This is a genomic window from Sphaerotilus natans (genome assembly GCF_900156335.1).
Taxonomy (GTDB): Bacteria; Pseudomonadota; Gammaproteobacteria; order Burkholderiales; family Burkholderiaceae_C; genus Sphaerotilus; species Sphaerotilus natans.
The window spans coordinates 1-55,775 of the sequence record NZ_FTMZ01000020.1; the positions used below are offsets into that span (position 1 = coordinate 1).

Below are 55,775 nucleotides of genomic sequence, written 5' to 3' on the forward strand. Positions count from 1 at the left end.
CAGGATGTGCTCGCGGGTCTGGGGCATCGGGCCGTCAGCGGCCGAGCAGACCAGGATCGCGCCGTCCATCTGGGCGGCGCCGGTGATCATGTTCTTGACGTAGTCGGCGTGACCCGGGCAGTCGACGTGAGCGTAGTGGCGGTTGGCCGTCTCGTACTCGACGTGGGCGGTGTTGATCGTGATGCCGCGAGCCTTCTCTTCCGGAGCGGCGTCGATCTGGTCATAGGCCTTGGCCTGACCGCCGAACTTCTTCGACAGAACGGTCGTGATGGCTGCCGTCAGGGTGGTCTTGCCATGGTCGACGTGACCGATGGTGCCGACGTTGACGTGCGGCTTGGTCCGTTCGAACTTTTCCTTAGCCATGATTTCGCGCTCCTGAGTGCGTTCAATACGACGAGTAAGACAGGCGGTATCGGGTGGTGCCCATGGCGCGGATCGAACGCGCGACCTCTCCCTTACCAAGGGAGTGCTCTACCACTGAGCCACATGGGCATCGACACAGGACTGGACGCAGAGAACGCGCAGACCAGTGTCGACTTATTTCAAACCACTTGGAGCGGGAAACGGGAATCGAACCCGTGTCATCAGCTTGGAAGGCTGAGGTTCTACCATTGAACTACTCCCGCCTTGCCATGCAGACCTGCCTCGAGATTGAAGCAGCCGCTAGACGTTTCGCTTGGTGGAGGAGGCTGGATTCGAACCAGCGTAGGCGTAAGCCAACAGATTTACAGTCTGCCCCCTTTAGCCACTCGGGCACCCCTCCTGGGCGAGACATAAACTTTAGCAAAGGCTCATCTGCGACGCAAGCGTTTTGGGCAATTTTTTTGTTGAAGCCACATCGAGGCCCCAATCCACCGCCTCGGCGCCCTGCCCTTGCAGCCAGGCATTGGCCGCAGAGAACGGCCGGCTGCCAACGAAAGGCACCGGCGGACGCCGGGCCGCCAGCGGCGACGGATGGTTCGTGGCGATGACGTGGTTGTGCGCGCCGGCAGCCTCGATCACCGGCCGGCGGGCCTGCGCATGCGCGCCCCACAGCAGGAAGACCTTGGGCTGCGGCGCCGCGGCCACCCGCGCGACGAGCGCGTCCGTCAGCGCCTGCCAGCCCAGCTTCGCGTGGCTGGCCGGGCGATCGCGCTCGACGCTCAGGCTGGTGTTGAGCAGCAGCACGCCCGCATCGACCCAGGCCGCGAGGCTGCCCGAGACCGGCGCCGCCAGCCCCAGGTCGGCCTGCAGTTCCTGGCGGATGTTGCGCAGGCTCGGCGGGATCTTCACCCCGTCGGCGACCGAGAAGGCCAGGCCCTCGGCCTCGCCGGGGCCGTGGTAGGGATCCTGGCCGAGGATGACGACCTTCACCTGCTCCGGCGCCAGGCCCTGCAGCGCGCGCAGCGGCCGCGCCGGATAGACCTCCGCGCCGGCCGCGACACGCACATCGACGGCCGCGCACACCGCCTGCCCGGCCGCGCCGGCCAGAAAGGCCTCGACCAGATCGCGCCAGCCCTCGGGCAGGCCATCGCGCAGCGCCTGGGTCAGCGGCGCCCGCAGGCGGTTGTCGGGCAGCGTCATGCCGCGAACAGCGCCGCCAGCGCCGCGCCCGGATCGTCGGCGCGCATGAAGGCCTCGCCGACGAGGAAGGCATTGACCGCGGCGCCGCGCATGCGGGCCACGTCCTCGGCGGCCAGGATGCCGGACTCGGTCACCAGCAGCCGGTCGGCGGGCACCTCGTCGAGCAGGCCCAGCGTGGTGTCCAGCGTCACCGAGAAGCTGCGCAGGTCGCGGTTGTTGATGCCCAGCAGCGGCGTCTTCAGCCGGAGCGCGCGGTGCAGCTCGGCGCGGTCGTGGACCTCGACCAGCACGCTCATGCCGAGCCCCAGCGCCACCGCCTCCAGGTCGGCCATCTGCGCGTCGTCCAGGCAGGCAGCGATCAGCAGGATGCAGTCCGCGCCCATCGCGCGCGCCTCATGGACCTGGTACTCGTCGACCATGAAGTCCTTGCGCAGCACCGGCAAGGCGCAGGCGGCGCGCGCCTGCTGCAGGTACGCGGTGCAGCCCTGGAAGTACGGCGCGTCGGTCAGCACGCTCAGGCAGGCCGCGCCGTGGCGCGCGTAGCTGGCGGCGATCTCGGCCGGCCGGAAGTCGGCGCGGATCACGCCCTTGCTCGGGCTGGCCTTCTTGATCTCGGCGATCACCGCGGGCTGGCCGGCGGCAACCTTCGCGCGCAGCGCGGCCTCGAAGCCGCGCAGGTCGGCGGCGCGCGCCTCGGCCTCGGCGCGCACGGCCGCCAGGGATTTCGCGGCGCGGGCCGCGGCCACCTCCTCGTGCTTGGTGACGACGATGCGGGCGAGGATGTCGGGGGTGTTCGGGTTCATGGGGAAGGCTCGGTTCAGGGGCTCAGGCCGCGGCCGGGGCGAGTTGCCGGGCGCGGGCGACGAACTGCGTCAGGCGCTCGGCGGCGCGGCCGCTGGCCAGCGCCTCGCGGGCGCGCTCGATGCCCTCGGCCATCGTCGCGGCGACATTGGCGGCGTAGAGCGCCACGCCGGCGTTGAGCATGACGATGTCGCGCGCCGGGCCGGGCTGGTTGTCCAGCACCGCCTGCAGCAGCGCGCGCGACTGCTCGGGCGTGTCCACCTTCAGCGCGCGGTTGCTGGCCATCGTCAGGCCGAAGTCCTCGGGATGGATCTCGTACTCGCGGATCTCGCCGTCGCGCAGCTCGCCCACCAGGGTGCCGGCGCCCAGCGAGACCTCGTCCATGCCGTCGCGGCCGTAGACCACCAGCGCGTGCTCGGCGCCCAGGCGCTGCAGCGCGCGCACCTGGATGCCGACCAGATCGGGGTGGAAGACGCCCATCAGGATGTTGGGCGCGTCGGCCGGGTTGGTCAGGGGCCCGAGGATGTTGAAGATCGTGCGCACGCCCAGCTCGCGGCGCACCGGCGCCACGTTCTTCATCGCCGGATGGTGGTTGGGCGCGAACATGAAGCCGATACCGGTGTCCTGGATGCACTGCGCCACCGCCTGCGGCGTGAGCGTCATCGGCACGCCCAGCGCCTCGAGCACGTCGGCGCTGCCGGACTTGCTCGACACGCTGCGCCCGCCGTGCTTGCTCACCCGCGCGCCGGCCGCAGCCACCACGAACATCGTGCAGGTCGAGATGTTGAAGGTGTGCGAGCCGTCGCCGCCGGTGCCGACGATGTCGACCAGGTGGCGGCGGTCGGCCACGTTGACCTTGACCGAGCACTCGCGCATGACCTGCGCGGCGGCCGTGATCTCGCCGATGGTCTCCTTCTTGACGCGCAGGCCGGTCAGGATCGCCGCGGTCATGGTCGGCGACATCTCGCCGGCCATGATGCGGCGCATCAGCGTGAGCATCTCGTCGTGGAAGATCTCGCGGTGCTCGATGACGCGGGTCAGGGCTTCGGTGTTGGTGATGGACATGGCGCGCTCCTCGGCAACGGTTCAGCGGTTGGGCGTGTTCAGGAAGTTGCGCAGCATCGCGTGGCCATGCTCGCTCAGGATGGACTCGGGGTGGAACTGCACCCCCTCCAGCGCCAGCTCGCGGTGGCGCACGCCCATGATCTCGCCGTCGCCGCTGGTGGCGGTGACGACCAGCTCCGGCGGCAGCGTGGCGCGCTCGATCGCCAGCGAGTGGTAGCGGATGATGCTGAACTGCTGCGGCAGCCCGGCGAACACACCCTGCTGGTCAGTGGTGATGGTGTCGGCCTTGCCGTGCATCTGCACCTGGGCGCGCACGATGTTGCCGCCCAGCGCCGCACCGATGCTCTGGTGCCCCAGGCACACGCCCAGGATCGGCAGCCGGCCCTTGAAGTGCTGGATGGCCGCGATGCAGATGCCGGCCTCCGCCGGCGAGCACGGCCCCGGCGACAGCACCAGCCGGTCGGGCTGCATCGCCTCGATCTCGGCCAGCGAGATCTCGTCGTTGCGGTGCACCCGCACGTCCTCGCCCAGCTCGGCGAAGTACTGCACGAGGTTGAAGGTGAAGGAGTCGTAGTTGTCGATCATCAGCAGCATGATGGTCCTGACCTATTGATGTCATGGGGTGTGGACAGCACACCCATATTCAGTTTTCGAGCAGCACGGCGCCACCGGAGAGGTCCAGCAACGCATCGTGAAAAGCCTTCGCGCTAGGGCAAGCCGGGTGCGCTGCCGCGTTGGCGATCTGGAAACCATGCACCCCGCAAAATCGCTTGGCGAACATCACCTTGTTGGACCCTGGACCGCGTGCACCCTGTTGCCGGGACACTTCCTTGAGCCAATCCCAAGGCATGGCAGGTGTTTGCTCTGGCCGGGCTTCCTCAAAATCAGGTTGCTTCAGCCAAGCACGCATGGCCGTGGTATCCGCCAGAAACCAAGCCTCCAAGGCCTTGACCGCCACGAAAATCAGCGAGGTATGCGCATTCGTGATGCGAGCCCTGACGGCCTCAATGTCTGGCTCGTGCTCCAGATCGGTCAGTACCACCACATGATCGGGCTGACTCCTGGCCAGCGTCGCCATCATTGGCGCCATGTGCTGGGGCAGCAGATTACCCCCACCTTTCGCATTGATGACGGGACTGCAGATCTCCAGACCCTGCGCATTGGCCCAGTCGCGGAATCGGGCCGATTCGATCATGATCTTCTCGGTGGCGCCCGCCACAATGAAACCCAGTTTCACCATGGCAGACCTCCATCGAACAGGTTCATCAGCCATGCGGTGTCGAGATTGATTTGCCCCAGATCGCCACTGCTCTTGGCGGCATTTTTTGCGACCGTCTTGCCGTCCAGCTTGTTCATCAGCCACAACTCCTCTGCGTGGCAAGCCCGCACCAGAGATTCGCTGTGTGTCGTCACGAAGACCGGGTGCTCGACACCGGCACTTTGGCGCATCAGATCCACCAATGCCTCGATGCCCTTGGGGTGCAATCCCCGTTCAGGCTCTTCGATCAGCGTGATGCCGGTTGTCTTGGCTCGGCTCAGCACCGCCGTCATGATGCACAGCGCATAGATGGTGCCGTCGGAAATCAGGTGGGCCGGGAAATGGGCTCGCGTGCCTTCTTCCTTGAACTTGATGACCGTGCCGCCGCTCAGCCGATCTGGCTCCGCACGCACTTGCTCCATGCCGGGCACCAGCAAGTTCATCCAGTCGAGTACCTGGGTTCGGAAATCATCATCTTTTTCAAGCGTGGCCAGCATGGTGGCTACATTGTGTCCATTGGGGTGCAGCGCGGTAGTGTCAGCACTAGAGCCATCGGGTTCCTTCGCCCCTAAAGGGTCGAAGCGGAATACCGCCACATTCGTCAGGAATTCATACAGGCCAAATTCCCCTTTTGTAAACAGCAATCCCGACATATCAGCCGGAAACTTTTCGATGGTGAATTCCTTGCCATCGTCTTCCGTAAAAAGAGTCGGATCGTTGCCTTTCTTGCGCTCCAGCCGCTTCTGATCATCCACCTCTAGCAACTCCTGCACCTGCGGCTCCGAATCCATGTCATGCACCTTCAGAACGTAAGACACACGCCGATGGCCAATACTGGCCTGCAACTCGAAGCTAAAGGTGCGTGCATTGGCCTTGCGCAGCTTGTAGCAATGGACTTGAGAAAAGCCCCGGAATTGGCGCAGTGCTTTGATGGCGCCCAGCTCCACCACCGCACTGACAAAGGCCAGCGCATCCATCCAGTTGCTTTTTCCCGAACCATTGGGACCAGCCAAGACGCTGAAAGGGGTCAGCTCCTCCAACGCCAAGTCCGCAATGCTCTTGAAGCCGGAAATTTGGAGTCGCTCGATATTCATTCGCAACCTCTCTGGAGCATCATGGTCAAGCCTCAGAAACCTTCCTCGACCAGCTCGGCGGCGCGGATCACCGCGCGCATCTTCACCTCGGTCTCCTTCCACTCCATCTCGGGCACCGAGTCGGCGACCACGCCGGCGCCGGCCTGCACGTAGAGCGTCTGGTCCTTGATGACGCCGGTGCGGATGGCGATGGCCACGTCCATGTCGCCCGCGAAGCTGAGATACCCGACCGCGCCGCCGTAGATGCCGCGCTCGCTGATCTCCAGCTGGTCGATGATCTCCATCGCGTGGATCTTGGGCGCGCCCGAGAGCGTGCCGGCGGGAAAGCTCGCGCGCAGCACGTCCAGGCTGCTCATGCCGTCCTTCAGCACGCCCTCGACGTTGCTGACGATGTGCATGACGTGCGAGTAGCGCTCGATGCCGAAGGCCTCGGTCACCTTGACGGTGCCGGTCTTGGCGATGCGGCCGATGTCGTTGCGCGCCAGGTCGATCAGCATCAGGTGCTCGGCGCGCTCCTTGGCGTCGGCGAGCAGGTCGCGCTCGTTGTGCTGGTCCTGCTCGGGCGTGCCGCCGCGCGGCTTGGTGCCGGCGATCGGGCGGATGGTGACGATCTTCTCGGCGCGGCCGTCCACCGTGCGCGCCTCCTGGCGCACCAGGATCTCGGGGCTGGCTCCGACGATGTGGAAGTCGCCCATGTCGTAGTAGTACATGTAGGGCGACGGGTTGAGCGAGCGCAGCGCGCGGTAGAGCGACAGCGGGTTCTCGGTGTAGCGCTTCTTCAGGCGCTGGCCGATGACGATCTGCATGCAGTCGCCGGCGGCGATGTATTCCTTGGCCTTGAGGACGGCCGCCTCGAAGTCGGCCTTGGCGTACTCGCGCTCGACCGGGTGCGCCGGGCCGCGGCGGACCTGCGGAGCGCTGACGCTGTAGCGCAGCTGGTCGGTGAGCTGCGACAGGCGCTTCTGCGCGCTGAAATAGGCCTCGGGCGTGCGCGGGTCGGCGTAGACGATCAGGTAGAGGCGCCCGGAGAGGTTGTCGATCACCGCCAGCTCCTCGGTCTGCAGCAGCTGGATCTCGGGCGTGCCGATGCCACCGGGCAGGCGGGTGTCGGCCAGCTTCTTCTCGATGTAGCGCACCGTGTCGTAGCCGAAGTAGCCGGCCAGCCCGCCGCAGAAGCGCGGCAGCCCCGGGCGCAGCGCCACCTTGAAGCGCTTCTGGTAGGCCTCGACGAAGTCGAGCGGGTTGCCCTCATGGCGCTCGACCACCTGGCCGTCGGTCACCACCTCGGTGACGCCGTTGGACGCGCGCAGCAGCGTGCGCGCCGGCAGGCCGATGAAGGAATAGCGCCCGAAGCGCTCGCCGCCGACGACGGACTCCAGCAGGAAGCTGAACGGCTTGCCGCCGGCCAGCTTCAGATAGAGAGACAGCGGCGTCTCGAGGTCCGCAAAGGCCTCGGCGACCAGCGGGATGCGGTTGTAGCCCTGTTCGGCCAGGCTCTTGAATTCGAGTTCGGTGATCACGGTTGGCTCCGGCGGGGCCCGCCGGCATGCTCGCGTGTCAGGAACCAGTGCAGGACGCGCGTGCGTGCCGCGGGCCTGGTTGATGTCGATTCGCTGGTCGGGGGGCGCAGGCCGCACCGGGAGTGCGGCAGCAAGGTGTCAGCGGATCTGCTGCGGCCGACCCGTCACCGGGCGTGGGAGAGGCGGCCGCCTCCAGGCATCGCGGTCAGCGACGCCAGGGCCAGGCTCCCCGGTCTTGCGACCCGGCGGCGCGGCCGATGCTGTGTTTGCGCGTGGTGAACATGGTGGGGCGCAGTGTAGCAGCGCGCACCGGCGCTGGCATCAGGTCTGCATCAGGGCCTCGATGAACTGCTCGACGATCAGGCTCTGGCGGCGCCCCTTGCGGGTGACCAGCGCCAGCGGCACCGAGAAGCGCTGACGGCCCGGCGCCAGCGCGGCCATCTGGCCCTGCGCGACCCAGGCCGCGGCATAGTGGTCGGGCAGGAAGCCGATGAACTGCCCGGTCAGGATCAGGAAGGCGATCGCCTCGCGGTCGGAGGCGCTGGCCACGCAGTTCAGGCCCTGGTGCATCTGGATCGCCTCGGCGCTCATCCGGTAGGTCGGCACCACCGCGGCGGCCTCGCGCAGCGCCGTCGCGTCGACCTCCGACGCCTGCGCGAACAGCGGATGGCCGTGGCTGCAGTAGAGCTGCGAGGTCTCGTCGTAGAGCGGCAGATAGGCCAGGCCCGACAGCGGCGTGATCAGCGGCACCGCGCCCACATGCAGCCGCCCGTCGAGCACGCCGCGCTCGACCTCGCCGGGCGGGCTCATGCTCAGGTGGATGCGCACCGCGTCGCTGCGCTGGCGGATCGCCTGCAGCGCGGCGGTGATGCGCATGCGCGGCAGCGTCACCAGGTTGTTCATCAGCCCGATGTTGAGATCGCCGCGCAGCGTCTGGTGCAGCTGGTTGACGCCGGTGCGGAAGTCCTCGACCGCCGCCAGCAGCGATTCGGCCGAGCGCAGCACCTCGCGGCCCTGGTCGGTCAGCGCGAAGCCCGCGCGGCCGCGCTGGCACAGCCGCATGCCCAGGCGCTGCTCCAGGTCGGCCATGTGCAGGCTGATGGCCGAGCGGGTGATGCCCAGCGCGCTCTCGGCGCCGGCAAAGCTGCCGGCCTCGGCCACCGCCTTGAAGACACGCAGCAGCCGCAGATCGAAGTCAGACACCTGGGCCAGGGGGGACACGAGCGCGCGCATGATCAGGGGAGCATTCAGGTGAGCAAATCGATAACTGATGGCATGAAATATCGAATCGTACTGGCGTGAATGACTCACCACAATCCGGCGCATTGCCCTTCAGCCCGTCCTTCAAGCCCGCGCACGGGAGCGCCTCATGCCCCAGACCTCGCCCTTCACCCCTCTGTCCCCCGAGCGCCTGAAGGCGCACTGGATGCCCTTCAGCTCCAACCGCGACTTCCACGCCGATCCGCGCCTGATCGCCGGCGCCGAGGGCCGCTGGCTGATCGACGCCCAGGGCCGGCGCGTCTTCGACAGCCTCTCCGGCCTGTGGACCTGCGGCGCCGGCCACTGCCGCCCCGAGATCGCCCAGGCGGTGGCCCGCCAGCTCTCCACGCTGGACTACTCGCCCGCCTTCCAGTTCGGGCACCCGCTGTCCTTCGAGCTGGCCGAGCGCATCGCCGCGCACTTCCCCGATCCGCTCAACCACGTCTTCTTCACCGACTCCGGCTCCGAGAGCGCCGACACCGCGGTCAAGATGGCGCGCGCCTACTGGCGCATCCGCGGCCAGGCCAGCAAGACCAAGCTGATCGGCCGGGCGCGCGGCTACCACGGCGTCAACATCGCCGGCACCGCGCTGGGCGGCATCGGCGGCAACCGCAAGACCTTCGGCCCGCTGATGGACGTCGACCACCTGCCGCACACGCTGCAGCCGGGCTGCGCCTTCACCCGCGGCCAGGCCGAGACCGGCGGCGTGGCGCTGGCCGACGAGCTGCTCAAGCTCATCGAGCTGCATGACGCCTCCAACATCGCCGCCGTCATCGTCGAGCCGATGTCGGGCTCGGCCGGCGTCATCGTGCCGCCGCAAGGCTATCTGCAGCGCCTGCGCGAGATCTGCACCCAGCACGGCATCCTGCTGATCTTCGACGAGGTCATCTCCGGCTTCGGTCGCCTGGGCCGCCACAGCGGCGCGGAGTTCTTCGGCGTCACCCCCGACATCGCCAACATCGCCAAGCAGGTCACCAACGGCGCGGTGCCGATGGGCGCGGTCATCGCCTCCACCGAGATCTACGAGACCTTCATGCGCCAGCCGCTGGCGCGCCATGTGACCGAGTTCACCCACGGCTACACCTACTCGGCGCATCCGGTGGCCTGCGCGGCCGGCCTGGCCACGCTCGACCTGCTCGAGCGCGAGCAGCTGGTGGCCCGCGCCGCCGAGCGCGCCCCCGACTTCGAGGCGCTGCTGCACGGCCTGCGCGGCAGCAGCGCCCACATCCTCGACATCCGCAACTGCGGCCTGGCCGGCGCCATCCAGCTCGCCCCGCGCGACGGCGACCCGACCATCCGCCCCTTCGAGGCCGGTCTGGCCCTCTGGCGTCAGGGCTTCTACGTGCGCTTCGGCGGCGACACCCTCCAGTTCGGCCCCCCCTTCGAGACCACCCGCGACGAGCTCGACCGCCTGTTCAACGCGGTGGGCGAAACGCTGGCCGGACTGGCCTGAGCGGGAGACGCGGACGATGCGCATCCTCCATGTGGGCGCCAGCGGCACGCTGGGCCGGGCGGTGGCCGAGACGCTGCAGGCGCGCGGGCACACGCTGATCCGCGCCGGCCGCCAGGGCGGCGACATCGCGGTGGACATCACCGACGAGGCCTCGGTGCGGGCGATGTACGCCCAGGTCGGCGACTTCGGCGCGCTGGTGGCCACGCTGGGCCGGGTGCATTTCGCGCCCCTGGCGGACTTCAGCCGCGCGCAGTGGCAGATCGGCCTGGACGACAAGCTGATGGGCCAGGTCCGGCTGGTGCAGATGGGGCTGGCGCAGGTGCGCGAGGGGGGCTCCTTCACGCTGACCAGCGGCCTGCTCAACGACGAGCCGATCCGCCAGGGCGCGTCGGCCGCGATGGTCAATGCGGCGCTGGAGGGCTTCGTGCGCGCCGCCGCGCTGGAGATGCCGCGCGGCGCGCGCATCAACCTGGTCAGCCCGACGCTGCTGGCCGAGTCGGTGCCGGTCTACGCACCCTTCTTCCCCGGCACGGCGCCGATGGCTGCCCGCGAGGTGGCGCTGGGCTATGTGCGCAGCATCGAGGGCGCGCACACCGGGCGCGTCCTGCGCATGGGCTGGAGCCTCGAGCGGTGACCCGGCCCAGCGTCGCGCGCATCGACCTGGACGCCCTGCGCCACAACGCCCGCCATCTGCAGGCCCTGCACGGCGGGCGCCAGCTCGCGGTGCTGAAGGCCGACGCCTATGGTCACGGCGCCGTCGACTGTGCCCGGGCGCTGCGCGGCCTGAGCGACGGTCTGGCCGTGGCCTTCGTCGACGAGGCGCGCGCGCTGCGCGCCGCCGGCCTGACCGCGCCGATCCTGGTGCTGGAAGGCGCCTTCGATGCCGACGAGGTGACCTTCGCCGCCGCCGCCTCGCTCTGGCTGGTGGTGCACCAGGACCGCCAGCTGCACCTGATCGAGCAGGCCAGCCTGCCCGACGGCGCGCTGCAGGTCTGGCTGAAGGTCGACTCCGGCATGCACCGGGCCGGCTTCGCGCCGGAGCGCGCCCGCGAGCTGCACCAGCGTCTTCAGGCCGATCCCCGGGTGGGCTCGGTGACGCTGATGAGCCATTTCGCCCGTGCCGACGAGCCCGGCTGCGACCTGACGGCGCGACAGACCGCGCTCTTCGAGCAGGCCACCGCCGGCCTGCCGGGACCGCGCAGCCTGTGCAATTCCGCCGGCGTGCTGGCCTGGCCGAGCGCACACCGCGACTGGGCCCGGCCGGGCATCGCGCTCTACGGCGCCGATCCGCTGCTGCGTCCGCAGGGCTGCGGCCTGCGTCCGGTGATGACCCTGGCCAGCCAAGTCTTCGCCGAACGCTGGCTGGCGCCGGGCGAGCCGCTCGGCTGCGGCACCGGCTTCACCGCCACCGAGCCCACCCGCGTCGGTCTGGTCGCCCTGGGCTACGCGGACGGCTATCCGCGCACCGCGCCCACCGGCACGCCGGTGGCCGTCGAGGGCCGGCGCTCGCGCCTGATCGGCCGGGTGTCGATGGACATGCTGACGGTCGACCTGACCGGTCTGCCCGACGCCGGCATCGGCAGCCCGGTCGAGCTGTGGGGCGCGCAGATTCCGGTCAACGAGGTGGCCGGCCTCGCAGGCACCCTCGCCTACGAGCTGCTGTGCAACGTCAAGCGCGTGCCGCGTCACGGGGTGGGGTATGCGACGCGCGCGTGAGCGTGAGTTCAATAGAACCAGCGCGCAGGCACCATCACCAGCTCGGGGAAGAGAATGAACATCAGCAGCAGCGCGCTCTGTGCGGCCAGGAAGGGCAGCACACCCACCGTGACCCGCCCCAGATCGACCCGTGCCACGCCAGCGACCACATTCAGCACTGTGCCCACCGGTGGGGTCAGCAGGCCGATGGCGTTGTTCATGATGAACAGCACGCCGAAGTAGATGGGGTCGATCCCGGCCTGCTTGACCAGGGGCATCAGCACCGGCGTGAGGATGAGCACCGTGGGCATGAAGTCCAGCGCCGTGCCCACCACCACCACCAGGGCCATCATCATGAACATCAGCAGGATCTTCTGGTCCATGAAGGGGCGCAGCAGCTCGGCAACCTGCCCCGGGATGTCGGCAATGGTGATGAGCCAGGCCGACACCAGCGCGCAGGCCACCAGGAACATCACCACGCTGGAGGTCTTGGCGGCTTGCAGCATCAGCGCCGGCAGCTGTGCCAGCTTCAGCTCGCGGTAGGCCAGCAGGCCCACGGCCAGTGAGTACACCGCGGCCACCACCGCCGCCTCGGTGGGCGTGAACACGCCGGCCTTCATGCCGCCCACGATCACCAGCGGCAGCAGCAGCGCCCAGACGCCCTCGCGCAGGCTCTGGCCCACCCGCGCCCAGGAGAAGTGATCGGCCTCGCGCACCGGCGGGGCCTCGCGCCGGGCGCACAACCACCAGGTCAGGCCCAGGGCCACGCCCATCAGCACGCCCGGCACGATGCCGGCGAGGAACAGCTTGGTGATGGACACCTGCGCCGCCACGCCAAACACCACGAAGCCGATGGACGGCGGAATGATGGGCGCGATGATGCCGCCCGAGGCGATCAGACCCGCCGAGCGCGGTACGTCATAGCCCGCCTGGCGCATCAGCGGGATCAGCACCGCCGCCAGCGCGGCGGTGTCGGCCACCGCCGAGCCCGAGATGCTGGCCATCACCAGCGCGGCCAGGATGGCCACATAGCCCAGGCCACCGCGCACATGGCCCACCAGCGACTGGGCCATGGCGATGATGCGTTTGGACAGGCCGCCGGCGTTCATCAGCTCGCCGGCCAGCATGAAAAACGGCACCGCCATCAGCGGGTAGTTGTTGGTGCCCTCCAGCAGGTTCTGCGCCAGGATCTGGGTGTCAAAGTTGTGGAGGTGCACCATCAAGGCCACGCCGCAGACCAGCAGCGCGAAGGCGATGGGCATGCCCAGGGTCATGGCCCCGAGCAGCGAGAAGAGAAAGACGGCGATCGTCATGTCAGGGTCTCCAAAGACATCGTGGCGTGGGCACTCACTCGACCGAGCCGGCGGGCTCGATCACCAGCGCCTCAGCCGGCATGCGGCCGGTGAGCTGGCGCCACAGGCTGTGCAGCAGGATCCAGCTGATGCCGGCGCTGCTGACCAGCAGCGCCGAGAACACCACGCCCATGGGCAGGCCGGACACGGGGGCGTGGTCGTCCATCGCAATGACCACCTGCTTCCAGGTGCCATGCACCAGCAGGCCGCAGCAGCCCAGCATCAGCAGGTCCGAGGTGAAGCGGAAGACCCGCCGCCCCCACACCGGCAGCGCCGTGATGACGCTGGACATGCCCAGGTGGGCGTGCTCGTGCATGGCCAGCAGCGCGCCCAGCAGGGTCAGCCACATGAAGGTGAAGCGCGACACCTCCTCGGAGAAGGTGATGCCGGAGTTGAAGCCGTAGCGCAGCACCACGTTGCCGAACACCAGCACCACCATCACGCCCAGCAGGCCGATGAGCATCCACTCCAGAAAACGCACAAAGAAACGAGGCAGCATGGACGGCTCCTGAAACTGCGGCCTGGCGCTCAGCGCGCCGGGGCGTGGTCAATGGCGGCGAAGAAGGCGCGGGCGGTCTCGGCCCCCACCGACTCGATGTGCTTGTCGATCACCGGCTGAAGCCGCTCGCGCATGCGTCGGCGCTCGGTGGCCGGGACCTCGTTGATCTGCATGCCCGCCTTGGCCAGCTCGGCGCGCAGGGTCTGGTTCAGGCTGCGGCTGGTCTGGCGCTGGTACAGCGTGGCCTCGCGGGTGGCGGCTTGCACCAGCGCCTGGTCGGCGGGCTTGAGGCCGTCCCAGAACTTGCGCGACGACAGCAGCACCAGCGCGTCATAGGCATGGCCGGTCACCGAGAGGTACTTCTGCACGTCGTAGAACTTCTGCGCGTGGATCACCGTGTAGGGGTTCTCCTGCGCGTCGACCGCGCGGGTTTCCAGGGCGGTGAACAGCTCGTTGACGGGCATGGGCACGGCGTTGGCGCCCAGGCCGTTGAACAGGTCGATGTAGAGGTTGTTCTGCATCGTGCGCACCTTCAGGCCCGAGAGGTCGTCGAGCTTGCTCACCGGCCGGCGGCTGTTGGTCAGGTTGCGAAAGCCGTTCTCCCAGAAGGCCAGACCCACCAGGCCCTTCTCGGGCAGGCGGGCCAGCAGGCCCTGGCCGAAGGGGCCGTCCAGCACCGCATCGGCCTGCGCCTCGGTGGAGAAGGAGAAAGGCAGGCCGATCACGCCGAACTCCTTGACCAGGTTGGCCAGCGTGGCGGTGGAGGGCACGGTGAACTCCTGCGTGCCGCCGCGCAGCGCGGCCTGCATCTGCTGGTCACTGCCCAGCGTGGCGCCAGAATACACGCTGATGCGGATGCGGCCCTGGCTCTTTTGCTCCACCAGTTCCGCAAACTTGCGGGCTCCCAGGGTTTGTGGGTGGCTGTCGGGCAGGCTGGTGCCCAGGCGGGCGCGGATCTCCTGGGCCTGGGCAGGGCCCCAGGCGGTGGCGCCGGCCACCAGCAGGGCGGCGCAGGCGGCAGCAAAACGTCGGTTCATCGGTGTCTCCTGGTTATGGTTTGGGGAACAGGGCCGGGGATCGGGGTCGGGCTGCTCACGCCGGCAGGCGGTAGAGACGCAGGGCGTTGTCACAGAACACCGCCAGGCGCTCGGGCGGCGCGAGGTGGCGGGTGAGCGCTTTGAAGCCAGAAAAGATCTCGTCGAGCGTGGCCACCAGCCCATCCACCGGGAAGTTGCTGGCCACCAGGCAGCGGCTGGGCCCGAAGGTGTCCAGCAGGTGCTGCACCACCGGAGCCTGCAGCGCCGGGGTCCAGGCCTGGCCGGGCACGCCCAGGCCTGAGAGCTTGACCACCACCTGCGGCCACTGCGCCAGCCGGGCCGTGGCCTGGCGCCAGGCCGCCAGCGAGGCGGCGTCGCGCTCGGCCGGCAGGCCGGCGTGGTTGAGCACCAGTGGCACAGTCGGGAAATCACGGGCCAGCTCGCCCGCTTCGTCCAGGTGCCACCAGGGCACCTGCAGCTCGAACATCAGCCCGGTGCCCACCAGCCGGGCGTAGCCGGCGCGCCAGCGCTCGCAGCGCAGGCTGCCGGGGCCTTGCCAGGCGGCGTGGTGCTCGGCGCGGGGCACGGTGCGCGGCTTGTGGCGCACGCTGCGCACCAGCGGCAGGGTGAGCAGCGTGGCCAGCACCTCGGGCCAGTCGGCACGGTCCAGCCACGCGGCGGCCGCCAGGGCCTGGGGCGTGCTTTCACGGGCGGCCAGAGCATGCACCCAGCGGGCTTCGCCCAGCGGATCGGCAGGGTCCCACTCGCCCTCCATCAGCACGCTGCGCAGCCACAGGTGGGCGCCGGCCTGGCGGGCATGGTCGGCCGGCAGGTGGTTGCAGCAGATGGCGCCGTAGTCGCCATAGCGGAACGGGATGCGCGGCAGGCGCTGCAGCCAGGGGTGCGGGTTGCGCGCCACATCCCAGAAGTGGTGGTGCGCGTCCACGATGGGCAGCAGGGCCTCGTCGCCGCTGGCCAGGTAGGCCAGGCGGGCGGCCTGCAGGGGGCTGGGGACACTGGCCGCCGGCGCTGCGGCCGGCTCTGCGGACGGGGCTGGTCCGGGGGGCACAGAGGAGGTGAGGTGGCTCATGGCGCGCCCTCCTCCACCGGCCGGCCCGGCCCCACCCGGTACACCCGGGCGGCGTTGTCATGGAACACGGCGGCCCGGGCAGCGGGCGGTGCGTCCTGCAGCGCTTCGCCCACGGTCTGCACGATCTCGCCGTAGGAGGCGCGCAAGCCGGCCACCGGGTAGTTGCTGCCAAACAGGCAACGCGCCCAGCCGAAAGCGGCCAGCGCCTGGCGCAGCACCGCCACATTGCCCTCGCGGGACCAGGGCGCCGTCTTCAGGCCCAGCTCGGAGAGCTTGAGGTGCACCCGCGGCAAAGCGGCCAGGGCCTGCAGGCCGCGTTGCCAGGCCGCCAGCCCGGCGGGGCTACGGTCCCAGGGCAGGCCGGTGTGCTCCACCACCACGGTCAGCTCGGGCACCTGGACCAGCAGCGCGGCGGCCTCTTCCAGGTGCCACCAGGGCACGCGCAAATCCCACAACAGGCCGTGGGCGGCCAGCCGGCGCAGCGCAGCGGGCCAGCGCGGATCGTCCAGGCCGCTGTGGGCGGGCGCCGGGCCGTCGGGCTGCGGGCGGATGGCGGGCTTGCAGCGCACGCCACGCACCAGGGGCCAGGCGGCCTGCGCCTGCAGGGCGTGTGCCGCATCGTCGGCCAGCAGGTCCACCCAGGCCACCACCGCGCTGGGCAGGCCGTGCTCGGCGTGCACGGCGTGCAGCCAGCGGGTTTCGGCCAGGGCTTCAGCACGGTCGCGCTCGGCCTCCACATGCACGCTGCCCACCAGGTTCAGCGGGCCGGCGTCGGCGCGCAGCTCGCGCGGCAGGTAGTGGCGGCACAGGGCGGTGTAGGGGCCCAGGATGAAGCGCTCGGGCGCGTAGGCCTCCTGCAGCCAGTCGTAGTGGCCGGCGGACAGGTCCCAGAAATGGTGGTGGGCGTCCAGGATCACCTCGGGCCAGGGGGTGGCCATGATCAACGCACCGCCTCGATGGCCTTGAGCACCGCGTCGCCGTTCTTCTCGATGTAGAGGCGGCGGGTCTCCTCGCGCACGATGGCGGCAATGCCGGCGTTGTCCGGTTGGTCCACCACCTGCATGCCGGCCTTGCGCAGCTGACCAATCACCTCGGCCTCGTGGCGGGCGTTGTACTCGCGCTGGAAGCGGGCGCTGCCGATGGCCTCCTCCACCAGCCACTGGCGCTGGAGGGCGCTGAGCTTGTCAAAGCGGGCCTTGTTCATCACCAGCGGCATGGCGGTGTAGGCGTGCCGCGTCAGCGAGAGGTGCTTCTGCACCTCGTACATCTTGGAGGCGGCCATGATGATGGGCGGGTTCTCATGGCCTTCGATGGCCCCCGACTCCAGCGCCGGATACACCTCGGCATAGGGCATGGGCTGCGGGTTGGCGCCCAACAGCTGGAAGGCCTTGAGGTGGGCCGGGTTGGGCGTGGTGCGGATCTTCAGGCCGCGGATGTCCTCGGCGCGGCGCACCGGGCGGCGGCTGTTGGCCAGGCAGCGGAAACCCACCTCCCAAAAGGCCAGGCCCTTGAGCGAAAAGCCATCCAGCTCGGCCAGCAGTTGCTGGCCCACCGCACCGTCCAGCACCTTGTAGGCTTGCTCGGCGCTGCTGAACAGGTAAGGCAGGTCCAGCGCGTTGAGCTTGGGCACCAGGCCGGTGAAGTAGGGGTTGCCGGCCAGCATCAGGTCCACCGTGCCGCCCCGGGTGGCGGCCAGCACGGTGTTGTCATTGCCCAGCGTGCTGTTGGGAAAGACCTGCACCTCCAGCGTGCCGCCGCTGCGGGCCTTCACCCGCTTGGCAAACTCCAGGGCGGCCAGGTGCTGGGAGTCGGTCTCCGCGCCGGCATGGGCCAGGCGCAGGCGCACGATCTCCTGGGCCCAGGCGGGGCGGGCCAGGGGCCCCAGGCCGAGGGCCGTGCCCAGGGTACCGCCCAGGGCCTTCAGGCTGTCGCGTCGGTTCAGCGTCATGGCATCAGGCTCCGGTGAGAACGAACGAGGCGTCGGGCTCGCGCAGGGTGCGGATCTCGCGCACGAACTGCCAGCGCTGCAGGTCCAGCTCGCGCACGCAGTCGTCCTGGAAGGACACATAGGCCAGCGGCTGCGTGGGGTGGAAGGACAGCGCCGTGGGGTTGGCCGGCAGCGCCAGGCAGTGCACCTCTTCCAGCGAGTCGGCATCAAAGACCGAGAGCGATTGCTCGCCCGAGTTGGTCAGCAGCAGCTGGGCGCGGCCGTCGGGCAGGTCACGGCGGTAGATGCGGTTGGGGTCGCGCCGGGTCTTGACCCGCCGGCCCAGGGCGAGCGTGGCGGTGTCAATGGCCACCAGGGTGTCGTCGCCCCGGTTGGCCACAAACAGCGTGCGCTCGTCGCGCGACAGCGCATTGCCCTCTGGGCGGGGGCCGGGCATCACGGCGCGCGGCGCCACGGTGGCATCGCGGGGGTGGAAGCGTGTCACCGTGTTGGACAGCAGGTGGATGCCGAAGGCGGTGTCGGCCTGCGCGTTCAGCGTCACCAGGTGGGTCTTGATACCGCCCGAGGGCACGGCCAGGTGGGGCACGTCCTGCTCGCGCGGGCGGTCGAACACCAGCAGGGTGTCCTGCGCCTCGCTCATGACGTAGAGCCGGCCGGCCGCGTCGCAGGCCATGCCATGTGGGCGGCGGTAGGGCCACAGGTCCAGCAGGCGCAGCAGGCGGCGGCTGGCCAGGTCGATCTCGGCGATGCGGGTGTCGCCCTCGTCGCCCCGGGTCCAGGCGGACTCGATGCCAAAGATGCCCACGTAGGCCCGTTGGCGGGCCGGGTCCACGCAGAACTCGTGCGGGAAATTGGGCAGCACCAGGTGCTGCAGCGCCTGGCCGCTGGCCAGGTCATAGAAGCTGAAGGTGTGGGCGCATTTCTGCACCAGCAGCAGGATGTCGGACATGGGGTCTCCAGGCGGCGGCCGAGGGCGGTGGGGCTCAGGCGCTGCGCAGCGCGTCGATGGCGCCCAGCAGCTCGGCACCGTTCTTCTCGATGAAGCTCTTGCGGGTTTCGGCGGCCACCCGCTGGCGGAAGGGCTCGGCGTCGAAGGTCTCCAGCACCTGCATGCCCTTGGCGCGCAGATCGGCCACGTTGCGGGCCTCGTCGTGGGCGTTCATCTCGCGCTGGAAGCGGCCAGCCGCGCGTGAGGCCTCCACCAAGAGGGCCTGCAGATCGGGCGCCAAGGCGTCAAAGCGGGCCTTGGTCATCACCACCGGCATGGCGGTGTAGGCGTGGCGGCTCATCGTCAGGTGCTTTTGCACCTCGTAGAACTTGGCCGACCAGGTGATGGCGATGGGGTGCTCCTGGGCATCCACCGCGCCGCTTTCCAGCGCCTGGTACAGCTCGCCCAGGGGCATGGGCACCGGGTTGCAGCCCAGCAGCTTGAAGGCCTGGATGTGCGAGGGGTTGGGCGTGGTGCGGATCTTCAGGCCCTTGACGTCATCGGGCACGCGCACTGCACGGTTCTTGGTGGTGATGCAGCGGAAGCCCACCTCAAACCAGCCCAGGCCCTTGAGGCTGTGCGCCTCCAGGCCGGTCAGCAGTTGCTGGCCCACGGCCCCGTCCAGCGCGGCGTAGGCATGGCGGCCGCCGTTGAACAGGAAGGGCAGGTCCAGCACGCCAATGGCGGGCGTGAGGCCGGCAAAGTTGACGCTGCCGGCCATCATCATGTCGATGCTGCCGCCGCGCACCGCGCCGATCACGGTGCCGTCGTTGCCCAGTTGGCCGTTGGGGAAGACCTTGACCTCCAGCCGCCCCTTGGAGCGCTCCTTCACGGTCTTGGCCAACTCCATCGCGGCCAGGTGCTGCGACGAGGTTTCCGGCCCGGCATGGGCCAGGCGCAAGGTGGCGGGGGTCTGGGCGCGGGCCAGGGTGGGCACCAGGCCGGTGGCGGACGCCAGGGCGGCGGTTTGGCAGAACTGACGACGGAGCATGGAAGGTCCCTTCAAGAAGCGCAGGGCGAGGTCGGCCCGGCCGGTCCGGGGCACCGGGCCGAGCAGGCAGGCGGATCGAACACAACGGAGTGCGGGCACTTGGCCCGCAACGGGCTCAGGCGGGGGTCAAGGCCAGGCCGGCGCCGGGCGGCGCCTTCGACCAGACAAGGGGGTGGCGCTGCGCATCCCGCGCGGCGCCCCCAGGGCGGTGCAGCAGTTCATCGGTTTGTCTCCATCCTTATGGTGTCGGTGGGCTGGGAGCTCAGGCCGCCTGCAGCACCACCGTGGAACCCATCGTAGGCAGGGAATACATGCCGGTATAGTGAAAACATCTCATGCACCCATCGCCTGCGGTTATGGGTTGGAGCGGGCCCCGCTCACACCCGCCGCCCTGCCCGCTCCGTCAGCCAAGCCGGGGCGTCCTGCAGGCACACCGGGCGCAGGAAGCGCGCCAGCGCGGCATCGCCCACCGAGGTGCTCTCCGGCCGCGTGCTGCTGGGCCACGGGCCGCCGTGCTGCTGGGCGGCGGTCACGGCCACGCCAGTGGGTACGCCGGCAAACAGCACCCGCCCGGCAATGGCCATGGCGCCGCGCACCAGGGCGCGGGACTTGTCGCTGTCCTGCTCCACGCCCCACAGGGTCACGGTCAGGCTGCCGCCCACGGCCTGCAGCACTTGCAGCGCTTGGCTCAAGGAAGCGGCGCGCACGATCAGGCTGCTGGGGCCGAACACCTCTTCACGCAGCGCGGCCTTGGCGATGAACTCCAGCGCGCTGACCTGGGCCAGCACCGGGCGCGGCGGCTGGCCGGCGGCTGCGGTTTCCTGCAGCAGCATGTCAGCGCCGGCCTGGGCCCACTGGGCCACGCCGGCTTCAAAGGCACCGCGCATGACGGTGGTGAGCATGGCGTGGGGCTGCTGGGCCGTGAGCGCTTCGGTGAGCTGGGCCACAAAGGCGTCATTCACCGCCTTGGCGTCGATGTCCGGCTGCACCTCGTCGATCAGCAGGATCACGCCGGGGTTGGTGCAGAACTGGCCGCAGCCCAGGGTGATGGAGCCGGCCAGGTTGGTGGCCAGCGCAGCGCCGTCGGTGGCCAGCTTGGCCGGCAAGGCGACGATGGGGTTGACCGAGCCCAGCTCGCCGTAGAACGGGATGGGGCGCGGGCGGGCCGCGGCTTCAGCGGCCAGCGCCGCGCCACCCTGGGTGGAGCCGGTGAAGGCACCGGCGGCAATGGCCGGGTGGCGGATCAGGCGCACGCCCACGTCGCGGCCACCGCCTTGCACCAGGCCCACCAGGCCAGCGGGCAGGCCTTGCGCGGCCAGCACCTGCTGGATCAGGCCGAACACGCGGTTGGAGAGTTGCAGGTGGCCGGTGTGGGCCTTGACGACCACCGGGCAGCCGGCAGCCAGGGCGCTGGCCGTGTCACCGCCCAGCACCGAGAAGGCGAAGGGGAAGTTGCTGGCCGAGAACATGGCCACCGGGCCCAGCGGCACGCTCCAGCGCTGCATGGCGGGGTGGCCCGCCGGCGGGGCGCCGGCCACGGCCGGGTCGTCCACGAAGGCGAAGGGCTCACCGCGTTCAGCAATGTCCGCAAAGCGGCGCAGCTGGAACGCGGTGCGGTCGAGCTCGCCGTTCAGGCGCACGGGGCCCAGGGCGGTCTCCTGATCGGCCAGGGGCACCAGGGCCTCGCGGTCGGCCTCCAGCGCGGCGGCCAGGCCGCGCAGCAGGGCGGCACGCTCGGCGCCGGTGGCGGCTTGCCACAGCGGGAAGGCGGCGGCGGCGGCCTCGCAGGCCGCGTCCACGGCGGCCGGAGAGGTGGCCGGCAGTTCGGCCAGCACGTCGCCCGTGCGGGCGTTGAAGGATGGCAGCATCAGGGTCATGGCATCTCCAGATGAACAACGGCCCGGCCGGTGCGCGGGCACCGGGCCGGGCCGGGCCGGAAAAACAGGACGAAGGACGACACCGAACCGGGCGATCACCGCCCGGCCGGGTTCAGCGCGCCCAGCGCAGCACCAGCGGATCGAGCCGGCGTGCGATGTCCAGCAGGCCCTCGCGCACGCCGGCGCTGATGTCCGGGAACGGGGCGCGCGGCGCGCCGCAGGCGATCACGCCGCCGGCTTGCATCAGGGCCTTGGCGGCCAGGAAGCCCGCCTGGCGGTTCTCCCAGTTGATGAGCGGCGCCCAGCGCTCGTGCAGGGCGTAGGCCTCGTCGCGCCGGCCGGCGTGGTAGGCGTCAAAGATGGCGCGCATGCCATCGGGGAAGCCGCCGCCGGTCATGGCGCCGGTGCAGCCGGCCTCCAGATCGGCCCAGAGGGTGATGCCCTCTTCGCCATCCCAGGGGCCTTCGATGGCCTCGCCGCCCAGGGCGATCAGTTCGCGCAGCTTGTCGGCGGCGCGGGGCACTTCCACCTTGAAGTAGCGGATGGTCTCCACCTCTTGCGCCAGCCGGGCCAGCAGCGTCACGGGCAGCGGGGTGCCCGACATGGGCGCGTCCTGGATCATCACCGGGATGTCCACGGCGGCGCCCACGGTGCGGTAGAAGTCCAGCACCTGGGCTTCGCCCACCCGCAGCGTGGCGCCGTGGTAGGGCGGCATCACCATCACCATGGCCGCGCCCAGGTCCTGGGCCTGGCGCGAGCGGGCGGCGCACACCGCGCTGCTGAAGTGCGTGGTGGTGACGATGACCGGCACGCGGCCGGCCACGTGGGTGAGGATGTCGTGGGTCAGGATCTCGCGCTCGGCGTCCGAGAGCGCAAACTGCTCGGAGAAGTTGGCCAGGATGGCCAGGCCGTTGGAGCCGGCGTCGATCATGAAGTCCACGCAGCGGCGCTGGCCGGGCAGGTCCAGCGTGCCGTCGGCGTGGAAGATGGTGGGCACCACCGGGAACACGCCCCGGTAGCGCGGGTGGCGAGCGGAAGGCGAAGACATGGCCGGGCTCACTCGATGATGTCGAACTGGTCCAGGAACTCGGTCTTCAGGCTCAGGCCCAGGCCCGGCACGTCGTCGCGCAGGTCCAGGAAGCCGTTCTCGGCCACGGGCTCGCCGTCGAAGATGTAATAGAACAGCTCGTTGCCCACTTCCACATCGAACATCGGGAAGTACTCGGCCATCGGCGAGGCCAGCGTGCTCATGGTCAGGTGGTAGTTGTGCATCTGGCCGGCGTGCGGGATCACCGGCACCGAGTAGGCCTCGCACAGCGCATTGATCTTGTGCGCCATGGTGATGCCGCCCACGCGGTTGGTGTCGTACTGCACCACGCTCACGGCCTTGCGGTCCAGCAGCTGCTTGAAGCCATAGAGGCTGAACTCGTGCTCACCACCCGAGATGGGGATGATGTTCATGGCGTTGAGCTCGGCGTAACCGTCGATGTCGTCAGCGATCACCGGCTCCTCCAGCCAGCGCGGCTGGTACTGGGCCAGCTTGGGCAGCATGCGCTTGGTGTATTCCAGGTTCCAGCCCATGTAGCACTCCAGCATCAGGTCGGTGTCGTCGCCGATCACCTCGCGCACGGCGGCCACGCTCTTGAGGTTCTCCACCACGCCCTTTTGCAGGTCTTTGGGGCCATAGCCAAAGCGCATCTTGAAGGCGGTGAAGCCCTGCTTCAGGTAGGTTTCGGCCTCCTTCTGCATCTCGTCGAGGTCGGTGCGGTAGAGCTTGCTGTAGTAGCAGGGGATCTTTTCCTTGGTGCGCCCGCCCAGCAGCTTGAACACCGGCTTGTTCACGCTCTTGCCCAGGATGTCCCAGATGGCCAGGTCCACCGCCGAGATGGCGGCCATGCCCACGCCCTTGCGGCCCCAGGCCTGTGTGGCGCGGTACATGCGCTGGTTCAGGTACTCGTAGTCCCAGGGGTCCTGGCCCATCACCAGCGGGGTGAGGTACTGGTCGATGATCTGCTTGGCCACCTTCGGGGCCAGGGCCACATTGCCGTAGCCGACCAGGCCGGTGTCGGTCTCGATCTCCACCACCGTCCACTGGTGGAAGCGGAAGGTCTTCATGGTCTCCTGCCGCGAGTACAGCAGGTCCATGGCGTTGGAGCAGAAGTTGCCCTGCGGCGGAACGGTCTTGCCCTTCCATTCATAGACGCGGGCGCGGACGGCGGTGATCTTCATGGGGTTCTCCAGTGGGTCGGTGAGCGGGCTCAGGGGGAGGGCTCAGGGGCCGCAGGGCAGCGCCCAGCCGCCCCCTGCGGATCAGGGGGAAAGGTCAGTCAGAGGGACGGGGTCGCCGGCGGGCCCAGGCGGTCCGGGGCCGTGGGCTCAGGGCTGGGTGCGGGCGGCGACCACGGCGCGCTGGGCATCGGCCACCAGACTGGTGCCGATTTCCTGCACGTAGCGTTCCACCACCGGCTTGACGCGGGCGCGCAGCTTGTCGGCCTCGCCCGGCGCCAGCTCGCTCACCGTCATGCCGCTCTTGCGCAGCATGTCGAGCTGCTGGACGGTCTGCTGGCGGATCAGGGTGCGCTGGAAGTCACGGGCCTCGCGGCAGGCGCCGCGCAGGCCGTCGCGCTCCGTGGGCTGCAGCTTGTCCCAGAAGGCGCGCGACACCAGCACCACGTAGGGCGCATAGGCGTGCTTGGTCAGCGTGACGTGCTTCTGCACCTCGTAGAACTTGCTGGCCGCGATGATGGCCACCGGGTTCTCCTGCGCGTCGATGGCGCGGGTTTCCATCGCGCTGTACAGCTCGGTGAAGGGCATGGGCACGGCGTTGGCGCCCAGGGCCTTGAAGCTGTCGATGTAGACCGGGTTCTGCATCACGCGCAGCTTCAGGCCCGAGAGGTCGTCCGCCTTGGTGACGGCGCGGCGGCTGTTGGTGACGTGGCGAAAACCGTTTTCCCAGTAGCACAGGCCCACCAGGCTCTTGTCGTCCAGGCCGTCCAGCAGGCGCTGGCCCACCGGGCCGTCGAGCAGCGCATCGGCCTCGCGCTCGTTGTCCAGCAAGAAGGGCAGGTCAAACAGCAAGAAGGGCTTGGACAGCGTGGCCACCGGCGCGCTGGAGGTGATCAGCATCTCCTGCACGCCGCCGCGCAGGGCGGAGAGCATCTGCGTCTCGGAGCCCAGTTGCGTGGCCGGGTACACCTTGACCTTGGTGCGGCCGCCGGTGGCCTTGTCCACCCGCTCGGCAAAGCGCTTGGCGCCTTGGCCCAGCGGGTGGTCCTCGGCAATGCCGTGGCCCAGGCGCAGCGTGCGCTCGGGCAGGGGCTGGGCGGGGGCTGCCGCGCTCAGGCCCAGGGCACCCAGGGCGAGCACGGCGCCGGCCACGCGGCGCAGGCGAGAAGGAAAGAAGGTCATCGGCTTGTCTCCGTGGATGTGTTCTGGGCGCCGGGTCTTCTTGGCGAGACCTCAGCGCGCCTGCAGGGCGCTGGCGCCCATGCGGCAGGCGATGGCGAAGGCGTTGGCGGTGGCGCTGACGTTGGCGCGACCCTGTCCGGCGATGTCGTAGGCCGTGCCGTGCGCCGGGGTGGTGATGGGGATGGGCAGGCCGCCCTGCACCGTCACGCCCTGGCTGAAGCCCAGCAGCTTGATCGCGATCTGGCCCTGGTCGTGGTAGAGCGTGACCACCGCGTCGAACTCGCCGTCGCGGGCCTTCAGGAAGATGGTGTCGGCCGGGAAGGGGCCCACCACCGGCAGGCCGGCGGCGTTGAGGGCGGCCACGGCCGGGGCGATGATGTCGATCTCCTCGCGCCCGCAGGTGCCGCCGTCGCCGTTGTGCGGGTTGAAGCCGGCCACCGCCACCCGTGGCGCGGCCACGCCGGCGGCCTGCAGCGAGCGGTAGATCAGCGTGGCGGCGGCCTCGATGCGCGGCTGGGTCAGCCAAGTCACCGCGTCTTTCAGCGGAATGTGCGAGGACACGCGGGAGGTCCAGAGGCGCCCCAGCGTGTTGAACTCGCAGAAGTAGCCGGTCACGCCCAGGTGCTCCGCAAAGTGGTGCAGCTCGTCTTCGTGATGCAGGCCACCCTGCTTCATCGCGAACTTGTTGAGCGGGGCAAAGCAGATGGCGTCGATCTGGCCGGCCAGCGCGGCGTCCATGCAGTGGTCGAGCACCTGCAGCACCGAGGCGCCGCCCGGCGCCTGGGCCACGCTGCGCTGCACCTGCTCCGGGCGCACCGTGTCCACGGCCAGGAAGGCGGGCACCGCGATGCCGGTGCGGCCACGCACCTCGGCCAGGCTGGCCACCGGCACGGTGGGCACGTTCAGGCCGGCGACCTGCTGGCCATCGGCCCACAGCCAGGGGTCGCCCACCAGCACCACGTTGGCGGCGGCGGTGGTCTCGGGGCGGGCCAGGAGGCGGGCGATCAGCTCGGGGCCGATGCCGGCCGGGTCACCCAGGGTGAGGGCGACCACGGGCAGGCGTGAGGAAGAGGAGTCAGACATCGGAGCGGCCCAGGTGAAAAAGGGGAATCAGTCGATCTTGATGTTGCGGCGCTTGATCAGGTCGGCGTAGCGCTTGTTCTCGGCCACATGGAAGGCCTGGAACTGCGCCTGGCTCATGGGCTGGTGGTCGGCGCCGAAGGTGGCCAGCCGGGCGCGGCTCTCGGGCAGGGCCAGCAGCTTGTTGACCTCATCGTGCACGCGCTGCTGCACCGACTTGGGCATGCCCGCCTTCATGTAGATGCCGTACCAGGCACTCATCTCCACGTCCTTCACGCCGGCCTCGGCCAGGGTGGGCACGCCGGGCAGCTGCTCGTTGCGGGTGGCGCTGCACACGGCCAGGGCGCGCAGCTTGCCGCCCTTGATGTGCGGCAGCACCGAGGCCAGGGTGTCAAAGCTCAGCTGCACCTGGCCGCCCATCAGGTCCACCAGGGCGGGGGCGGAGCCCCGGTAGGGCACGTGGTTGAGCGTGATGCCGGTGGACTCCTCGAACATCTCGCCGGCGATGTGCTGCGTGCTGCCGTTGCCCGAGGAGGCGTAATTCAGGCGGCCGGGCTGCTTGCGGGCATCGGCCACCAGCTCGGCCACGGTCTTGTAGGGCGCGGTGGCGGCCACCACCAGCACATTGGGCACAGCACCCACATAGACCACGGGCACCACATCGCGCTCGTTGTCATAGGCCAGCCGGATCAGGTGCGGGGCGATGGCGTGGGCGGTGGACACGCCCATCACCAGGGCATGGCCATCGGTGGACTTGGCCACCACGTCCACCGCCAGGGTGTTGGAGACACCGGGGCGGTTCTCCACCACCACCGTGGTGCCCAGGGCCGGGCCCAGCTTGTCGGCCACAGTGCGGGCCATGGCATCGGTGCCACCGCCGGGGCTGGAGCCCACCATCAGCTTCACCGGCTGGCTGGGCCAGGCCTGGGCGCGGGCGGTGCCGGGCAGCATGCCGGTGGCCATGGCACCCGGCAGGAGGGACAGCGCGCCCAGGGCGCGACGGCGGGTCAAGCGGTTCATGCAGATGTCTCCAGGGTTCTTGTAAGGCGGGGCAAAGCCCTCATCAGCCATGGCCGGCATCGTAGGCAGCCCATACATGCCGGTATAGTGAAAACATCTCATGAAACCATCGCTGCAGGTTATGAAATGCCGGACACCCTGAGCGCATCCCAACTGCTCAACCGCCTGCGCCTGCGCCAGGTGGCCCTGCTGCTGGCCCTGCGCCAGCAGGGCACGCTGGGCGCGGCGGCCACGGCGCTGGGCATGACCCAGCCGGCGGCCACCAAGATGCTGCAGGAGCTGGAGGCGGCGCTGGCCTGCCGGGTGGTGGAACGCGAAGGGCGGGGCTTGCGCCTGACACCGGCCGGCCAGACGGTGCTGGCCCACTTTGAAGGCCTGCAGGGGGCCATGAGCGCCCTGGCCCGCGACCTGGAGGGCCTGCGCGCGGGCGATGGCGGCACGCTGGACATCGGCAGCGTGCTGGCCCCATCCCCCACCCTGCTGACCCGGGCGGTGGTGCAGCTCAAGCGCGAACAGCCACGGCTGCGGGTCTCCATCCACACCGAAACCAGCGACCTGCTGCTGGACCAGCTGGCCAGCGGCCAGCTTGACCTGGTGATCGGACGCCTGACCGAAGGCCACAGCCGGGCCGACCATGTGGTGCGCGCGCTGGAGAGCGAGGCGCTGCGCGTGGTGGTAGGGCCCCAGCATCCCTGGGCCGACGGCCGGGTGCTGGGGCTGGTGAACCTGATGGAGCAGCCCTGGATCCTGCAGCCGCGCGGCTCCCCGATGCGCGAGCTGCTCGAGCAGGTCTTTCGTCGCGCCGGCTTAGACAGACCTCGCGATCTGGTGGAGACAGCCTCGATCCTCACCACCAGCTTCCTGCTGGCCGAGGCACCGATGGTGGCTGTGATGCCTGAATCACTGGCGACCTACTACGCCAGCCGCGGCCTGCTCAGCAGGCTGGCAGTGGACCTGACGGCCCAGCTCGATGACTACTGCTCCATCGTGCGCCGCAATCGGCCGCTGAGCACGGCCGGTCAGCGCTTCCTGCACCTGCTGCATGGGATGGTGCCACGTGCTGGGCTGACGGGTTGAGACGAAACAGAGCTCAGCCCAGTGCACCCATCAAGGGGTTTCGGGCAACTCATCCGGAGCCGCACGCTTCCCCAGGCGTAGCGCTAGGGCGACGCTAACCGCGACGGGGCACGGCCGGGCATCGGCAGCCCGGTCGAGCTGTGGGGCACGCAGATTCCGGTCAACGAGGTGGCCGGCCTCGCAGGCACCCTCGCCTACGAGCTGCTGTGCAACGTCAAGCGCGTGCCGCGTCAGCGCCTGCGCGGCGGCTGAGTCAGCCCGGCAGGCGGCCGAGCTGACGCGCCAGCGCGTCGATCCGGTCGAACCAGCCGTCAGCCGGCACCGCGCGGATCGGCTCGCCGTGGTTGTAGCCGTAGCTCAGCAGCGCAACCGGGCAGCCGGCGCCGCGCGCGGCCTCGGCGTCGTTGCGCGAGTCGCCGATCATCAGCGTGCGCGCCGGGTCGGTCCCGAGGGCCCGGCAGGTCTCGACCAGCGGCATCGGGTCGGGCTTCTTGCGGGCAAAGCTGTCGCCGCCGAAGGCCAGCTCGAAGAAGCCGTCCAGCCCCTTGGCCGCCAGCAGCGGCCGGGCGAAGTCCAGCGGCTTGTTCGTCAGGCAGGCCAGGCGCAGGCCGGCGGCGCGCAGCCGCGCCAGGCCCTCGACCACGCCGGGATAGACATCCGAATGCTGGCCGTTGATCGCCAGGTAATGGCGCTGGTAGGCGGCCCAGGCGGCGTCGTAGAGCGCCGCATCGCCGCCGACCTGCGCCAGCGTCGAGCGCAGCAGGTGCTCGCTGCCCTTGCCCACGGTGCGCTCGACGAAGACGCGGTCGACGCCGGGCAGCGCCAGCTCAGCCAGCGTCAGATTCAGCGCGACGACGAAGTCGCCCTGGGTGTCGACCATCGTGCCATCGAGATCGACGATGGCGGCCTGGAGATCGGAGAACAGCGGCAGAGGCATGGCGAGGCGGGTGAATGCGGCAAGGGGTGAACGGTCAGCCCCGAATTGTCGGGCCTGGCGTCGCCGCCCCCGTCACCCTCGCGCAGGCGAGGGCCCACGCCGGGCACGCGTCTGAGCACGCGCGTGGGTGCCCGCCTGCGCGGGCATGACGAATGTCTGCGGGCGTCGGTGCCTGGGGGTTCCTGTGGGTGCCCGCCTGCGCGGGCATGACGAGCAAAGACACGCAGGTGCTCCGTGACATCAGCCGCACCTGCCCTGCCCCGTCACCCTCGCGCAGGCGAGGGCCCACGCCGGGCACGATCCGCGCACACGCGTGGGTGCCCGCCTGCGCGGGCATGACGGGAGGGACAAGCACCCTCCAGAGGCGGCGGACACACCCCCGCAACACCTCTTTCGGTCCGCCACGGTTTCATACGCCTCGTGCCTTGCTCCGGCCCCGGCGCTGCGGCATCTTGGGCGCATCACGACAAGATCAGGCGGCGCCGGTTCAGGACGGTGTCCGGCAGGGAGAAAAGGCATGTCATTCACAACGACACCCCCGTCCGCGCGCGGACCATGCACCCGGTCACGGCGGTCGGCCACGCTGCCGATGCTGCTGGCGCTGACCTTGTCAGGCTGCGGTGGCAGCGGCGACGAGGGCAGCATCGCCGACAGCCAGGTGGCCGAGGGCCCGCAGGCTGCGGCGCTGGCGCGCTCCGGCACGCTGGCCGGACGCACCTGGCGCGCCGGGCAGCTGCTGGAGAACGGCGGCACCGAGGTCGTCGCCTACAAGGCGGGCATGGCCGACGGCAGCGGCGCGGTGATCGCGGTCTTCGTGCAGAAGATCGGCGCGCGCTACCAGCTCCAGGCGGTGCACGGCACGCCAGGCAGCGCCCGCACCACGCCGGCGTGGACCGCGCCGGCCGTCATCAGCGGCGCCGCCGATCCGGCGATGGATCCGGGCAAGGGCAGCTGGGACCTCGGGCTGTCGGTCGCGCCGGGCGGGCGCGCCTACGCCACCTGGTTCGTGCGCCGCGCCTGCACCGCGCCCCCGCGCGTCGCCACCCCGGGCGCAACCTGCCGCCACCTCTACGGCGCCGCCTTCGACGGCAGCCACTGGGGCGTGCCCGAGCTGATCGCCGACTCGCCGCGCCAATCGGGTGCGGGCACACCGATTCCGCAGCTCGACGACAGCGGCGACATCGGCCCCCAGCAGGTCGCACTGGCCGTCGACACGCTGTTCGGCTTCCCGATCTCGACGCTGACCAGCGGCCGGCTGTTCGGCGCCAACCTGGGCAACGCGACGCTGATGGTCTCGAGCCGCGGCGTGGGCGCGCTGGTCACCAGCGGCACGCTGGCCTCGCTGCCCACCGCCGAAACACCCGGCGGCGTCAATGGCGCGGTCTACAGCCTGTGGGGCTGGTTCCTGAAGTGATCGATCGGTGAACGCAGCGTCAGCGGAGCGCGCGACAATTCCGCCATGCTCCGAATCACCGAACTCCGCCTGCCGCTGGACCACGCCGAGGACGCGCTGCGCCCGGCCATCGTGGCGCGGCTGCAGCTCGCCGACGCGGCCGAGCTGATCGACTTCCACGTCTTCCGCCGCGGCTACGACGCGCGCAAGAAGACCGCCATCGTCCTGACCTACACGATCGACTGCACGCTGCGCGACGAGGCGGCGGTCTTCGCGCGCTTCCCCAAGGACCACCAGATCCGCCCGACGCCGGACACCGCCTACCGCGTCGTCGGCCAGGCGCCGGCCGACTTCTACGCCGACGGCGGCGGCGAGCGGCACCGCCGCCCGCTGGTGGTGGGCTTCGGGCCCTGCGGGCTGTTCGCGGCGCTGATCCTGGCGCAGATGGGCCTCAAGCCCATCGTGCTCGAGCGCGGCAAGGACGTGCGCCAGCGCACCCAGGACACCTGGGGCCTGTGGCGGCGCAGCGAGCTCAACCCCGAGTCGAACGTGCAGTTCGGCGAGGGCGGCGCCGGCACCTTCTCCGACGGCAAGCTCTGGAGCCAGATCAGCGACCCGCGCCACCTCACCCGCAAGGTGCTCGTCGAGTTCGTCAAGGCCGGCGCCCCGGAGGAGATCCTGTTCGTCAGCAAGCCGCACATCGGCACCTTCCGGCTGGTGAGCATGATCGAGAAGATGCGCGCTGACATCATCGCGCTCGGCGGCGAGATCCGCTTCGAGCAGAAGGTGGCCGACCTGCACCTGGAGACGGACGCCGACGGCCTGCGCCATGTGCGCGGCGTGACGCTGGCCTCGGGCGAGCAGATCCGCGCCGACCATGTCGTGCTGGCGCTGGGCCACAGCGCGCGCGACACCTTCGCGATGCTGCACGAGCGCGGCGTCTTCATGGAGGCCAAGCCCTTCTCGATCGGCTACCGCATCGAGCACCCGCAGGGCGTGATCGACCGCGCCCGCTTCGGCCCGAACGCAGGCAACCCCATCCTGGGCGCGGCCGACTACAAGCTGGTCCACCACGCCCGAAACGGCCGCTCGGTCTACAGCTTCTGCATGTGCCCGGGCGGCACGGTGGTGGCGGCCACCTCCGAGCCCAACCGCGTCGTCACCAACGGCATGAGCCAGTATTCGCGCAACGAGCGCAACGCCAACGCCGGCATCGTCGTGGGCCTGACGCCCGAGGACTACCGCCAGGACCGCAGCGCCGCGCCCGACACGCCGGTCAACCCGCTCGACGGCATCGCCTTCCAGCGCTTCTGGGAAAGCCGCGCCTTCGAGCTGGGCGAAGGCGACTACCGCGCGCCGGGCCAGCTCGTCGGCGACTTCATCAAGCGCCAGCGCAGCCGCACGCTGGGCAACGTCGAGCCGTCCTACAAGCCAGGCGTGCACCTGACCGATCTGGCGCAGAAGGACCGCGGCTCGCTGCCGGTCTACGCGCTGGACGCGATCCGCGAGGCGCTGCCGGCGTTCGAGAAGCAGATCAAGGGCTTCTCGATGCCCGACGCGGTGCTGACCGGCGTGGAGACGCGCACATCCTCGCCGCTGCGCATCACCCGCGGCCGAGACCACCAGAGCCTGAACGTGCGCGGCCTCTACCCGGCCGGCGAAGGCGCGGGCTATGCCGGCGGCATCATGTCGGCGGGCGTGGACGGCATCGAGGTGGCCGAGTCGCTGGGCGCCGACCTGCTGGGCCTCCAGCGCCCCGTGCAGCGGCCATGAGCACCGCGCACGCCCTGCCCGACGGAACGCGCAGCGTCGAGTGCGCGGTGGCCGACTTCACGTCGGTCGCGCGCGGCAAGATTGTCGCGCGCGCCGACTTCGACGCGATGGGCGGCTGCCGGCTGCCCTCGGTCGTGCTGGGCGTGACGCTGACCGGCGGCGAGCCGGACGCGGTCTTCGGCCCGATCCTGCCCGAGGACTACCGCGACCTGCAGCTCGTGCCCGACCTGGCGACCGCCGTGGCGGTGCCCGGCCGCGGCGACCGCGTCAGCGTGATCTGCGAGCCGGCAGGCGCGCTGCCGCGGCCCGGGCGCGCGGCGCTCGACGCCAGCGCGCTGTCGCCGCGCGCCGCGCTGCGCCGGGTGCTGGCGCGGCTGGCGGCGGCCGGGCTGCGCGCCACCGTCGCGCCGGAGCTGGAGTTCTTCCTCGTCGAGCGCACGCCCGACGGCGGACTGCGCCCGGCCGGCGTGCCCGGGGGGGCGGGCGGGCGCGAGCACGCGCTGGAGATCGCCTCGCTGGAGCGCACCGCGATGTTCGCGCCCTACTTCGACGCGCTGTTCGACGCCTGCGCGGCCCAGCGCATTCCGGTCACCGGCCACGGCCATGAATCGGCGCCGGGCCAGTACGAGGTCAACTTCGCGCCGGGCGAGCCGCTGGCGATGGCCGACGCGGTCTGGCGCTTCAAGCGCCTGGCGCGCGAGACGGCAGTGCGCCACGGCTTCCTGGCCAGCTTCATCGCCAAGCCCTTCGCCGACCACCCCGGCACCGGCATGCACTGGCATGCCAGCCTGCAGCATGCCCACGGCCCGCACGCCGGCCTGAACGCCTTCGTCGACGCCCAGGGCCGCGACCGGCCGCAGCTGGCGCACTTCATCGGCGGACTGCAGGCGCATGCACCGGCGGCGATGGCGCTGCTGGCGCCGTGGGCGCATTCCTTCGAGCGGCTGCGCCGCAGCGACGCCTCGCCGACCGACGCCCGCTGGGGCGACGACGACCGCGCGGTCGCCTTCCGGCTGCCGGCCAGCAGTCCGGCCAACCGCCGCATCGAGCACCGCCTGCCCGGCGGCGACGCCAGCCCCTACCTGACGCTGGCCTCGATGCTCGGCACCGGGCTGCTGGGCCTGCAGGGCGCGCTGCCGCGCCAGGACACGGGCCCCGCGCTGCCGCGGAAGGCGCAGGACGCGCTCGACGCGCTGCACGCCAGCGCCGCGCTGCGCGAGCTGCTCGGCGAGGTGCTGGTGGACCTGTTCGTCGCGCAGCGCCGCCACGAGCTGGGCGAACGCGCCGCGCTGGCCGATCCGCACCGGGACTGGGACCTGCGCCATCTGGTCGAGCAGGCCTGACACCCAGGGCCGCATCAGCGATCAACGCGCCCCCACCCCCACAGCCGCCGTCATCCTCGCGAAGGCGAGGACCCACGCCCGCCCAGTGCGCTCATCAGCAGGCGTGGGTGCCCACCTTCGCGGGCATGACGGCATGTGCTGGGCATGACGGCATGTGCTGGACAAGGGCAGACGCCCGAGCCGGCAATCCTTCGCGCCGGATCCGGAAAATGCCACCAGGTTGCGGATTCGAACCACTTTTGCACTTCAGTCCGGCGCGGGCGCGGCGCAGTATCCGCGCCCATGAAGACGCCGCTTGCCGCCCTCCCCGCCTCGCCCCGCTGGCTGCCGGTGCTGACGGCCGTGGCCGTCCTGTCCGCGCTGCCCGCCGCGGCCACCGCAACTCCGTCCACCACCGCGCCGCCAGCGCCCGCACCGGCGGCCGAGCCCGACTCGAAGTTCAACCTCTCGCTGCACTACACCACCACCCGCACGACGAACTTCGCCGGCCGGCGCTGGGGGCTGCAGGGCAGCTGGCTGCACCGCGCGCTGCAGGACGAATGGAGCGGCGAGTTCCGCACCCAGCGCGAGGCCATCGCGCTGAACGGCGGCGAATCGACGCTGAAGGTCGACGAGGTCGACACCTTCGTCAAATGGCGCCGCGACCTGGCCGCGCTGGACGACCCGCCACGCGAAGGCGCCTCGACCTATTACAGCTACCTGTCGCCGCGGCTGCGGCGCAATCGCTTCGGCTATTTCTCGTCGTCGCAGGCGGTGCGCGCGGGGGCGGGCCGACGCTTCGCGCCGCTGGACGACCTGAGCCTGAGCCTGGAATTCGGCCCCGGCCTGCGCCTGGGCCGTGCCCGCAGCGGCGAGAACATCCGCGAGGTGGTGCTGACCGCCAGCTCGCAGCTCGACTACCGCGTCAGCGACAGCACCCAGCTGCGTCTGGCCCTGATGAGCGAGCGCTCCAGCCGCGAGCACTACCAGACCGCGGTGGCCACGCTGCGCAACCGCGTCAGCCGCCATGTCTGGCTGAAATACGAGCTGAGCTACCGCAAGGCGCTGCCGATGGACACGCTGCAGCCGGTCGGCGAGACCCGCTTCGACGCCGGCATCAGCTGCCAGTTCTGACGTCGAACACCTGGCGCAGATAGGCCAGGAAGCCGGCGTCGTCGCACAGCGCCTTGCCCGGCGTGTCGCTGATCTTGGCTACCGGCTGGCCGTTGACCCGCACCAGCTTCATGACGATGTTCAGCGGCGTCGGGCCCAGGTCGTTGCTGAGCTGGGTGCCGATGCCGAAGCCGGTGCGCACCCGGTCGGCGAAGTGGCCGTGCAACGCCAGCGCCTGCTCCACCGTCAGGCCGTCGGAGAACACCAGGCGGCGCGTGCCCGCGTCCAGCCCCAGCGCGGCGTAGTGCGCCAGCGCCTTCTCGCCCCAGACGACCGGATCGCCCGAGTCGTGGCGCAGCCCGTCGAAGAGCTTGGCGAAATAGAGGTCGAAGTCGGCCAGGAAGGCGTCCATGCCGATGACGTCGGTCAGCGCGATGCCGAGATCGCCGCGGTATTCCTGCACCCAGTCCTCCAGCGCCGCCTTCTGGAAGTCGCGCAGCCGCACGCCCAGGCCCTGGTAGGTCTGCAGGTATTCGTGCGCCATCGTGCCGATCGGCGTCAGGCCCAGCGTGCGCGCCAGGTGCACGTTGGAGGTGGCGCGGCACACGCCGGGCAGCCGCGCGGCCAGCGTCTCCAGCATCTCGCGCTGCCAGTCGGCCGAGAAGCGCCGGCGCAGGCCGAACTCGAACAGCTCGAAGGGGAAGCGCCGCGCCGCCGCCGGGTCGGCCGCCGCACGCTGCAGCCGCTCGATCTTGGCCGCCAGCCGGCGCCGGCCCTCCTCGCGCACCGCCGGCCGGTCGAGGCGGCGGAAATACAGCTCGTTGACGATCGCCAGCACCGGGATCTCGAAGCCCATCACATGGACCTGCGGCCCGCGCGCCTCGATGCACAGCCGGTCGCCCTCGGTGCGCACCGAGATGAACTCGCGCTGGAAGCGGAAGATGCGCAGGAAATCGACGAAGTCCGGCCGGATGAAGCGCAGCCGGCCCAGCCAATCCAGCTCGGCGGCGGTGAAGGACAGCGCGCACAGGTGATCGAGCTCGGCCTTGGCCGCGGCGATCAGGTCGCTCATCGTCTTCCACTTCGAGTCGGTGCCGACGGCGACGAGGAAGGTGGTGCGGAAGATCGACGCCACCGGCTCGAAGGCGCCGACCGCCGCGGCACCGCGCTGCTTGTACAGGTGTGGCACCGCGCCCAGGTGGTCGCTGTCGAGCTGCAGCAGCGTGTAGCCGTCGGCGGCCGCGCGGCGCGCCGCCTCCATCGCGATGAAGCCGCCGCCGCCGGGGCGGTTCTCCACCGTGACGCGCTGGTTCCAGAGCTTGCCCAGCTTGTCGGCCACCAGGCGCAGCGTCGCGTCCGGGCCGCTGCCCGGCGCAAATGCGGTGAACAGCGTCACCGGCTTGTTCGGGAAGTCGACCGCGCTCTGCGCCTGCGCCGGCAGGTGGACGGCCGCGGCCGCGGCGGCGCCGATCAGGGCAGCGAGAAAGGTCTTGCGCTTCATCGCCGGCCCCTCACTCGGCCGCGCCGATCGTCAGCGCGATCTCGCCCACGCCGGCCACGCGGCCGGTGATGACGTCGCCGGCCACCACCGCGCCCACGCCCTCGGGCGTGCCGGTGTAGATCAGGTCGCCGGGCTGCAGGTGGTACAGCGTCGAGAGGTCGGCGATCAGCTCAGGGATGTTCCAGATCAGCTTGTCGACGTCGGACTTCTGGCGCGTCTGGCCGTTGACCTCCAGCGCGATCTCGCCGGCGGCGATGACCACGCCGGGCATCGGCACCAGCTCGGAAATGACCGCGCCCTGCTCGATGTCCTTGGCGATGTCCCAGGGCCGGCCCTTGTCGCGCAGGGCGAGCTGCAGGTCGCGGCGGGTCATGTCCAGGCCGCAGGCGTAGCCCCAGATCAGCGCGGGCGCGTCAGCCTCGCTGACGCAAAAGCCGGGCTTGCCGATCACCACCACCAGCTCCATCTCGTGGTGGTAATTGGCGGTGCGCGGCGGGTAGGCGATGGTCGCGCCGCTCTCCACCAGCGTCGAGGGCGACTTGGTGAAATAGAACGGCACCTCGACCGACTTGTCCACCGGGCGGCCCATCTCGATGGCGTGGGCGGCGTAGTTGCGGCCGACGCAGAAGATGCGGTGGACCGGCAGGCGGGCGTCCGTGCCACGCACGGGCAGCGAGGCGACGGGGGGCGGGTTCCAGAGGTAGGTCGTCATGGCGGTGGCGGTGCGGGGTGGGAGAGAAGGAGAGAGAAGGAGAGAGAGGCAGAGGAATCGAGGATCAGGCCACAGCCTGGTCCCGCTGCTCGAGCAGGCCGAGCTTGCGGTGCAGCGGCGACTCGTCGGCGATGAAGACGAAGGCGGGCGCGTCGGCGCGGGCGTTGTGCAGCGTGACCGCGCTGAAGCCAGGCGCCACGCAGGTGTCGGCCTCGGCCAGCGCGAAGCGGCGCGGCTGCGGCGCGTCGATCTCGGCCTCGACCGCGCCCTCGATCAGGTGGAAGACGCTGGCGGGCGAGCGCGGCGGCAGCCGCAGCGTCTGGCCCGGGCGCAGCATCAGCGCGTGGAAGCCCAGGATGTTCTCGGCGTCCTCGCCGGTCTCGGGATTGACGTAGGTGAGCTGCACCGCCGCCTGGTCCGGGCGGTCCTCGGCCAGCGACTGCAGCGCCGCGCGCGCCTCGACCCAGGGATAGCGCAGCACCGGATAGCGCCGGCGGCTGTGGCCATCGCCCCCGAAGACGGGCGTCGGCACCAGCCCGGCGCGGGTGTGGGCGCGGTCGCCGCGGCCGGGCCGCTGCTTCTGGCGCTCGCCGTTGAGGTGGTAGCTGACCTCCAGGTAATGCACCAGCGGCAGGTCCAGCACGTCGAGCCAGACCACCGGCGCGTCGCCGTCGTGGCCGTGCTCGTGCCACAGGCCGGTGGGCGTGAGGATCAGGTCGCCGCGCGACATCGGGCATTTCTCGCCGTCGACCGTGGTCCAGGCGCCCTCGCCTTCGACCACCATGCGCACCGCGTTGGGCGTGTGGCGGTGCGACGGCGCCCATTCGCCCGGCAGCAGCAGCTGCATGCCCAGGTAGATGGCGCTGCTGGCCTGCATCTTCTCCAGCGTGTGGCCGGGATTGGCCAGCACCAGCACGCGGCGCTCGGCCTTCTCGATCGGGGTGAGGTCGCCGGCGCGCATCAGCAGCGGGCGGATGTCGCCATAGGCCCAGTGCACCGCCTGCGTCGGGCGGGTCGGCAGCTGGGGCGGCAGCACCGCGCGCAGGCTGGGCCACAGCGGCACCAGGTTGCGCGCGCGCATCGCCTGGACATAGTCGGCCGGCAGGTCCTCGAGCCGGCCGAGCGGGGCATCGTCTTGCATGGGCATCTCCTGAGGTGGGCGCAGAGAGGTCAGCGCCGGGCGGCGTCGAGGCAGTTGCCGACGTTCCAGCCGTAGAGCCATTCCATCGCGTCGTGAAAACGCTCGGGCGATCGACCGCGCCACAGGTCGTTGCGCACCAGGCGCTCGACGCCCTTGGCGTGATAGAGGCGCCCCATCTCGCGGCTGGAGAGCACGATGCGCGCGGTGCGGGCCACGCGGGCGCGCTGGTAGAGGTCGAGCGCGCGCGGCCAGTCGACGCCCTGGGCATCGCCGCCTTCGCGCAGCGCCTCGCCCAGCGTCACCGCATCCTCCATCGCCATGCAGGCGCCCTGCGCCAGGTACTGCGTCGTCGGGTGCGCCGCGTCGCCCAGCAGCGTGACGCGGCCGAAGCTCCACTGCGCGATCGGCTCGCGGTCGGCGGTGGCCCAGCGCTTCCAGGACTTCGGCAGGTCGATGAGCTGGCGCGCCTTCGGGCTGATGCCGTGGAAGTAGCTCTGCACCTCCTCCTTGCTGCCCTCGCGCACGCCCCACTGCTCGGTCTCGCGGCTGTGGAAGGTGACGACGACGTTGTACTGCTCGCCGCCGCGCAGCGGGTAGTGCACCAGATGGCAGTTCGGCCCGACCCAGATGCTGGCGGCGTTCCAGCGCAGTTCCTCGGGGAAATCGGCCTTGTCCACCACCGCGCGGTAGACGACATGGCCGGTCACCCGCGCCGCGTCGCCCACGAACTGCTGGCGCACCACGGACTTGACGCCATCGGCGCCGATCAGCGCCACGCCGCGCCAGCGTCGGCCGTCCTGCGCGATCACGCTCACGCCGGCCTCGTCCTGCTCGACCCGCTCGACCCGGGCCGAGGTGTGGACGTCGACCCGGCCGCTGGCCTGCGCGCCCTCGAGCAGCGACCGGTGCACGTCGGCGCGGTGGATGACCGCATAGGGATTGCCGAAGCGCGCGCGGAAGGCCTCGTCGGTCGGGATGCGGCCGACCAGGGTCTCGTCGACCGCGTCGTGCATCACCATGCAGTCGGTGTAGACCGCCCGTGCCCGCGCCTGCGGGCCGACGCCCAGCGCGTCGAAGGCGGCAAAGGCGTTGGGCCCGAGCTGGATGCCGGCGCCGATCTCGCCGATCTCGGCCGCCTGCTCCAGCACCGTGACCCGCAGGCCGCGCCGCGTCAGCGCCAGCGCCGCCGCCAGCCCGCCGATGCCGCCGCCGGCCACCAGCACGGTGTCCGGGCCCGGCTCGGCGCCAGCAGAACGAGTTTCAGACATGGGAATCTCCTCGTCAGCACGCATATCATCAGCATGCTGACGATCAGTGTAATGCTAGGATCCCTGCTCCGTGTTCGCGTGAAAACCCTCAGCCGATGCCTGATTCCGCCCCGTCGCCCCTGCCGATGCCGCCCCAGCCGCCGCTGACGCTCGACGGCCTGCCGGGCCACGACATCCGGCGGCTGCACCAGATCTCGGTGGCGATCTTCATGCAGGAGACCGAGGCCTTCGGCGTGACGCCGGTGCAGTACGCGGCGCTGCAGGCGGTGGGCAACCAGCCCGGCATGGACCAGCGCACGCTGGCGCGCACCATCGGCTTCGACACCTCGACCATCGCCGGCGTGATCGACCGGCTGGAGGCGCGCGGGCTGATGCAGCGCAACGCCTCGGCGCAGGACCGCCGCGTGCGGCTGCTGACGCTGACCGAGGCCGGCGGCGCGCTGCTGGCCGCGCTGGTGCCGGCGATGCTGCAGGCGCAGCAGCGCATCCTCTCGCCGCTGCCCGAGGCCGAGCGGGGCGAGTTCCTGCGCATGCTGGCGGTGCTGATCGCCGGCCACCGCGCGGTCGAGGACGCGCCCGGCGCCGGCTGAGTTCGGCGCACGCGGCGTTCAGTCCGCCGCCGCCGGCCGCGATCAAGGCCGCTCGACGACGACGAAGTGCTTGCGCACCAACTCGATCACCTCGAACGAGCCCTCGAAGCCGCCCGGGATCACCGCGCCCTGGCCTGCCCTCACCTCGGTGGCGGTGCCGCGCGCGGCGTCATGCAGCCGCAGCCGGCCTTCGAGCACGAAGAAATACTCGTCCTTGTGCGGCGGGAAAACGATGCGCCAGTGGCCCGGCTCGCAGGTCCAGACGCCGGCGCTCAGGTCGCCCTGCGGCGCCTCGAAGGCGGTCCAGGTCTCGCGGCGCGGGCAGCCGCTCAGGCGCCGGTCGGCGCGCGGGTGATCGACCGCCGGCGCGGTGGCCGGGTGGTTGTCGATCAGGACGATGGCGGGGGCGTCGAAGGAGGTCGAATGGGGGACGGAAGCGGGCGCGGTCATGGGCGGCGAGTATGCCGCCCAAGCGCCGCCCCGGCGTGCTCACACCCGCTCGACCACCATCGCGATGCCCTGGCCCACACCGATGCACATCGTGCACAGCGCGTAGCGGCCCCCGATGCGGTGCAGCTGGTTGACGGCAGTCATCACCAGCCGCGCGCCGCTGGCGCCCAGCGGGTGGCCCAGCGCGATGGCGCCGCCGTTCGGGTTGACGCGCGCGTCGTCGTCGGCCAGGCCCAGGTCGCGCAGCACGGCCAGGCCCTGCGCCGCGAAGGCCTCGTTGAGCTCGATCACGTCCATCTGCGCCAGGCTCAGCCCGGTCAGCTCCAGCACCTTGCGGGTGGCCGGCGCCGGGCCGAAGCCCATGATGCGTGGCGCCAGCCCCGCCGTGGCCATGCCGACGATGCGCGCGCGTGGCGTCAGGCCGTGGCGGGCGGCGGCCGCCTCGCTGGCCAGCAGCAGCGCGCAGGCCCCGTCGTTCACGCCCGAGGCATTGCCCGCCGTCACCGTGCCGTCCGGCCGCACCACGCCCTTGAGCCGCGCCAGCGCCTCCAGCGAGGTCTCGCGCGGATGCTCGTCGCGCGCCACGACCACCGGATCGCCCTTCTTCTGCGCGATCGTCACCGGCACGATCTCCGCGTCGAAGACGCCCGCCTGCTGCGCCCGCACCGCGTTCTGCTGCGAGCGCAGCGCCATGCGGTCCTGCGCCTCGCGCTCGATGCCGAATTGCTCGGCGACGTTCTCGGCCGTCTCCGGCATCGAGTCCACGCCGTACTGCGCCTTCATCAGCTTGTTGACGAAGCGCCAGCCGATCGTCGTGTCGTAGACCGCGTTGCTGCGGCTGAAGGCGCTCTCGGCCTTGGGCATGACGAAGGGCGCGCGGCTCATGCTCTCGACGCCGCCGGCGATCATCAGCCCGGCCTCGCCGGCGCGGATCGCCCGCGCGGCCGAGCCCACCGCATCCAGCCCCGAACCGCACAGCCGGTTGATCGTCGCGCCCGGCACCTCCTGCGGCAGCCCGGCCAGCAGCGCCGACATGCGCGCGACGTTGCGGTTGTCCTCGCCAGCCTGGTTGGCGCAGCCGTAGAGCACGTCGGTGACCGCCGCCCAGTCCAGGCCGGGGTGGCGCTCGATGAGCGCGCGGATCGGGATTGCGCCCAGGTCGTCGGCGCGCACGCCCGACAAGGCGCCGCCGTAGCGGCCGAAGGGGGTGCGCAGGGCGTCGCAGAGGTAGGCGTGGGTCATGGCGGGGCGCAGCCGGGGGCCGCTCAGGATCGGTTGAGGTCGAACAGGCTGGTCGCCTCGAGGTCGAGCACCTCGCGGCCAGCCTGGTTGAAGAGCTGCCAGCGCCAGCGCAGCAGGCCCAGATGCGGCTGGCTGGACGAGCGGCGCACCTGCAGCACGGTGGCGCGCACGCTCAGCGCATCGCCCGGGCGCACCGGATGCGGCCACTTCACATAGGCCAGCCCCGGCGAGGCATAGGACTCGGAGCCGGCCAGCACCGCGTCGGCGATCAGCCGCATCGCGATGCCGCAGGTCTGCCAGCCGCTGGCGATCAGGCCGTGGAAGGGGCCAGCCTCGGCCGCCTCCGGCTCGGTATGGAACCACTGCGGATCCCAGTCGCGTGCGAAACGCAGCAGCTCGTCCTGGGTCAGCACGTAGGGCCCGGCCTCGATGACCTGGCCGACGTGGAATTCGGCGAACTTCATGCGGCATCTCCGAAGCGGGGGGCTCGGCGCTGCTGCAATGCGGCAAAGCCCTCTCGGGCATCTGCACCGGCGAAGCCGAGAAATTCCAGCGCCAGCGAATGCTCGAAGGCCGGCCAGGCCGCGCGCAGCCAGTGGTTCAGGCTGCGCTTGGTCCAGGCCAGCGCGGTGGGACTGCCCGCAGCCAGCGTGCGGGCAATGTCGCGGGCGCGCTCGGTCAGCTCGGAATCCGGCACGCACAGGCTGACCAGCCCGATGCGCTCAGCCTCACGGCCGTCGAGGGTGGTGCACATCAGCAGGTGGTACTTGGCGCGCGCCATGCCGCACAGCAGCGGCCAGATCACCGCCGCATGGTCGCCAGCGGCCACGCCCAGCCGGGTGTGGCCGTCGATGATCTTCGCCCGCTCGGCCGCCACCGAAATGTCGGCCAGCAGCGCCACCGCCGCGCCCGCGCCCACCGCCGCGCCATGGATGGCCGAGACGATCGGCAGGTCGCAGTCGATCATGCCCTGCACGATCGCGCGAGCCTCGCGCATGACACGCAGCCGCGCGGCCTCGCCATCAAGCAGTTCCTGCACCAGCGCGGTGGTTCCGCCAGCGCAGAAGCCCTTGCCCACGCTGCGCACCAGGATGCTGCGCACGCCGGGCTCGGCCGCCAGCCGCGCCCAGACCGTGGCGAGCGCCGCATGGCCCGCGGCATCGGTGGCGGGCATGCCGCCTTCGGGGCCGAGCACCAGCTCGGCCACACCATCATCGCCCAGCTCGGCGTGCAGATGCGGTGCGAAATCCAGGCGCCGGCTCATCGCTGCGCCTCCGCCCAGACGCGCCGGCGCAGCCACGGGCTGACGCGGTAGCGCTCGCCGCGGTGGTGCGCATCCAGCGCGTCCAGCAGCGCGGCCACCTCGGCGGCGCGCCAGGCAGCCAGCCACTCGAAGGGCCCGGCCGGATAGTTGACGCCGAGCTTCATCGCCGCGTCCGCCCCCTCGGGCGTGCACACGCCGTGCAGTACCGCGTCGGCGGCCTCGTTGATCAGCATCGCCAGCGTGCGCGCCACCACCAGGCCCGGCGCGTCAGCCAGCGGCAGCGGCCCGAAGCCCAGCGCCGCCAGCCAGGCCGGCGCCTGCGCGCACCACGCGGCCGAGGCGCTCTCGGCCAGCGCATACGCCAGCGCGGTGCCGGGCGGCGCCGGCAGCCGCACCGGCCGGTCGAACAGCGCGACATCGCGGCAGCCGGTCTCGGCCGCCACCTGCGCGGCCGAGCGGCCGTCGGTCAGCATCAGCCGCGCGCCGTCGACCTCCAGCCCGGTCCAGCCGCTGTCGGTCACCCGCGCCGGGCCCCAGCCCTGATCGGCCAGCGCGGCGGTGGCAGCGAGCGCCAGCGCCTCGGCGATCGGGCCGGCGCCATGCACCGTGACCGCGCCGGCGCTGTCGGGCGCGCCATGCACCGCCACCGGCAGCGCCGCGCCCTCGTTCGGGTAGACGTAGAAGCCGCGGCCCGACTTGCGCCCGAGCAGGCCGCCATCGACCAGCTCGCGCTGCACCAGCGAGGGCACGAAGCGCTTGTCGAAGAAGTTGGCCTCGAAGACCGACTGCGTCACCGAGAAGTTGGTGTCGTGGCCGATCAGGTCCATCAGCTCGCACGGGCCCATGCGGAACCCGGCCGCGCGCAGGCAGGCGTCGAGCACCGCAGGCGTCGCCGCCTGCTCCTGCAGCAGCGCCAGCGTCTCGGCGTAGTACGGCCGCGCAATGCGGTTGACGATGAAGCCCGGCGTGGACTTGGCGTGCACCGGCGTCTTGCCCCAGGTGGCCGACAGCGCAAAGATCGCCTCGGCCACCGCCGGCGCCGTCTGCAGGCCGCTGACGACCTCGACCAGCCGCATCAGCGGCACCGGGTTGAAGAAGTGCATGCCGACCAGCCGCTCGGGGTGCGCCAGCCCGTTGGCGATGGCGGTCACCGAGATCGACGAGGTGTTGGTCGCCAGCACGCAGTCGGGCGCGACCAGGCCTTCCAGCTCGCGGAACAGCGCGCGCTTCACGTCGAGCTTCTCGACGATGGCCTCGACCACCAGGCGCGCGTCGGCCGCCTCGGCCAGCGCGCCGACCGGCGTGATGCGCGCGAGCGTCTGCGCGACCGCCTCGGCCGTCAGCTTGCCCTTGGCGGCCAGCGCATCCAGGCTGCGGGCGAGCTTGATCTTGGCCTCGGCGGCGGCGCCTTCGCGCGCATCGTGCAGCCACACCGGGTGGCCGGCCTGCGCGGCGACCTGCGCGATGCCGGCGCCCATCAGGCCGGCGCCCACGACCAGCAGCGGCGCGCCGGCCAGGGCGGGAGAAGACGTCATCGTCATTGCGGAATCCAGTTCGCGGGCCGCTTGCCCAGGAAGGCGGCGAAGCCCTCGCGCGCCTCGTCGGTGCCGCGCACGCGGGCGATGGTCTGTGCGGTGAGCTCGCGCACCTCGGGCGTGATCGGGCCGACTTCGAGCTGCGCGAAGAGCTGCTTGATCTCGCGCTGCGCGCCCGGACCGCCCGCGAGCAGCTCGTCGACCGCGCGGTCCACCGCCGCGTCCAGCGCATCGAGCGTCACCACCTGCTGCACCAGGCCCAGGGCCAGCGCCTCGGCCGCGCCGATGCGGGTGGTCGTCAGCGCCAGCCGCTTCGCCTGGCGCTTGCCGACCGCGTTGGTCACGTACGGCCCGATGACCGCCGGCAGGATGCCGAACTTGGCCTCGCTGACCGAGAAGCTGGCGTTGTCCGCGGCGATGGCCAGGTCGCAGGCGCAGGCCAGACCGACGCCGCCGCCCAGCGCCGCACCCTGCACCCGCGCCACGGTCGGCTTCGGGCAGGCCTCGATGCGCGCGAGCATCCCTGCGAACCGGCGGGCATCGGCGACGTTCCATTCGACCGAGGCGGCGCTGGCGCGCTGCATCCACTGCAGGTCGGCGCCGGCGCTGAAATGCCGGCCCTCGCCGGCCAGCACGATGACGCGCACGCCCTCGTCCTCGGCCAGCTGCGCGAAGGCCGCGTCCAGCTCGGCGATCATCCGCTCGTCGAAGGCGTTGAAGACCGCCGGGCGCGACATCGTCACCTGCGCCACGCCGGGGCGCGGGCGACTCAGGGTCAGGGTCGGCGGTGGCAAAGACGGCTCGGTCGTGTCGGGCATCAGGGCATCCTGGGCAGAAACCGGATCGGGCCCTATTGTTAGACCGACCGGTCGGCTAATGAATACGGGATTTGCCGGAGATCAACGCCGGCTTGGCACACCCGCTCAGTAGGTCTCGAGGTGCAGCCGGCCCTCGCGCTTCAGCGTGGCGCCCACCGTGTCCCAGTCCAGCCCGGCCTGGGTGGCGATGTCGCGCAGCGCCAGCACCACGCCCTCCTCCATCGCCTTCAGGCCGCAGACGAAGAAGCAGGCGTCCGGATCGGCCAGCAGCGCGGCCAGGTCGGCGGCGCGCTCGCGCATCGCGTCCTGCACATAGCGGCGCGGCTGGCCGGCGACGCGGCTGAAGGCCAGCTCGATGTCGATGAAGTCGCGCGGCAGGTTCTGCAGCGGACCGAAGTACGGCAGCTCCTCGGGCGTGCGCGCGCCGAAGAACAGCATCAGCCGGCCGCCCTCGAACTTGCCGCTGGCACGCAGGCGCCGGCGCCATTCGGTCATCGCGCGCATCGGCGCGGAACCCGTGCCGGTGCAGATCATGACGAGGTGCGACTTCGGATGGTTCGGCATCAGGAAGCTCGCGCCGAAGGGCCCGATCACCTGCACCTTGTCACCGACCTGCAGGTCGCACATGTAGTTGCTGGCCACGCCCCGCACTGGGCGCCCCTGGTGGTCCTCCAGCACGCGCTTGATGGTCAGCGACAGGTTGTTGTAGCCGGCTCGCTCGCCGTTGCGGGGGCTTGCGATCGAATACTGGCGCGCATGGTGCGGCTTGCCGTGGGCATCGACGCCGGGCGGGACGATGCCGATCGACTGGCCCTCCAGCACCGGAAACGGCATCGCGCCGAAGTCCAGCACGATGTGGTGGGTGTCGTAGTCGCGGCCGACCGCGGTGACGCGCACATTGCCGGTGACGGTCGCGGTGATCGTCTTCGCGGCGGCCTTCGGGCCGTAGAGATTGGTGTAGGCGTGCGCGGCCGACCACGGCGGCACGGTCGCGCCCCACTGCGCGCTGCTGAAGACGCTGGCGCCGTCGACCGCGGCCGGCAGTGCAGGCGCCACCGGCTCGACCTCGGGCGCGGCGCCGGCGGCCACGCCGGACTCGGCGAGCTGCTCGGGCGTCAGCTCGGCGGGCAGCTCGTCCCACAGCAGCTGCTCGGCCGGCGTATAGGCCCGGGCGCGCGGCATCAGCCGCCAGTTGTCGATCGAGCCGGTCGGACACGGCGGCACGCAGGCCATGCAGAGATTGCACTTGCCCGCGTCGACGACGTAGTTGCGGTCGTCGTGCGTGATCGCACCCACCGGGCAGGTCGCCTCGCAGGTGTTGCAGCGGATGCAGATCTCGGGATCGATCAGGTGCTGCCGGATGACAGCCAGGTCGGCGATGTCGGCCATGTCCACGGCGGATCTCCAGCTCGGTTCAGTTGAAGCGCACGTACTCGAAATCGACCGGCTGGCGGTTGATGCCGATGACCGGCGGCGCGATCCAGTTGGCGAACTTGCCCGGCTCGACGACCCGGCCCATCAGGCTGGCGACGAAGGCGCGATCGGTGCCCGAGGGCAGCCAGTCGTCGACACGGGCCTTCCATTCGGCCTCGGACACAACGCGGCCGTCCGGCGACACCTTGGCGCCCGAGAGCGCGCCGATGTTGCGGTGGAAGGCCTTGTGCGGCGTCTTCAGCCGGAACGGGATGCCGGCCTTCTCGATCACCTTGTTCCAGCGCTCGACGCCAGCGATCGAGTCCTTGATGTAGTCGTCGCGCAGCACTTCGTTCAGCGCGTTGAGCATCGGCACCTCCTTCTCGACGAGCTGGCCGTTCTGCACGTTCAGCACCCGGTAGGTCTGGCCGCGCAGCTGGTGGTCGTCCATGCGCTTGCCTTCTTCATAGCGGCCCTTCAGGCCGGTCGAGTAGAAGGTGGCGGCATTGCTCGACTCGTCGGCACCGAACAGGTCGATCGTCACCGAGAAGTGGAAGTTCAGGTAGCGCTGCAGCGTCGGCAGATCGATGACGCCGGCCTCGCGCAGCTTCTTCGGGTCATCGGTCTTCAGCTCGTTCATCACCTGGCAGGTGCGGTTGATGACGCGGCTCACGCCCGACTCGCCGACGAACATGTGGTGCGCCTCTTCCGTCAGCATGAACTTGGTCGTGCGCGCCAGCGGATCGAAGCTCGACTCGGCCAGCGCGCAGAGCTGGAACTTGCCGTCGCGGTCGGTGAAGTAGGTGAACATGAAGAACGACAGCCAGTCCGGCGTCTCTTCGTTGAAGGCTTCCAGGATGCGCGGGTTGTCCTTCTGGCCCGAGCGGCGCTCCAGCAGCGCCTCGCCTTCCTCGCGGCCGTCGCGGCCGAAGTACTTGTGCAGCAGGTAGACCATCGCCCAGAGGTGACGGCCCTCCTCGACGTTGACCTGGAAGAGGTTGCGCAGGTCGTACTGGCTCGGCGCGGTCAGGCCGAGGTGGCGCTGCTGCTCGACCGAGGCCGGCTCGGTGTCGCCCTGGGTCACGATGATGCGGCGCAGGTTGGCGCGGTATTCGCCAGGCACGTCCTGCCAGGCGTCCTCGCCCTTGTGGTCGCCGAAGTGGATCTTGCGCCCCTCCTCGGCCGGGTTCAGGAAGATGCCCCAGCGGTAGTCGGGCATCTTGACGTGGCCGAACTGCGCCCAGCCCTGCGGGTCCACGCTGACGGCGGTGCGCAGGTAGACGTCGAAGTCCTGCGAGCCGTCCGGGCCCATGTCGTCCCACCAGCCGAGGAAGTTCGGCTGCCACTGCTCGAGCGCGCGCTTGAGCGTGCGGTCCTCGGCGAGGTTGACGTTGTTGGGGATCTTCTCGCTGTAGTTGATGCTGCTCATGTCAGGACTCCTGGGCTGCCGTCATTCCCGCGAAAGCGGGAACCCACGAGGGGCAGACGACGGTGACGACGGTGACGGGGGGGCTTCCCGCTTTCGCGGGAATGACGGAGGGGAAGGACTGATTCAGACGCGGTTCCAGTCGAAGGCGGCCTTGTCGCCCTTGCCGTAGACCTTCAGCGCGCCCTTTTCGCCCACGGCGTTGGGGCGCTGGAAGATCCAGTTCTGCCAGGCGGTGAGACGGCCGAAGACGCGGGTGACCATGTTCTCGACGCCGTTGAAGCGCAGGTTGGCCTCCATGCCGGTCAGCGCGTCCGGGCTCATCGCCACCCGCTCCTCGATGGCGATGCGGGTCTCGTCAGCCCAGTCGATGTCGTCCGGGTTGGAGGTCACCAGGCCGATGGCGAAGGCCGCGTCGGCGTCGAGCGGCTGGCCGATCGCGGCGCGCGCAGCCGCCATCGGCGCGTCCTCGCCGTAGAAGCGACGCTCCAGGCGGCTCTGGTCGGTGGCCATCGGATAAAGGCCGAAGTTGACCTCGCCGACGGTGATCTTCGGCGCGGCGGCCTCGTCGTCGGGCAGCGCCAGGTGGTAGCTGCGGTCGCAGGCCAGCGCCAGCTCCAGGAAGGTGCCGGCGAAGCAGGAACCGGCCTCGATCAGCGCGAACAGGCTGCGCGAGGAGACATCCAGCCGGCTGAGCGTGCGGCGCAGCAGACCGGTCGTCTCGCGCACGAACCAGTGGTTCTGGTGCGCCAGCAGCGTGGCGTCCATCGCCTGCACCGCCGCCGCGTCGCCCGCGGTCTTCATCAGCCAGGTGCCGATCTCCAGCTCGTTGGTGCGCATCGACAGGATGGCGTCCTCCAGCTCGCGGGCCAGCACCAGCGGATACCAGGCCGAACCGGCGGCCTCGATGCCGGCGATGTCCGTCGGCTGCGCGCCGCTCGGGGCCTTCACCGTCCAGGTGGCGACGCGGCGGGCGCGGTCGATCTCGACAGTGACGTGGCTGTAGCGCAGCACGTCGGCCTCGACCGTGCGGTCCAGCGGGGTCAGCTCGACGCCGCGGGCATCGGCCGGACGATCGCTCTGCGCGGCGAGCTGCAGCGCGCGCTCCTGCACCCGGGCGGCGAACTGCGCCGGCTTGGCGATGTCGTCGACCAGGCGCCAGTCCTTGGCCTTCTGGCCGCGCACGCCCTCGTTGGTGGTGCAGAAGATGTCGGCCAGGTCGTGGCGCACGCGGCGCTTGTCGGTCACGCGGGTCAGGCCGCCGGTGCCCGGCAGCACGCCCAGCAGCGGCACCTCCGGCAGCGACACCGCCGAGGAGCGGTCGTCGACCAGGATGATCTCGTCGCAGGCCAGCGCGAGCTCATAGCCGCCGCCGGCGCAGGCACCGTTCACGGCGGCCAGGAACTTCAGGCCCGAATGCTTCGACGAGTCCTCGAGACCGTTGCGGGTCTCGTTGGTGAACTTGCAGAAGTTGACCTTCCAGGCGTGGCTGGAGACGCCCAGCATGAAGATGTTGGCGCCCGAGCAGAACACCTTCTCCTTCGCGCTGGTGACGATCACCGTGCGCACCTCGGGGTGCTCGAAGCGGATGCGCTGCACCGCGTCGTTGAGCTCGATGTCGACGCCCAGGTCGTAGCTGTTGAGCTTGAGCTTGTAGCCGGGACGCAGGCCAGCGTTCTCGTCGAAGTCGGCCGACAGGGTCGCGACCGCGCCCTCGAACGACAGCTTCCAGTGACGGTAGCGCGACGGATGGGTCTGGTAGTCGACGGCAGCGGGGGCCGTGGCAACAGCGTTCTGGGTCATCGGAGTCTCCTGGCGGGACGCACGATCGTGCATTCGGTGATCGGATTAATGCATCATAGTGCGTGTCATCGGGCGACGCAAATGCAATCCGGTGCATGTTCCGGAGATGACGCCAGAAATCAGGGAAAGTCCGGGGGCGCCAGCGCGATCGCTGACGGCGCTCAGCTCCGCGTCACCCCCGCGCAGGCGGGGGCCCGCCTGTCACGCCACAGGCTGATCCAGCACCTGCATCACCCGCGCCTGCAGCAGCGCGAAGGTCGCTGCCAGGTCCTGGGCGCTGGTGTCGAGCGTGAGGTCGGCCTTCTCGTAGAAGGCGGAGCGGCCGGCGAGGATGCGGCGCAGGTCGTCCATCGCCTCGCGGCTGGCCGCCATCGGGCGCAGGTCACCCTGGGCGGCGACCCGGCTCATGTGGTCCTCGGGCGTGGCCTGCAGCCACACGGTGGTGCAGTGGTTCAGCAGCAGGTTGAAGTTGGCCGCGTCCGACACCAGCCCGCCCGGCGTGGCGATGACCGCCTCCGGATAGATCTGGATCGCCTCCTCCAGCGCGCGCCGCTCGTAGCGGCGGTAGGCGTTGGTGCCGTAGAGGTTGTGGATCTCGCTGATGCTGCAGCCGGCGAAGGCCTCGATCTGGCGGCTGAGCTCGATGAAGGGATAGCCGAGGTCGTCGGCCAGCATCTGCCCAAGCGTGGACTTGCCCGCGCCGCGCAGGCCGATCAGCGCGATGCAGCGGCTGCGCTGCGCAGGCGCCGCCGCGGCGCCGTCGAACAGCCGCACCAGCGCCTCGCGCGCGCGGCGCAGGTCGGCCTCGCTGCGGTGCTCGAGCAGCTCGCGCAGCATCAGCCATTCCGGCGAGGCGGTGGTCATGTCGCCGATCAGCTCGGCCAGCGAGCACTGCAAGGCGCCCGCCACCTGCTGCAGCACCAGGATCGAGGCGTTGCCGATGCCGTACTCGAGGTTGGCCAGATGGCGCTCGGACACCTCCGACATCTGCGCCACCGCCTTGCGCGTCAGACCGCGCCGGGCGCGCAGCTCTCGCACCCGCTCGCCCAGCGCGACCAGGAAGGGGTTCTTGGCCTCGCCAGCCTCGTTGGCGGCAAGGGCGGGGCCGGCATCGGAGCGGCCGGAGTCGGGGCTGCGGGAGGTCTGCATCGCGCCTAGGGGAAACACCATGTATGCACTATATTGCTTGACACGGATCAGGGTGATAACTATCGTTTTCCAGAACGCACAATAGTGCATCCCACTGAAGCCGCCAATCCATCATGTCACAAGCCTCCTTCCGGGCCGCCTTGAGCGAACTGGCTGCCGAGCTGGCCGGCCGGCCGCTCGACGACACGCTCGATGCCTGGCTGAACCTGCACCATGGTGCAGATTCCCCCACCTTCTCCCGCCTGGCCGAGGCCATCCGCACCGGCGTGGCCGAGGGCTGGCTGTGCCCGCGCGAGGGCGGCGGCATCCGCTACGGCCGTATCTTCAAGGCGGCCGACGACCTGGCCGGCTGCTCGGTCGACGTGGTGGACATGAGCGACATCGTCGGCCCGCACCACCGCCATCCGCACGGCGAGATCGACCTGATCGTGCCGGTCGACGCCGGTGCCACCTTCGACGGCCGCGGCGCGGGCTGGTGCGTCTACGGGCCCGGCTCGGCGCACCGTCCCACCGTCGCGGGCGGGCGCGCCTTCGTGCTCTACCTGCTGCCGCAAGGCGCGATCGAATTCACCGGCGCCTGAGCCGCACCGCCATGACCGAACTGCTCCTGAACCACCTCGGCGGCCAGTGGATCGCCGGCACCGGCGCCGGCACGACGCTGCACGACCCGGTGCTGGGCGACGCGCTGGTGCGCGTGGACTCGACCGGCCTGAACCTGCCCGCCCACTTCGAGCGGGTGCGCGCCCAGGGCGGCGCGGCGCTGCGGGCCATGAGCTACCGCGAGCGCGCCGGCCTGCTCAAGGCCATCGTCGCGGTGCTTCAGGCGAACCGCGACGCCTACGACGCCATCTCGACCGCCAATTCGGGCACGGTGAAGAACGACTCCGCGGTGGACATCGACGGCGCGATCTACACCGTCGGCGTCTACGCCAAGCTCGGCGAGACGCTGGGCGACGCCCGCGTGCTGGCCGACGGCGACATCGCACCGCTGGCCAAGGGCGGCGCCTTCGGCAGCCGCCATGTGCAGGTGCCCACCCGCGGGCTGGCGCTGTGCATCAACGCCTTCAACTTCCCCAGCTGGGGCCTGTGGGAGAAGGCCGCGCCCGCGCTGCTCTCGGGCGTGCCGGTGGTGGTCAAGCCCGCCACCGCGACCGCCTGGCTGACGCAGCGCATGGTGCAGGACGTGATCGAGGCCGGCGTGCTGCCCGCCGGCGCGCTCAACGTGGTCTGCGGCAGCTCGGCCGGGCTGCTCGATGCGCTGCAGCCCTTCGACCTGCTGAGCTTCACCGGCTCGGCCGACACCGCCGCGCTGCTGCGCCGCCATCCCGCGGTGGCCGAGCGCTCGGTGCGGGTCAACATCGAGGCCGACAGCGTCAACTCAGGCCTCTTGATGCCGGGCGCCACGCCGGGCAGCGCCAGCTTCGAGCTGCTGGTCAAGGAGGTCGCCCGCGAGATGACGCAGAAGTCGGGCCAGAAATGCACCGCGATCCGCCGCGTGCTGGTGCCCGAGGCGCTCTACGGCGCGGCGGCCGAGGCGATCGGCGCGCGGCTGGCCAAGGTCACCGTGGGCAACCCGCGCAACGCCTCGGTGCGCATGGGCGCGCTGGTGAGCCGCGCGCAGTTCGAGGCGGTGCAGGCCGGCATCGCGCAGCTCCAGAGCGTGGCCGAGACGCTGCACGACGGTCGCGGTGCGGCGCTCATCGACGCCGATCCGGCCGTGGCCGCCTGCGTCGCACCGGTGCTGCTGGGCACGCGTGACCCGGACGCGCACGGCCTGCTGCACGTCACCGAGGTCTTCGGCCCGGTGGCGACGCTGATGCCCTACCGCGATCTGGACCACGCGCGAGCGCTGGTCGCCCGCGGCGAAGGCTCGCTGGCGTGCTCGCTCTACGGCGAGGACGACGACACGGCGGCCGACGCGCTGGCCGCCACCGCGCTCGACCTGGCGGCGCTGCACGGCCGCGTGCATGTGGTGACGCCGGCGGTGGCCGCGCTGCACACCGGCCACGGCAACGTCATGCCGCAGTCGCTGCACGGCGGCCCGGGCCGCGCCGGCGGCGGCGAGGAACTCGGCGGGCTGCGCGCGCTGAACTTCCATCACCGGCGCGCGGCGGTGCAGGCCGCGCCGGCCGTGCTGTCGCGCCTGACGCCGGCCGCCTGAGCCGCCCCGAGAAGATCCAGGAGACACGCCATGAGCGACACCCCCGACACCACGCCGCAGGACCTCGACGTTCCCACGCCGGGCGCGGACTTCAACTTCGCGCAGCACCTGCTCGCGCTCAACGTCGGCCGGCCGGACAAGGCGGCCTTCATCGACGACCTGGGTACGCTCACCTTCCGCGCGCTCGACGAGCGGGTGCGCCGCCTGGCCGCCGGCCTGCGCGGGCTGGGCATCAAGCGGGAAGAACGCGTGCTGCTGCTGATGCAGGACGTCAACGACTGGCCGGTGAGCTTCCTGGGTGCGATGCACGCCGGCATCGTGCCGGTGGCGGTCAACACGCTGCTGACCGCCGACGACTACGCCTACATGCTGGAGCACTCGCGGGCGCAGGCGGTGCTGGTGTCGGGCGCGCTGCTGCCCACGCTCAACGCCGCGCTGGTGAAGTCCGACCACGAGGTGGGCAAGGTGATCGTGTCGCGGCCGGTGGCGCCGCTGCATCCGTCCGAGGTCGAGCTCGAGGCCTTCCTGGCCGCGCACGCGCCGGCGCAGAAGGCTGCAGCCACCGGACCGGACGCGCCCGGCTTCTGGCTCTATTCCTCCGGCTCGACCGGCCGGCCCAAGGGCACGGTGCATTCGCACGGCAACCCCTACTGGACCGCCGAGCTCTACGGCCGCGCAGTGCTGGGCCTGCGCGAGGACGATGTGTGCTTCTCCGCCGCCAAGCTCTTCTTCGCCTACGGGCTGGGCAACGGCCTGAGCTTCCCGCTCAGCGTGGGCGCGACGACGATCCTGATGGCCGAGCGGCCGACGCCCGAGGCGGTGTTCCACCGCTGGCTCGGCGGCGTGGGCGAGACCCGACCGACCGTGTTCTTCGGCGCGCCCACCGGCTACGCCGGCATGCTGGCGCACCCGAAGCTGCCGGCGCGCGAGGCGGTGGCGCTGCGCCTGGCCTCGTCGGCGGGCGAGGCGCTGCCGGCCGAGCTGGGCGAGCGCTTCAGGGCGCGCTTCGGCGTCGACATCGTCGACGGCATCGGCTCGACCGAGATGCTGCACATCTTCCTGAGCAACCGCCCCGGCGACGTGCGCTACGGCACCACCGGCCGGCCGGTGCCGGGCTACCGGGTCGAGCTGCGCGGCGACGACGGCCGCGCGGTGCCCGAGGGCGAGCCAGGCGACCTCTACATCCAGGGCCCGAGCGCCGCGATGATGTACTGGGGCAACCGCGAGAAGACCCGCGAGACCTTCCAGGGCGGCTGGACCAAGAGCGGCGACAAGTACGTCCGCAACCCGGACGGCACCTACACCTACGGCGGCCGCTCCGACGACATGCTCAAGGTCAGCGGCATCTACGTCAGCCCCTTCGAGGTCGAGGCGACGCTGGTGCAGCACCCGGCGGTGCTGGAGGCGGCGGTCATCGGCGTGGAGGACGCCGAGGGCCTGACCAAGACCAAGGCCTTCGTGATCCTGAAGGAGCCCGGCGGCGCCACCGAGGCCGAGCTGAAGGCCTTCGTCAAGGACCGGCTCGCGCCCTACAAGTACCCGCGCCAGATCGAGTTCGTCGACGAGCTGCCCAAGACCGCCACCGGCAAGATCCAGCGCTTCCGGCTGCGCGAGCGCGAGCGGGCGCAGGCCCAAACCGCCTGAGACCGGACGCCCCGCCATGGACGCCACCGGATTCGTCACGCTCACGCCGGCCGGCCGGCCGGTGCAGATCGAGTGGGCGCGCATCGACGCGCCGGCCGGGGCGCCGGCCCGCGCGCCGCTGGTCTTCCTGCACGAGGGCCTGGGCTCGCTGTCGCTGTGGCGGGACTTTCCCGCGCGGCTGTGCGCCGCGCTGGGCCGCGCCGGCTGGGTGTACTCGCGCCCGGGCTACGGCCGCTCGACGCCGCGCCCGCCCGACAAGCGCTGGTCGCCCGACTTCATGCACCGCCAGGCGCGCGAGCTGCTGCCGGCGCTGCTCGACGCGCTGGGCGTGGCCGGGCCCTGCGTGCTGTTCGGCCACAGCGACGGCGGCTCGATCGCGCTGCTGCATGCAGCCGCGTACCCCGAGCGGGTCGCCGCGCTGGTGGTGGCCGCGCCGCACCTCTTCGTCGAGGACCTGACGGTCGAGAGCATCCGCCAGGCGCGCGTCGCCTACACGACCACCGACCTGCGCGCGCGGCTGGCGCGCCACCACGCCGACCCCGACTCGGCCTTCTTCGGCTGGAACGACATCTGGCTCGACCCGGCCTTCCGCGACTGGAACCTCGAGACCGAGGTCGCCCGCATCACCGGCCCGGTGCTGGCGGTGCAGGGCGAGGACGACGAGTACGGAACGATGGCCCAGATCGAGCGCATCGCCGCGCTGCGCCCGCAGCAGCCCACCGAGCTGCTGAAGCTGGCCGCCTGCGGCCACAGCCCGCACCGCGACCAGCCGCAGGCCCTGATCGAGGCCACCCGCGCGTTCCTGCAGCGTCACGACGACCGACGCCCCGAAGACTGACCCGACGACAACGAGGAGACACGCCATGCGCATCCGCCCTTCCCTCCTGGCCCGCACCCTGCTCGGCAGCGCGCTGCTGGCGGCCGCCGCCGCTCCAGCCAGCGCGCAGGACAAGATCAAGGTCGGCTTCATGCTGCCCTACACCGGCACCTTCGCGGCGCTGGGCACCGCCATCGAGAACGGCTTTCGCCAGTACATCGACGAGC

Annotated in this window: 53 protein-coding genes and 3 tRNA genes (1 of these 56 running past the window's edge); 15 read left to right on the forward strand and 41 right to left on the reverse strand. The window is 70.7% G+C overall.

Features of this window, described 5'->3' with window-relative positions; translation table 11 throughout:
* The 12 genes from BW996_RS15905 to BW996_RS15960 all read right to left on the reverse strand — a co-directional run.
* On the reverse strand, positions 1-363 hold a 363-nt coding region (locus tag BW996_RS15905), incomplete at its 3' end, for a GTP-binding protein (protein ID WP_175619136.1).
* A 54-nt stretch (positions 364-417) separates the two neighbouring features.
* Positions 418-492 (reverse strand) — tRNA-Thr (locus tag BW996_RS15910).
* 60 nt (positions 493-552) lie between these two features.
* Positions 553-626, reverse strand: a tRNA-Gly gene (locus tag BW996_RS15915).
* A gap of 51 nt (positions 627-677) precedes the next feature.
* Positions 678-763 (reverse strand) — tRNA-Tyr (locus BW996_RS15920).
* Positions 764-780: 17 nt separating this feature from the next.
* The gene (locus BW996_RS15925) at positions 781-1,563 is read right to left on the reverse strand and encodes a uracil-DNA glycosylase (protein WP_051631802.1); all 783 of its coding nucleotides are present in this window, start codon (positions 1,561-1,563) and stop codon (positions 781-783) included.
* The gene (gene trpC, locus BW996_RS15930; RefSeq protein WP_037480623.1) at positions 1,560-2,366 is read right to left on the reverse strand and encodes an indole-3-glycerol phosphate synthase TrpC; all 807 of its coding nucleotides are present in this window, start codon (positions 2,364-2,366) and stop codon (positions 1,560-1,562) included. The genes BW996_RS15925 and trpC overlap by 4 nt, the downstream gene beginning before the upstream one ends.
* A gap of 22 nt (positions 2,367-2,388) precedes the next feature.
* Positions 2,389-3,429: an anthranilate phosphoribosyltransferase gene (gene trpD, locus BW996_RS15935; protein WP_037480620.1), complete on the reverse strand. Its 1,041-nt coding sequence runs from the start codon at positions 3,427-3,429 to the stop codon at positions 2,389-2,391.
* 21 nt (positions 3,430-3,450) lie between these two features.
* Positions 3,451-4,023, reverse strand: a complete 573-nt coding sequence (locus BW996_RS15940; RefSeq protein WP_037480617.1) for an anthranilate synthase component II — start codon at positions 4,021-4,023, stop codon at positions 3,451-3,453.
* Positions 4,024-4,072: 49 nt separating this feature from the next.
* Positions 4,073-4,669, reverse strand: a complete 597-nt coding sequence (locus BW996_RS15945; RefSeq protein WP_076459005.1) for a hypothetical protein — start codon at positions 4,667-4,669, stop codon at positions 4,073-4,075.
* Positions 4,663-5,781 carry an AAA family ATPase gene (locus BW996_RS15950; RefSeq protein WP_037480614.1) on the reverse strand — a complete coding sequence of 373 codons (1,119 nt, stop codon included), beginning with the start codon at positions 5,779-5,781 and terminating at the stop codon, positions 4,663-4,665. Before BW996_RS15950 ends, BW996_RS15945 begins: the two co-directional genes overlap by 7 nt.
* A 32-nt stretch (positions 5,782-5,813) precedes the next feature.
* The gene (gene trpE / locus BW996_RS15955; RefSeq protein WP_037480612.1) at positions 5,814-7,301 is read right to left on the reverse strand and encodes an anthranilate synthase component I; all 1,488 of its coding nucleotides are present in this window, start codon (positions 7,299-7,301) and stop codon (positions 5,814-5,816) included.
* 321 nt (positions 7,302-7,622) lie between these two features.
* Positions 7,623-8,534 (reverse strand): LysR family transcriptional regulator, encoded by a 912-nt coding sequence (locus BW996_RS15960; protein ID WP_037480609.1) that lies wholly within the window; start codon positions 8,532-8,534, stop codon positions 7,623-7,625.
* Positions 8,535-8,670: 136 nt separating this feature from the next.
* Here BW996_RS15960 and aptA point away from each other — a divergent pair, with 136 nt between their 5' ends.
* The 3 genes from aptA to alr are packed head-to-tail and all read left to right on the forward strand — an operon-like array spanning position 8,671 to position 11,730.
* A complete protein-coding gene (gene aptA, locus BW996_RS15965) occupies positions 8,671-10,014 on the forward strand; it encodes an omega-aminotransferase AptA (RefSeq protein WP_037480606.1) in 1,344 nt (447 codons plus the stop codon).
* Between the two features lie 16 nt (positions 10,015-10,030).
* Complete coding sequence (locus BW996_RS15970) at positions 10,031-10,648, forward strand: short chain dehydrogenase (RefSeq protein WP_037480604.1); 618 nt, start codon at positions 10,031-10,033, stop codon at positions 10,646-10,648.
* Positions 10,645-11,730: an alanine racemase gene (gene alr, locus BW996_RS15975; protein ID WP_037480601.1), complete on the forward strand. Its 1,086-nt coding sequence runs from the start codon at positions 10,645-10,647 to the stop codon at positions 11,728-11,730. Before BW996_RS15970 ends, alr begins: the two co-directional genes overlap by 4 nt.
* 8 nt (positions 11,731-11,738) lie before the next feature.
* Here the strand turns inward: alr and BW996_RS15980 are convergent, their stop codons facing one another.
* The 14 genes from BW996_RS15980 to BW996_RS16045 form a co-directional block, all read right to left on the reverse strand.
* On the reverse strand, positions 11,739-13,022 hold the full coding sequence (locus BW996_RS15980) for a TRAP transporter large permease subunit (protein ID WP_037480598.1): 1,284 nt from the start codon (positions 13,020-13,022) through the stop codon (positions 11,739-11,741).
* A gap of 34 nt (positions 13,023-13,056) precedes the next feature.
* Positions 13,057-13,560 carry a TRAP transporter small permease gene (locus BW996_RS15985; RefSeq protein ID WP_051631800.1) on the reverse strand — a complete coding sequence of 168 codons (504 nt, stop codon included), beginning with the start codon at positions 13,558-13,560 and terminating at the stop codon, positions 13,057-13,059.
* 29 nt (positions 13,561-13,589) lie between these two features.
* Positions 13,590-14,597, reverse strand: a complete 1,008-nt coding sequence (locus BW996_RS15990; protein WP_037480593.1) for a TRAP transporter substrate-binding protein — start codon at positions 14,595-14,597, stop codon at positions 13,590-13,592.
* A 55-nt stretch (positions 14,598-14,652) separates the two neighbouring features.
* On the reverse strand, positions 14,653-15,687 hold the full coding sequence (locus BW996_RS15995) for an amidohydrolase family protein (RefSeq protein WP_081838053.1): 1,035 nt from the start codon (positions 15,685-15,687) through the stop codon (positions 14,653-14,655).
* The gene (locus BW996_RS16000; protein ID WP_037480590.1) at positions 15,684-16,625 is read right to left on the reverse strand and encodes an amidohydrolase family protein; all 942 of its coding nucleotides are present in this window, start codon (positions 16,623-16,625) and stop codon (positions 15,684-15,686) included. Before BW996_RS16000 ends, BW996_RS15995 begins: the two co-directional genes overlap by 4 nt.
* A 2-nt stretch (positions 16,626-16,627) precedes the next feature.
* Positions 16,628-17,635 (reverse strand): TRAP transporter substrate-binding protein, encoded by a 1,008-nt coding sequence (locus tag BW996_RS16005; RefSeq protein ID WP_081838052.1) that lies wholly within the window; start codon positions 17,633-17,635, stop codon positions 16,628-16,630.
* Positions 17,636-17,639: 4 nt separating this feature from the next.
* Positions 17,640-18,584, reverse strand: coding sequence for a YncE family protein (locus BW996_RS16010; protein ID WP_037480588.1), 945 nt, complete (start codon positions 18,582-18,584; stop codon positions 17,640-17,642).
* Positions 18,585-18,618: 34 nt separating this feature from the next.
* Positions 18,619-19,614 (reverse strand): TRAP transporter substrate-binding protein, encoded by a 996-nt coding sequence (locus BW996_RS16015; RefSeq protein WP_037480585.1) that lies wholly within the window; start codon positions 19,612-19,614, stop codon positions 18,619-18,621.
* Between the two features lie 377 nt (positions 19,615-19,991).
* The gene (locus BW996_RS16020) at positions 19,992-21,491 is read right to left on the reverse strand and encodes an aldehyde dehydrogenase family protein (protein WP_076459006.1); all 1,500 of its coding nucleotides are present in this window, start codon (positions 21,489-21,491) and stop codon (positions 19,992-19,994) included.
* A gap of 112 nt (positions 21,492-21,603) precedes the next feature.
* The gene (locus BW996_RS16025) at positions 21,604-22,539 is read right to left on the reverse strand and encodes a dihydrodipicolinate synthase family protein (RefSeq protein ID WP_037480514.1); all 936 of its coding nucleotides are present in this window, start codon (positions 22,537-22,539) and stop codon (positions 21,604-21,606) included.
* 8 nt (positions 22,540-22,547) lie between these two features.
* Entirely contained in the window at positions 22,548-23,720 is a 1,173-nt protein-coding gene (locus tag BW996_RS16030; RefSeq protein ID WP_037480511.1) for an L-rhamnonate dehydratase, read from the reverse strand.
* A gap of 147 nt (positions 23,721-23,867) precedes the next feature.
* Positions 23,868-24,899 (reverse strand): TRAP transporter substrate-binding protein, encoded by a 1,032-nt coding sequence (locus BW996_RS16035; protein WP_037480508.1) that lies wholly within the window; start codon positions 24,897-24,899, stop codon positions 23,868-23,870.
* A 51-nt stretch (positions 24,900-24,950) separates the two neighbouring features.
* Positions 24,951-25,982 (reverse strand): 4-hydroxythreonine-4-phosphate dehydrogenase PdxA, encoded by a 1,032-nt coding sequence (locus BW996_RS16040; protein WP_037480505.1) that lies wholly within the window; start codon positions 25,980-25,982, stop codon positions 24,951-24,953.
* Between the two features lie 27 nt (positions 25,983-26,009).
* Positions 26,010-26,999, reverse strand: coding sequence for a Bug family tripartite tricarboxylate transporter substrate binding protein (locus BW996_RS16045; RefSeq protein ID WP_081838046.1), 990 nt, complete (start codon positions 26,997-26,999; stop codon positions 26,010-26,012).
* 126 nt (positions 27,000-27,125) lie between these two features.
* Between BW996_RS16045 and BW996_RS16050 the strand changes: the two genes are divergently transcribed.
* Positions 27,126-28,076 (forward strand): LysR family transcriptional regulator, encoded by a 951-nt coding sequence (locus tag BW996_RS16050; protein ID WP_037480503.1) that lies wholly within the window; start codon positions 27,126-27,128, stop codon positions 28,074-28,076.
* A 120-nt stretch (positions 28,077-28,196) separates the two neighbouring features.
* Positions 28,197-28,328, forward strand: coding sequence for an alanine racemase C-terminal domain-containing protein (locus tag BW996_RS16055; RefSeq protein WP_081838045.1), 132 nt, complete (start codon positions 28,197-28,199; stop codon positions 28,326-28,328).
* Position 28,329: 1 nt separating this feature from the next.
* Here the strand turns inward: BW996_RS16055 and gph are convergent, their stop codons facing one another.
* Complete coding sequence (gene gph / locus BW996_RS16060; RefSeq protein ID WP_037480500.1) at positions 28,330-29,013, reverse strand: phosphoglycolate phosphatase; 684 nt, start codon at positions 29,011-29,013, stop codon at positions 28,330-28,332.
* A gap of 589 nt (positions 29,014-29,602) precedes the next feature.
* Here gph and BW996_RS16065 point away from each other — a divergent pair.
* The 4 genes from BW996_RS16065 to BW996_RS16080 all read left to right on the forward strand — a co-directional run bounded on the left by BW996_RS16065 (position 29,603) and on the right by BW996_RS16080 (position 34,635).
* Complete coding sequence (locus BW996_RS16065) at positions 29,603-30,427, forward strand: hypothetical protein (RefSeq protein WP_037480498.1); 825 nt, start codon at positions 29,603-29,605, stop codon at positions 30,425-30,427.
* 45 nt (positions 30,428-30,472) lie between these two features.
* A complete protein-coding gene (locus BW996_RS16070) occupies positions 30,473-32,179 on the forward strand; it encodes an NAD(P)/FAD-dependent oxidoreductase (RefSeq protein ID WP_037480495.1) in 1,707 nt (568 codons plus the stop codon).
* Complete coding sequence (locus tag BW996_RS16075) at positions 32,176-33,522, forward strand: type I glutamate--ammonia ligase (RefSeq protein ID WP_051631791.1); 1,347 nt, start codon at positions 32,176-32,178, stop codon at positions 33,520-33,522. Before BW996_RS16070 ends, BW996_RS16075 begins: the two co-directional genes overlap by 4 nt.
* Before the next feature lie 282 nt (positions 33,523-33,804).
* Positions 33,805-34,635, forward strand: coding sequence for a DUF481 domain-containing protein (locus BW996_RS16080; protein ID WP_037480491.1), 831 nt, complete (start codon positions 33,805-33,807; stop codon positions 34,633-34,635).
* Here the strand turns inward: BW996_RS16080 and pncB are convergent.
* The 4 genes from pncB to BW996_RS16100 all read right to left on the reverse strand — a co-directional run bounded on the left by pncB (position 34,619) and on the right by BW996_RS16100 (position 39,236).
* Positions 34,619-36,115: a nicotinate phosphoribosyltransferase gene (gene pncB / locus BW996_RS16085; RefSeq protein ID WP_081838043.1), complete on the reverse strand. Its 1,497-nt coding sequence runs from the start codon at positions 36,113-36,115 to the stop codon at positions 34,619-34,621. The two genes, BW996_RS16080 and pncB, sit on opposite strands and share 17 nt — an antisense overlap.
* A 10-nt stretch (positions 36,116-36,125) precedes the next feature.
* Complete coding sequence (locus BW996_RS16090; RefSeq protein ID WP_037480489.1) at positions 36,126-36,827, reverse strand: fumarylacetoacetate hydrolase family protein; 702 nt, start codon at positions 36,825-36,827, stop codon at positions 36,126-36,128.
* A gap of 64 nt (positions 36,828-36,891) precedes the next feature.
* Positions 36,892-37,968, reverse strand: a complete 1,077-nt coding sequence (locus tag BW996_RS16095; RefSeq protein ID WP_037480486.1) for a cupin domain-containing protein — start codon at positions 37,966-37,968, stop codon at positions 36,892-36,894.
* Between the two features lie 29 nt (positions 37,969-37,997).
* Positions 37,998-39,236, reverse strand: coding sequence for a 3-hydroxybenzoate 6-monooxygenase (locus tag BW996_RS16100; protein WP_051631790.1), 1,239 nt, complete (start codon positions 39,234-39,236; stop codon positions 37,998-38,000).
* Between the two features lie 95 nt (positions 39,237-39,331).
* Between BW996_RS16100 and BW996_RS16105 the strand changes: the two genes are divergently transcribed.
* The gene (locus BW996_RS16105) at positions 39,332-39,826 is read left to right on the forward strand and encodes a MarR family winged helix-turn-helix transcriptional regulator (RefSeq protein WP_037480480.1); all 495 of its coding nucleotides are present in this window, start codon (positions 39,332-39,334) and stop codon (positions 39,824-39,826) included.
* A gap of 42 nt (positions 39,827-39,868) precedes the next feature.
* On the opposite strand, the gene BW996_RS16110 is transcribed toward BW996_RS16105, so the two are convergent.
* From BW996_RS16110 to BW996_RS16155, 10 genes are all read right to left on the reverse strand, one after another.
* The gene (locus BW996_RS16110) at positions 39,869-40,276 is read right to left on the reverse strand and encodes a cupin domain-containing protein (RefSeq protein WP_051631789.1); all 408 of its coding nucleotides are present in this window, start codon (positions 40,274-40,276) and stop codon (positions 39,869-39,871) included.
* 39 nt (positions 40,277-40,315) lie between these two features.
* On the reverse strand, positions 40,316-41,518 hold the full coding sequence (pcaF, locus tag BW996_RS16115) for a 3-oxoadipyl-CoA thiolase (protein ID WP_076459007.1): 1,203 nt from the start codon (positions 41,516-41,518) through the stop codon (positions 40,316-40,318).
* A gap of 23 nt (positions 41,519-41,541) precedes the next feature.
* Positions 41,542-41,982, reverse strand: a complete 441-nt coding sequence (locus BW996_RS16120) for a MaoC family dehydratase (RefSeq protein WP_037486061.1) — start codon at positions 41,980-41,982, stop codon at positions 41,542-41,544.
* Positions 41,979-42,782, reverse strand: a complete 804-nt coding sequence (locus tag BW996_RS16125) for an enoyl-CoA hydratase/isomerase family protein (RefSeq protein WP_037486063.1) — start codon at positions 42,780-42,782, stop codon at positions 41,979-41,981. Before BW996_RS16125 ends, BW996_RS16120 begins: the two co-directional genes overlap by 4 nt.
* On the reverse strand, positions 42,779-44,323 hold the full coding sequence (locus BW996_RS16130) for a 3-hydroxyacyl-CoA dehydrogenase (RefSeq protein WP_051632325.1): 1,545 nt from the start codon (positions 44,321-44,323) through the stop codon (positions 42,779-42,781). Before BW996_RS16130 ends, BW996_RS16125 begins: the two co-directional genes overlap by 4 nt.
* Positions 44,320-45,135: an enoyl-CoA hydratase-related protein gene (locus BW996_RS16135; protein ID WP_051632326.1), complete on the reverse strand. Its 816-nt coding sequence runs from the start codon at positions 45,133-45,135 to the stop codon at positions 44,320-44,322. Before BW996_RS16135 ends, BW996_RS16130 begins: the two co-directional genes overlap by 4 nt.
* A gap of 105 nt (positions 45,136-45,240) precedes the next feature.
* Positions 45,241-46,524, reverse strand: coding sequence for a benzoyl-CoA 2,3-epoxidase subunit BoxA (gene boxA / locus BW996_RS16140; RefSeq protein ID WP_037486065.1), 1,284 nt, complete (start codon positions 46,522-46,524; stop codon positions 45,241-45,243).
* Between the two features lie 25 nt (positions 46,525-46,549).
* Complete coding sequence (gene boxB, locus BW996_RS16145; RefSeq protein WP_037486068.1) at positions 46,550-47,977, reverse strand: benzoyl-CoA 2,3-epoxidase subunit BoxB; 1,428 nt, start codon at positions 47,975-47,977, stop codon at positions 46,550-46,552.
* 123 nt (positions 47,978-48,100) lie between these two features.
* Positions 48,101-49,777 (reverse strand): 2,3-epoxybenzoyl-CoA dihydrolase, encoded by a 1,677-nt coding sequence (gene boxC / locus BW996_RS16150; RefSeq protein ID WP_037486070.1) that lies wholly within the window; start codon positions 49,775-49,777, stop codon positions 48,101-48,103.
* 201 nt (positions 49,778-49,978) lie between these two features.
* A complete protein-coding gene (locus tag BW996_RS16155) occupies positions 49,979-50,926 on the reverse strand; it encodes a helix-turn-helix transcriptional regulator (protein ID WP_241461958.1) in 948 nt (315 codons plus the stop codon).
* Positions 50,927-51,039: 113 nt separating this feature from the next.
* Here BW996_RS16155 and BW996_RS16160 point away from each other — a divergent pair, with 113 nt between their 5' ends.
* The 5 genes in view from BW996_RS16160 to BW996_RS16180 are tightly spaced (at most 30 nt apart) and all read left to right on the forward strand, a layout consistent with a single transcriptional unit that may run on beyond the window.
* Positions 51,040-51,507 (forward strand): 4-hydroxylaminobenzoate lyase, encoded by a 468-nt coding sequence (locus tag BW996_RS16160; protein WP_037481550.1) that lies wholly within the window; start codon positions 51,040-51,042, stop codon positions 51,505-51,507.
* Positions 51,508-51,518: 11 nt separating this feature from the next.
* Positions 51,519-53,087 carry a 3,4-dehydroadipyl-CoA semialdehyde dehydrogenase gene (locus tag BW996_RS16165; protein WP_037481552.1) on the forward strand — a complete coding sequence of 523 codons (1,569 nt, stop codon included), beginning with the start codon at positions 51,519-51,521 and terminating at the stop codon, positions 53,085-53,087.
* Between the two features lie 30 nt (positions 53,088-53,117).
* Entirely contained in the window at positions 53,118-54,731 is a 1,614-nt protein-coding gene (locus BW996_RS16170; RefSeq protein ID WP_037481554.1) for a benzoate-CoA ligase family protein, read from the forward strand.
* 16 nt (positions 54,732-54,747) lie between these two features.
* Complete coding sequence (locus BW996_RS16175; protein ID WP_037481555.1) at positions 54,748-55,569, forward strand: alpha/beta fold hydrolase; 822 nt, start codon at positions 54,748-54,750, stop codon at positions 55,567-55,569.
* 25 nt (positions 55,570-55,594) lie between these two features.
* Positions 55,595-55,775: the 5' portion of an ABC transporter substrate-binding protein gene (locus tag BW996_RS16180; RefSeq protein WP_037481559.1), read on the forward strand. Its footprint extends 992 nt past the window's final position; the window shows 181 of its 1,173 coding nt (coding positions 1-181); the start codon lies at positions 55,595-55,597; its stop codon lies beyond the right edge, outside the window.

Coding starts and splice junctions, on each gene's coding strand:
- BW996_RS15925 (WP_051631802.1), bottom strand. CDS start 1,563: ATGACGCTGCCCGACAACCGCCTGCGGGCGCCGCTGACCCAGGCGCTG.
- trpC (WP_037480623.1), bottom strand. CDS start 2,366: ATGAACCCGAACACCCCCGACATCCTCGCCCGCATCGTCGTCACCAAG.
- trpD (WP_037480620.1), bottom strand. CDS start 3,429: ATGTCCATCACCAACACCGAAGCCCTGACCCGCGTCATCGAGCACCGC.
- BW996_RS15940 (WP_037480617.1), bottom strand. CDS start 4,023: ATGCTGCTGATGATCGACAACTACGACTCCTTCACCTTCAACCTCGTG.
- BW996_RS15945 (WP_076459005.1), bottom strand. CDS start 4,669: ATGGTGAAACTGGGTTTCATTGTGGCGGGCGCCACCGAGAAGATCATG.
- BW996_RS15950 (WP_037480614.1), bottom strand. CDS start 5,781: ATGAATATCGAGCGACTCCAAATTTCCGGCTTCAAGAGCATTGCGGAC.
- BW996_RS15960 (WP_037480609.1), bottom strand. CDS start 8,534: ATGCGCGCGCTCGTGTCCCCCCTGGCCCAGGTGTCTGACTTCGATCTG.
- aptA (WP_037480606.1), top strand. CDS start 8,671: ATGCCCCAGACCTCGCCCTTCACCCCTCTGTCCCCCGAGCGCCTGAAG.
- BW996_RS15970 (WP_037480604.1), top strand. CDS start 10,031: ATGCGCATCCTCCATGTGGGCGCCAGCGGCACGCTGGGCCGGGCGGTG.
- BW996_RS15980 (WP_037480598.1), bottom strand. CDS start 13,022: ATGACGATCGCCGTCTTTCTCTTCTCGCTGCTCGGGGCCATGACCCTG.
- BW996_RS15985 (WP_051631800.1), bottom strand. CDS start 13,560: ATGCTGCCTCGTTTCTTTGTGCGTTTTCTGGAGTGGATGCTCATCGGC.
- BW996_RS15990 (WP_037480593.1), bottom strand. CDS start 14,597: ATGAACCGACGTTTTGCTGCCGCCTGCGCCGCCCTGCTGGTGGCCGGC.
- BW996_RS15995 (WP_081838053.1), bottom strand. CDS start 15,687: ATGAGCCACCTCACCTCCTCTGTGCCCCCCGGACCAGCCCCGTCCGCA.
- BW996_RS16000 (WP_037480590.1), bottom strand. CDS start 16,625: ATGGCCACCCCCTGGCCCGAGGTGATCCTGGACGCCCACCACCATTTC.
- BW996_RS16005 (WP_081838052.1), bottom strand. CDS start 17,635: ATGACGCTGAACCGACGCGACAGCCTGAAGGCCCTGGGCGGTACCCTG.
- BW996_RS16010 (WP_037480588.1), bottom strand. CDS start 18,584: ATGTCCGACATCCTGCTGCTGGTGCAGAAATGCGCCCACACCTTCAGC.
- BW996_RS16015 (WP_037480585.1), bottom strand. CDS start 19,614: ATGCTCCGTCGTCAGTTCTGCCAAACCGCCGCCCTGGCGTCCGCCACC.
- BW996_RS16020 (WP_076459006.1), bottom strand. CDS start 21,491: ATGACCCTGATGCTGCCATCCTTCAACGCCCGCACGGGCGACGTGCTG.
- BW996_RS16025 (WP_037480514.1), bottom strand. CDS start 22,539: ATGTCTTCGCCTTCCGCTCGCCACCCGCGCTACCGGGGCGTGTTCCCG.
- BW996_RS16030 (WP_037480511.1), bottom strand. CDS start 23,720: ATGAAGATCACCGCCGTCCGCGCCCGCGTCTATGAATGGAAGGGCAAG.
- BW996_RS16035 (WP_037480508.1), bottom strand. CDS start 24,899: ATGACCTTCTTTCCTTCTCGCCTGCGCCGCGTGGCCGGCGCCGTGCTC.
- BW996_RS16040 (WP_037480505.1), bottom strand. CDS start 25,982: ATGTCTGACTCCTCTTCCTCACGCCTGCCCGTGGTCGCCCTCACCCTG.
- BW996_RS16045 (WP_081838046.1), bottom strand. CDS start 26,999: ATGAACCGCTTGACCCGCCGTCGCGCCCTGGGCGCGCTGTCCCTCCTG.
- BW996_RS16050 (WP_037480503.1), top strand. CDS start 27,126: ATGCCGGACACCCTGAGCGCATCCCAACTGCTCAACCGCCTGCGCCTG.
- gph (WP_037480500.1), bottom strand. CDS start 29,013: ATGCCTCTGCCGCTGTTCTCCGATCTCCAGGCCGCCATCGTCGATCTC.
- BW996_RS16065 (WP_037480498.1), top strand. CDS start 29,603: ATGCTGCTGGCGCTGACCTTGTCAGGCTGCGGTGGCAGCGGCGACGAG.
- BW996_RS16070 (WP_037480495.1), top strand. CDS start 30,473: ATGCTCCGAATCACCGAACTCCGCCTGCCGCTGGACCACGCCGAGGAC.
- BW996_RS16075 (WP_051631791.1), top strand. CDS start 32,176: ATGAGCACCGCGCACGCCCTGCCCGACGGAACGCGCAGCGTCGAGTGC.
- BW996_RS16080 (WP_037480491.1), top strand. CDS start 33,805: ATGAAGACGCCGCTTGCCGCCCTCCCCGCCTCGCCCCGCTGGCTGCCG.
- pncB (WP_081838043.1), bottom strand. CDS start 36,115: ATGAAGCGCAAGACCTTTCTCGCTGCCCTGATCGGCGCCGCCGCGGCC.
- BW996_RS16090 (WP_037480489.1), bottom strand. CDS start 36,827: ATGACGACCTACCTCTGGAACCCGCCCCCCGTCGCCTCGCTGCCCGTG.
- BW996_RS16095 (WP_037480486.1), bottom strand. CDS start 37,968: ATGCAAGACGATGCCCCGCTCGGCCGGCTCGAGGACCTGCCGGCCGAC.
- BW996_RS16100 (WP_051631790.1), bottom strand. CDS start 39,236: ATGTCTGAAACTCGTTCTGCTGGCGCCGAGCCGGGCCCGGACACCGTG.
- BW996_RS16105 (WP_037480480.1), top strand. CDS start 39,332: ATGCCTGATTCCGCCCCGTCGCCCCTGCCGATGCCGCCCCAGCCGCCG.
- BW996_RS16110 (WP_051631789.1), bottom strand. CDS start 40,276: ATGACCGCGCCCGCTTCCGTCCCCCATTCGACCTCCTTCGACGCCCCC.
- pcaF (WP_076459007.1), bottom strand. CDS start 41,518: ATGACCCACGCCTACCTCTGCGACGCCCTGCGCACCCCCTTCGGCCGC.
- BW996_RS16120 (WP_037486061.1), bottom strand. CDS start 41,982: ATGAAGTTCGCCGAATTCCACGTCGGCCAGGTCATCGAGGCCGGGCCC.
- BW996_RS16125 (WP_037486063.1), bottom strand. CDS start 42,782: ATGAGCCGGCGCCTGGATTTCGCACCGCATCTGCACGCCGAGCTGGGC.
- BW996_RS16130 (WP_051632325.1), bottom strand. CDS start 44,323: ATGACGATGACGTCTTCTCCCGCCCTGGCCGGCGCGCCGCTGCTGGTC.
- BW996_RS16135 (WP_051632326.1), bottom strand. CDS start 45,135: ATGCCCGACACGACCGAGCCGTCTTTGCCACCGCCGACCCTGACCCTG.
- boxA (WP_037486065.1), bottom strand. CDS start 46,524: ATGGCCGACATCGCCGACCTGGCTGTCATCCGGCAGCACCTGATCGAT.
- boxB (WP_037486068.1), bottom strand. CDS start 47,977: ATGAGCAGCATCAACTACAGCGAGAAGATCCCCAACAACGTCAACCTC.
- boxC (WP_037486070.1), bottom strand. CDS start 49,777: ATGACCCAGAACGCTGTTGCCACGGCCCCCGCTGCCGTCGACTACCAG.
- BW996_RS16155 (WP_241461958.1), bottom strand. CDS start 50,926: ATGCAGACCTCCCGCAGCCCCGACTCCGGCCGCTCCGATGCCGGCCCC.
- BW996_RS16160 (WP_037481550.1), top strand. CDS start 51,040: ATGTCACAAGCCTCCTTCCGGGCCGCCTTGAGCGAACTGGCTGCCGAG.
- BW996_RS16165 (WP_037481552.1), top strand. CDS start 51,519: ATGACCGAACTGCTCCTGAACCACCTCGGCGGCCAGTGGATCGCCGGC.
- BW996_RS16170 (WP_037481554.1), top strand. CDS start 53,118: ATGAGCGACACCCCCGACACCACGCCGCAGGACCTCGACGTTCCCACG.
- BW996_RS16175 (WP_037481555.1), top strand. CDS start 54,748: ATGGACGCCACCGGATTCGTCACGCTCACGCCGGCCGGCCGGCCGGTG.